At 65.9% G+C, this 52,649-nt stretch carries 65 protein-coding genes (2 of these 65 only partly in view); 27 read left to right on the forward strand and 38 right to left on the reverse strand.

All coding sequences use genetic code 11. The features are described from left to right. Together AM2010_RS06775 and AM2010_RS06780 are read right to left on the reverse strand one after the other, a co-directional pair. A protein-coding gene (locus tag AM2010_RS06775) for a pyridoxal-dependent decarboxylase, exosortase A system-associated (RefSeq protein WP_047806424.1) crosses the window boundary here: on the reverse strand, positions 1-1,107 show its 5' portion. Its footprint begins 135 nt before the window's first position; only the first 1,107 of its 1,242 coding nucleotides appear in the window; its start codon is at positions 1,105-1,107; its stop codon lies off the left edge, out of view. Continuing rightward, positions 1,104-2,630, reverse strand: a complete 1,527-nt coding sequence (locus AM2010_RS06780; protein ID WP_047806425.1) for an acyl-CoA ligase (AMP-forming), exosortase A system-associated — start codon at positions 2,628-2,630, stop codon at positions 1,104-1,106. The genes AM2010_RS06775 and AM2010_RS06780 overlap by 4 nt, the downstream gene beginning before the upstream one ends. Before the next feature lie 26 nt (positions 2,631-2,656). Between AM2010_RS06780 and AM2010_RS06785 the strand changes: the two genes are divergently transcribed. The 4 genes from AM2010_RS06785 (at position 2,657) to AM2010_RS06800 (ending at position 5,433) form a co-directional block, all read left to right on the forward strand. Then, positions 2,657-3,643, forward strand: a complete 987-nt coding sequence (locus AM2010_RS06785; protein WP_053043985.1) for a GNAT family N-acetyltransferase — start codon at positions 2,657-2,659, stop codon at positions 3,641-3,643. Between the two features lie 34 nt (positions 3,644-3,677). Beyond that, positions 3,678-3,959: an acyl carrier protein gene (locus AM2010_RS06790; protein WP_047806426.1), complete on the forward strand. Its 282-nt coding sequence runs from the start codon at positions 3,678-3,680 to the stop codon at positions 3,957-3,959. Between the two features lie 104 nt (positions 3,960-4,063). Continuing rightward, a complete protein-coding gene (locus tag AM2010_RS06795; protein ID WP_236699429.1) occupies positions 4,064-4,648 on the forward strand; it encodes an alpha/beta hydrolase family protein in 585 nt (194 codons plus the stop codon). After that, complete coding sequence (locus AM2010_RS06800; protein ID WP_047806428.1) at positions 4,645-5,433, forward strand: hydrolase 1, exosortase A system-associated; 789 nt, start codon at positions 4,645-4,647, stop codon at positions 5,431-5,433. The genes AM2010_RS06795 and AM2010_RS06800 overlap by 4 nt, the downstream gene beginning before the upstream one ends. Before the next feature lie 20 nt (positions 5,434-5,453). Here the strand turns inward: AM2010_RS06800 and AM2010_RS06805 are convergent, their stop codons facing one another. The 7 genes from AM2010_RS06805 to AM2010_RS06835 all read right to left on the reverse strand — a co-directional run bounded on the left by AM2010_RS06805 (position 5,454) and on the right by AM2010_RS06835 (position 13,618). Further along, entirely contained in the window at positions 5,454-6,659 is a 1,206-nt protein-coding gene (locus tag AM2010_RS06805) for a class I SAM-dependent RNA methyltransferase (protein ID WP_047806429.1), read from the reverse strand. Then, on the reverse strand, positions 6,656-8,044 hold the full coding sequence (locus AM2010_RS06810; RefSeq protein WP_047806430.1) for a bifunctional ADP-dependent NAD(P)H-hydrate dehydratase/NAD(P)H-hydrate epimerase: 1,389 nt from the start codon (positions 8,042-8,044) through the stop codon (positions 6,656-6,658). The genes AM2010_RS06805 and AM2010_RS06810 overlap by 4 nt, the downstream gene beginning before the upstream one ends. Continuing rightward, positions 8,031-8,405 (reverse strand): hypothetical protein, encoded by a 375-nt coding sequence (locus tag AM2010_RS06815; RefSeq protein WP_047806431.1) that lies wholly within the window; start codon positions 8,403-8,405, stop codon positions 8,031-8,033. The genes AM2010_RS06810 and AM2010_RS06815 overlap by 14 nt, the downstream gene beginning before the upstream one ends. Beyond that, positions 8,405-10,261 carry a dihydroxy-acid dehydratase gene (gene ilvD / locus AM2010_RS06820; RefSeq protein WP_047806432.1) on the reverse strand — a complete coding sequence of 619 codons (1,857 nt, stop codon included), beginning with the start codon at positions 10,259-10,261 and terminating at the stop codon, positions 8,405-8,407. Before ilvD ends, AM2010_RS06815 begins: the two co-directional genes overlap by 1 nt. 108 nt (positions 10,262-10,369) lie before the next feature. Next, positions 10,370-11,098, reverse strand: a complete 729-nt coding sequence (locus AM2010_RS06825; RefSeq protein ID WP_047806433.1) for an N-formylglutamate amidohydrolase — start codon at positions 11,096-11,098, stop codon at positions 10,370-10,372. Next, positions 11,095-11,925: a 4-(cytidine 5'-diphospho)-2-C-methyl-D-erythritol kinase gene (locus tag AM2010_RS06830; protein WP_244881994.1), complete on the reverse strand. Its 831-nt coding sequence runs from the start codon at positions 11,923-11,925 to the stop codon at positions 11,095-11,097. The genes AM2010_RS06825 and AM2010_RS06830 overlap by 4 nt, the downstream gene beginning before the upstream one ends. A 46-nt stretch (positions 11,926-11,971) precedes the next feature. After that, positions 11,972-13,618 (reverse strand): electron transfer flavoprotein-ubiquinone oxidoreductase, encoded by a 1,647-nt coding sequence (locus AM2010_RS06835; RefSeq protein WP_047806435.1) that lies wholly within the window; start codon positions 13,616-13,618, stop codon positions 11,972-11,974. An 86-nt stretch (positions 13,619-13,704) separates the two neighbouring features. Between AM2010_RS06835 and AM2010_RS06840 the strand changes: the two genes are divergently transcribed. The 3 genes from AM2010_RS06840 to moaB are packed head-to-tail and all read left to right on the forward strand — an operon-like array spanning position 13,705 to position 16,803. Continuing rightward, positions 13,705-14,478: a hypothetical protein gene (locus AM2010_RS06840; protein ID WP_047807772.1), complete on the forward strand. Its 774-nt coding sequence runs from the start codon at positions 13,705-13,707 to the stop codon at positions 14,476-14,478. Beyond that, the gene (locus AM2010_RS06845; protein ID WP_047806436.1) at positions 14,465-16,264 is read left to right on the forward strand and encodes a lytic transglycosylase domain-containing protein; all 1,800 of its coding nucleotides are present in this window, start codon (positions 14,465-14,467) and stop codon (positions 16,262-16,264) included. Before AM2010_RS06840 ends, AM2010_RS06845 begins: the two co-directional genes overlap by 14 nt. Continuing rightward, positions 16,264-16,803 carry a molybdenum cofactor biosynthesis protein B gene (gene moaB, locus AM2010_RS06850; protein WP_047806437.1) on the forward strand — a complete coding sequence of 180 codons (540 nt, stop codon included), beginning with the start codon at positions 16,264-16,266 and terminating at the stop codon, positions 16,801-16,803. Before AM2010_RS06845 ends, moaB begins: the two co-directional genes overlap by 1 nt. A 159-nt stretch (positions 16,804-16,962) precedes the next feature. Here moaB and AM2010_RS06855 read toward each other — a convergent pair whose 3' ends face one another. Then, a complete protein-coding gene (locus AM2010_RS06855) occupies positions 16,963-17,424 on the reverse strand; it encodes a glycine zipper 2TM domain-containing protein (protein ID WP_047806438.1) in 462 nt (153 codons plus the stop codon). Between the two features lie 187 nt (positions 17,425-17,611). Here AM2010_RS06855 and rarD point away from each other — a divergent pair, with 187 nt between their 5' ends. Then, complete coding sequence (rarD, locus tag AM2010_RS06860) at positions 17,612-18,520, forward strand: EamA family transporter RarD (protein WP_047807773.1); 909 nt, start codon at positions 17,612-17,614, stop codon at positions 18,518-18,520. Between the two features lie 3 nt (positions 18,521-18,523). Here rarD and pyrC read toward each other — a convergent pair whose 3' ends face one another. Continuing rightward, positions 18,524-19,570 (reverse strand): dihydroorotase, encoded by a 1,047-nt coding sequence (gene pyrC, locus AM2010_RS06865; RefSeq protein WP_047806439.1) that lies wholly within the window; start codon positions 19,568-19,570, stop codon positions 18,524-18,526. A 39-nt stretch (positions 19,571-19,609) separates the two neighbouring features. On the opposite strand from pyrC, the gene ygfZ reads away from it, so the two are divergent. Next, positions 19,610-20,368, forward strand: coding sequence for a CAF17-like 4Fe-4S cluster assembly/insertion protein YgfZ (ygfZ, locus tag AM2010_RS06870; RefSeq protein ID WP_047806440.1), 759 nt, complete (start codon positions 19,610-19,612; stop codon positions 20,366-20,368). On the opposite strand, the gene AM2010_RS06875 is transcribed toward ygfZ, so the two are convergent. Then, positions 20,334-20,933, reverse strand: coding sequence for a TetR/AcrR family transcriptional regulator (locus AM2010_RS06875; RefSeq protein ID WP_047806441.1), 600 nt, complete (start codon positions 20,931-20,933; stop codon positions 20,334-20,336). The two genes, ygfZ and AM2010_RS06875, sit on opposite strands and share 35 nt — an antisense overlap. A gap of 30 nt (positions 20,934-20,963) precedes the next feature. Between AM2010_RS06875 and AM2010_RS06880 the strand changes: the two genes are divergently transcribed. Together AM2010_RS06880 and AM2010_RS06885 are read left to right on the forward strand one after the other, a co-directional pair. Beyond that, complete coding sequence (locus tag AM2010_RS06880; RefSeq protein ID WP_082132821.1) at positions 20,964-21,872, forward strand: metal-dependent hydrolase; 909 nt, start codon at positions 20,964-20,966, stop codon at positions 21,870-21,872. A 167-nt stretch (positions 21,873-22,039) separates the two neighbouring features. Next, the gene (locus tag AM2010_RS06885; RefSeq protein ID WP_047806442.1) at positions 22,040-22,915 is read left to right on the forward strand and encodes a metal-dependent hydrolase; all 876 of its coding nucleotides are present in this window, start codon (positions 22,040-22,042) and stop codon (positions 22,913-22,915) included. Between the two features lie 105 nt (positions 22,916-23,020). Here the strand turns inward: AM2010_RS06885 and AM2010_RS06890 are convergent, their stop codons facing one another. The 3 genes from AM2010_RS06890 to rplU form a co-directional block, all read right to left on the reverse strand. Beyond that, the gene (locus AM2010_RS06890; protein ID WP_338047422.1) at positions 23,021-23,614 is read right to left on the reverse strand and encodes a GNAT family N-acetyltransferase; all 594 of its coding nucleotides are present in this window, start codon (positions 23,612-23,614) and stop codon (positions 23,021-23,023) included. 142 nt (positions 23,615-23,756) lie between these two features. Continuing rightward, positions 23,757-24,026, reverse strand: a complete 270-nt coding sequence (gene rpmA, locus AM2010_RS06895) for a 50S ribosomal protein L27 (protein ID WP_047806443.1) — start codon at positions 24,024-24,026, stop codon at positions 23,757-23,759. A 12-nt stretch (positions 24,027-24,038) separates the two neighbouring features. After that, entirely contained in the window at positions 24,039-24,536 is a 498-nt protein-coding gene (rplU, locus tag AM2010_RS06900) for a 50S ribosomal protein L21 (protein WP_047806444.1), read from the reverse strand. A gap of 199 nt (positions 24,537-24,735) precedes the next feature. On the opposite strand from rplU, the gene AM2010_RS06905 reads away from it, so the two are divergent. Then, the gene (locus AM2010_RS06905) at positions 24,736-25,242 is read left to right on the forward strand and encodes a hypothetical protein (RefSeq protein ID WP_150115246.1); all 507 of its coding nucleotides are present in this window, start codon (positions 24,736-24,738) and stop codon (positions 25,240-25,242) included. Here the strand turns inward: AM2010_RS06905 and AM2010_RS06910 are convergent. From AM2010_RS06910 to AM2010_RS06945, 8 genes are read right to left on the reverse strand one after another with little or no spacing between them, the layout of a single operon-like run. Continuing rightward, complete coding sequence (locus tag AM2010_RS06910; RefSeq protein WP_047806446.1) at positions 25,235-25,687, reverse strand: molybdenum cofactor biosynthesis protein MoaE; 453 nt, start codon at positions 25,685-25,687, stop codon at positions 25,235-25,237. The two genes, AM2010_RS06905 and AM2010_RS06910, sit on opposite strands and share 8 nt — an antisense overlap. Positions 25,688-25,689: 2 nt before the next feature. Continuing rightward, the gene (locus tag AM2010_RS06915; protein WP_047806447.1) at positions 25,690-25,944 is read right to left on the reverse strand and encodes a MoaD/ThiS family protein; all 255 of its coding nucleotides are present in this window, start codon (positions 25,942-25,944) and stop codon (positions 25,690-25,692) included. Next, positions 25,941-26,945 carry a GTP 3',8-cyclase MoaA gene (gene moaA / locus AM2010_RS06920; RefSeq protein ID WP_047806448.1) on the reverse strand — a complete coding sequence of 335 codons (1,005 nt, stop codon included), beginning with the start codon at positions 26,943-26,945 and terminating at the stop codon, positions 25,941-25,943. Before moaA ends, AM2010_RS06915 begins: the two co-directional genes overlap by 4 nt. Before the next feature lie 4 nt (positions 26,946-26,949). Further along, a complete protein-coding gene (locus tag AM2010_RS06925; RefSeq protein WP_047806449.1) occupies positions 26,950-27,303 on the reverse strand; it encodes a Rossmann fold domain-containing protein in 354 nt (117 codons plus the stop codon). Continuing rightward, on the reverse strand, positions 27,300-27,674 hold the full coding sequence (locus tag AM2010_RS06930; RefSeq protein ID WP_047806450.1) for a dihydroneopterin aldolase: 375 nt from the start codon (positions 27,672-27,674) through the stop codon (positions 27,300-27,302). The genes AM2010_RS06925 and AM2010_RS06930 overlap by 4 nt, the downstream gene beginning before the upstream one ends. Positions 27,675-27,683: 9 nt before the next feature. After that, positions 27,684-28,574 carry a class I SAM-dependent methyltransferase gene (locus AM2010_RS06935; RefSeq protein WP_047806451.1) on the reverse strand — a complete coding sequence of 297 codons (891 nt, stop codon included), beginning with the start codon at positions 28,572-28,574 and terminating at the stop codon, positions 27,684-27,686. Beyond that, complete coding sequence (gene thrC / locus AM2010_RS06940) at positions 28,574-29,974, reverse strand: threonine synthase (RefSeq protein ID WP_047806452.1); 1,401 nt, start codon at positions 29,972-29,974, stop codon at positions 28,574-28,576. The genes AM2010_RS06935 and thrC overlap by 1 nt, the downstream gene beginning before the upstream one ends. A 48-nt stretch (positions 29,975-30,022) precedes the next feature. Continuing rightward, positions 30,023-30,400, reverse strand: coding sequence for an ArsR/SmtB family transcription factor (locus AM2010_RS06945; protein ID WP_047806453.1), 378 nt, complete (start codon positions 30,398-30,400; stop codon positions 30,023-30,025). Between the two features lie 49 nt (positions 30,401-30,449). Here AM2010_RS06945 and AM2010_RS06950 point away from each other — a divergent pair, with 49 nt between their 5' ends. Both AM2010_RS06950 and AM2010_RS06955 read left to right on the forward strand, forming a co-directional pair. Next, positions 30,450-30,929 carry an SRPBCC family protein gene (locus AM2010_RS06950; RefSeq protein ID WP_047806454.1) on the forward strand — a complete coding sequence of 160 codons (480 nt, stop codon included), beginning with the start codon at positions 30,450-30,452 and terminating at the stop codon, positions 30,927-30,929. Between the two features lie 20 nt (positions 30,930-30,949). Beyond that, positions 30,950-31,345, forward strand: a complete 396-nt coding sequence (locus AM2010_RS06955; RefSeq protein WP_047806455.1) for a VOC family protein — start codon at positions 30,950-30,952, stop codon at positions 31,343-31,345. Here the strand turns inward: AM2010_RS06955 and AM2010_RS06960 are convergent. The 8 genes from AM2010_RS06960 to coxB form a co-directional block, all read right to left on the reverse strand. Next, the gene (locus AM2010_RS06960) at positions 31,332-31,919 is read right to left on the reverse strand and encodes an SURF1 family cytochrome oxidase biogenesis protein (protein ID WP_047806456.1); all 588 of its coding nucleotides are present in this window, start codon (positions 31,917-31,919) and stop codon (positions 31,332-31,334) included. The two genes, AM2010_RS06955 and AM2010_RS06960, sit on opposite strands and share 14 nt — an antisense overlap. Further along, the gene (locus AM2010_RS06965; RefSeq protein ID WP_047806457.1) at positions 31,916-32,305 is read right to left on the reverse strand and encodes a DUF983 domain-containing protein; all 390 of its coding nucleotides are present in this window, start codon (positions 32,303-32,305) and stop codon (positions 31,916-31,918) included. Before AM2010_RS06965 ends, AM2010_RS06960 begins: the two co-directional genes overlap by 4 nt. Continuing rightward, positions 32,305-33,126, reverse strand: a complete 822-nt coding sequence (locus AM2010_RS06970) for a cytochrome c oxidase subunit 3 (RefSeq protein ID WP_047806458.1) — start codon at positions 33,124-33,126, stop codon at positions 32,305-32,307. The genes AM2010_RS06965 and AM2010_RS06970 overlap by 1 nt, the downstream gene beginning before the upstream one ends. A gap of 64 nt (positions 33,127-33,190) precedes the next feature. Continuing rightward, positions 33,191-33,775, reverse strand: coding sequence for a cytochrome c oxidase assembly protein (locus tag AM2010_RS06975; RefSeq protein WP_047806459.1), 585 nt, complete (start codon positions 33,773-33,775; stop codon positions 33,191-33,193). Between the two features lie 3 nt (positions 33,776-33,778). After that, complete coding sequence (locus tag AM2010_RS14460) at positions 33,779-33,904, reverse strand: hypothetical protein (protein ID WP_047807776.1); 126 nt, start codon at positions 33,902-33,904, stop codon at positions 33,779-33,781. Further along, complete coding sequence (locus tag AM2010_RS06985) at positions 33,901-34,818, reverse strand: heme o synthase (protein WP_047806460.1); 918 nt, start codon at positions 34,816-34,818, stop codon at positions 33,901-33,903. Before AM2010_RS06985 ends, AM2010_RS14460 begins: the two co-directional genes overlap by 4 nt. Positions 34,819-34,938: 120 nt before the next feature. Then, positions 34,939-36,645 carry a cytochrome c oxidase subunit I gene (gene ctaD, locus AM2010_RS06990; protein ID WP_047806461.1) on the reverse strand — a complete coding sequence of 569 codons (1,707 nt, stop codon included), beginning with the start codon at positions 36,643-36,645 and terminating at the stop codon, positions 34,939-34,941. 24 nt (positions 36,646-36,669) lie between these two features. Further along, positions 36,670-37,725 (reverse strand): cytochrome c oxidase subunit II, encoded by a 1,056-nt coding sequence (gene coxB, locus AM2010_RS06995; RefSeq protein WP_047806462.1) that lies wholly within the window; start codon positions 37,723-37,725, stop codon positions 36,670-36,672. Between the two features lie 183 nt (positions 37,726-37,908). Between coxB and pyrE the strand changes: the two genes are divergently transcribed. The 7 genes from pyrE to ruvX are packed head-to-tail and all read left to right on the forward strand — an operon-like array spanning position 37,909 to position 43,220. Next, positions 37,909-38,487 (forward strand): orotate phosphoribosyltransferase, encoded by a 579-nt coding sequence (gene pyrE, locus AM2010_RS07000; protein ID WP_047806463.1) that lies wholly within the window; start codon positions 37,909-37,911, stop codon positions 38,485-38,487. Position 38,488: 1 nt separating this feature from the next. Further along, complete coding sequence (locus AM2010_RS07005; RefSeq protein ID WP_047806464.1) at positions 38,489-39,217, forward strand: pyridoxine 5'-phosphate synthase; 729 nt, start codon at positions 38,489-38,491, stop codon at positions 39,215-39,217. Positions 39,218-39,220: 3 nt separating this feature from the next. Then, positions 39,221-39,622 (forward strand): holo-ACP synthase, encoded by a 402-nt coding sequence (gene acpS, locus AM2010_RS07010; RefSeq protein WP_047806465.1) that lies wholly within the window; start codon positions 39,221-39,223, stop codon positions 39,620-39,622. Next, the gene (gene lepB / locus AM2010_RS07015) at positions 39,619-40,515 is read left to right on the forward strand and encodes a signal peptidase I (protein WP_047806466.1); all 897 of its coding nucleotides are present in this window, start codon (positions 39,619-39,621) and stop codon (positions 40,513-40,515) included. The genes acpS and lepB overlap by 4 nt, the downstream gene beginning before the upstream one ends. Continuing rightward, on the forward strand, positions 40,502-41,614 hold the full coding sequence (locus AM2010_RS07020) for an AI-2E family transporter (protein ID WP_047806467.1): 1,113 nt from the start codon (positions 40,502-40,504) through the stop codon (positions 41,612-41,614). The genes lepB and AM2010_RS07020 overlap by 14 nt, the downstream gene beginning before the upstream one ends. Next, positions 41,614-42,753, forward strand: a complete 1,140-nt coding sequence (locus AM2010_RS07025) for a DUF3089 domain-containing protein (RefSeq protein ID WP_047806468.1) — start codon at positions 41,614-41,616, stop codon at positions 42,751-42,753. Before AM2010_RS07020 ends, AM2010_RS07025 begins: the two co-directional genes overlap by 1 nt. Further along, positions 42,735-43,220, forward strand: a complete 486-nt coding sequence (gene ruvX, locus AM2010_RS07030; RefSeq protein ID WP_047806469.1) for a Holliday junction resolvase RuvX — start codon at positions 42,735-42,737, stop codon at positions 43,218-43,220. The genes AM2010_RS07025 and ruvX overlap by 19 nt, the downstream gene beginning before the upstream one ends. A gap of 8 nt (positions 43,221-43,228) precedes the next feature. Here the strand turns inward: ruvX and AM2010_RS07035 are convergent, their stop codons facing one another. The 3 genes from AM2010_RS07035 to AM2010_RS14275 are packed head-to-tail and all read right to left on the reverse strand — an operon-like array spanning position 43,229 to position 45,292. Continuing rightward, positions 43,229-44,152, reverse strand: coding sequence for a hypothetical protein (locus AM2010_RS07035; protein WP_047806470.1), 924 nt, complete (start codon positions 44,150-44,152; stop codon positions 43,229-43,231). Next, positions 44,140-45,114 (reverse strand): hypothetical protein, encoded by a 975-nt coding sequence (locus AM2010_RS14180; RefSeq protein ID WP_047806471.1) that lies wholly within the window; start codon positions 45,112-45,114, stop codon positions 44,140-44,142. Before AM2010_RS14180 ends, AM2010_RS07035 begins: the two co-directional genes overlap by 13 nt. Positions 45,115-45,124: 10 nt before the next feature. After that, positions 45,125-45,292: a hypothetical protein gene (locus AM2010_RS14275; RefSeq protein ID WP_169747782.1), complete on the reverse strand. Its 168-nt coding sequence runs from the start codon at positions 45,290-45,292 to the stop codon at positions 45,125-45,127. A 119-nt stretch (positions 45,293-45,411) separates the two neighbouring features. Here AM2010_RS14275 and AM2010_RS07045 point away from each other — a divergent pair, with 119 nt between their 5' ends. Both AM2010_RS07045 and AM2010_RS07050 read left to right on the forward strand, forming a co-directional pair. After that, positions 45,412-45,855 carry a PaaI family thioesterase gene (locus AM2010_RS07045; protein WP_047806472.1) on the forward strand — a complete coding sequence of 148 codons (444 nt, stop codon included), beginning with the start codon at positions 45,412-45,414 and terminating at the stop codon, positions 45,853-45,855. Next, the gene (locus AM2010_RS07050) at positions 45,852-46,292 is read left to right on the forward strand and encodes a PaaI family thioesterase (protein WP_047806473.1); all 441 of its coding nucleotides are present in this window, start codon (positions 45,852-45,854) and stop codon (positions 46,290-46,292) included. Before AM2010_RS07045 ends, AM2010_RS07050 begins: the two co-directional genes overlap by 4 nt. Here the strand turns inward: AM2010_RS07050 and AM2010_RS07055 are convergent. Genes AM2010_RS07055 through sdhC form a run of 4 tightly spaced genes read right to left on the reverse strand, consistent with a single transcriptional unit; the run spans position 46,289 to position 49,809 of the window. Beyond that, entirely contained in the window at positions 46,289-47,158 is an 870-nt protein-coding gene (locus AM2010_RS07055; RefSeq protein ID WP_236699431.1) for a glycoside hydrolase, read from the reverse strand. The two genes, AM2010_RS07050 and AM2010_RS07055, sit on opposite strands and share 4 nt — an antisense overlap. Positions 47,159-47,171: 13 nt before the next feature. Continuing rightward, positions 47,172-49,031 (reverse strand): succinate dehydrogenase flavoprotein subunit, encoded by a 1,860-nt coding sequence (gene sdhA, locus AM2010_RS07060; RefSeq protein ID WP_047806474.1) that lies wholly within the window; start codon positions 49,029-49,031, stop codon positions 47,172-47,174. Then, the gene (gene sdhD, locus AM2010_RS07065) at positions 49,031-49,417 is read right to left on the reverse strand and encodes a succinate dehydrogenase, hydrophobic membrane anchor protein (protein WP_047806475.1); all 387 of its coding nucleotides are present in this window, start codon (positions 49,415-49,417) and stop codon (positions 49,031-49,033) included. Before sdhD ends, sdhA begins: the two co-directional genes overlap by 1 nt. 11 nt (positions 49,418-49,428) lie before the next feature. Next, positions 49,429-49,809 (reverse strand): succinate dehydrogenase, cytochrome b556 subunit, encoded by a 381-nt coding sequence (gene sdhC / locus AM2010_RS07070; protein WP_047806476.1) that lies wholly within the window; start codon positions 49,807-49,809, stop codon positions 49,429-49,431. 470 nt (positions 49,810-50,279) lie between these two features. Here sdhC and AM2010_RS07075 point away from each other — a divergent pair, with 470 nt between their 5' ends. The 4 genes in view from AM2010_RS07075 to AM2010_RS07090 are tightly spaced (at most 2 nt apart) and all read left to right on the forward strand, a layout consistent with a single transcriptional unit that may run on beyond the window. Then, a complete protein-coding gene (locus tag AM2010_RS07075) occupies positions 50,280-50,990 on the forward strand; it encodes an SDR family NAD(P)-dependent oxidoreductase (protein WP_047807778.1) in 711 nt (236 codons plus the stop codon). Next, positions 50,980-51,891 carry a 50S ribosomal protein L11 methyltransferase gene (locus AM2010_RS07080; protein ID WP_047806477.1) on the forward strand — a complete coding sequence of 304 codons (912 nt, stop codon included), beginning with the start codon at positions 50,980-50,982 and terminating at the stop codon, positions 51,889-51,891. The genes AM2010_RS07075 and AM2010_RS07080 overlap by 11 nt, the downstream gene beginning before the upstream one ends. Beyond that, positions 51,864-52,607: a DUF2459 domain-containing protein gene (locus tag AM2010_RS07085; RefSeq protein WP_236699432.1), complete on the forward strand. Its 744-nt coding sequence runs from the start codon at positions 51,864-51,866 to the stop codon at positions 52,605-52,607. The genes AM2010_RS07080 and AM2010_RS07085 overlap by 28 nt, the downstream gene beginning before the upstream one ends. A gap of 2 nt (positions 52,608-52,609) precedes the next feature. Next, a protein-coding gene (locus AM2010_RS07090; RefSeq protein ID WP_047806479.1) for a GIY-YIG nuclease family protein crosses the window boundary here: on the forward strand, positions 52,610-52,649 show its start. The gene runs 245 nt beyond the window's last position; the window shows 40 of its 285 coding nt (coding positions 1-40); the start codon lies at positions 52,610-52,612; its stop codon lies off the right edge, out of view.

Genomic DNA, 52,649 nt, shown 5'->3' on the forward strand with positions numbered 1-52,649 from the left:
CGCCTGGTCCGCCAGCCGGTCGAGCGGCGTGCAAAGACACCCGACCACACTCGCCTCCTCCTCCGGCCCGGCATCGAAGCGGCTGGCGATCGCGAGCGGATAGTTGCGGCGCACGACCGTGCCGAAATTGCCCGACGCGGCGAGCTGGTGATGAAGCCCCCCGTCGGTGATCAGGAACGTGTACCCGTGGCTGACCTTCCGGTCCACGATCCGGGTCAGATAGACCCCCGCTTCGCCAACCAGATAGCGGCCCAGTTCGATGCACAGCTCGGTTTCGGAGAGGCTCGACGGAAGGCTCGCGAAGCGCTCCTCCAGCGCAGCGCCGATCGCCGCGATGTCGAGCGGCGCGTCGCCGTGGAAGTAGGGGATACCGAAACCGCCGCCCATGTTGAGCTTCGCCAGCGGTTCGCCGATCTCGCCCGCCAGGCGATCGGCAAGGGCAAGGACATTGGCCTGCGTTTCGATAATCGCTTCGGCGTCCAGAGCCTGGCTGCCGGTGAAGATATGCAGGCCGCACCATTCCGCCCCCGCGGCGATCAGATCGCGGCCCAGCGCGGGCACGCGATCCTCGTCAATGCCGAATTGCTTCGCCCCGCCGCCCATCTTCATGCCCGAACCGCGCAGTTCGAACGACGGGTTCACACGGATGGCGAGGCGCGGGCGATGGCCTGTCCGATCGGCGATATCCAGAGCCCGTCGCGCTTCTCTCTCCGATTCGAGATTGATCGTACAACCTGCTGATATTGCGCATTCCAGTTCGCGATCCCGCTTGCCCGGCCCGGCGAAGCTGACCCGGTCGGCCGCAATCCCGGCCGCTTCCAGCATCGCCAGCTCGCCGCCCGATGCGACATCGAAACCATCCACCCGACTGGCCATGAATTCCAGTAGCGGGGCGTAAGGGTTCGCCTTGATCGCATAATGCAGCCTGAGCCGGCTGGGCATCGCCGCGCGCAGATCCGCGATGCGCCGCGCCAGCAGCCCGCCGGAATAGACGAACAGCGGGGTGTCGCCCGCTTCGGCGACAAGGTCGCTGGCCTTGCGCCCATCGATCGCAAGCTCTCCGTCGGTGGCGGTAAAGCCCGACGGGATCGGTCCCAGCGGCTTCATGCGCCCAGCTCCCGCGCGATGGCCGTCCGGTCGAGCTTCCCGTTGGGATTGACGGGCATGACCTCGCGCCAGTGGATCGTTTGCGGCTGCATGAAATTCGGCAGTTCCTTCGCAAGGGCGGGTGCGAGGCGATCCGGTGCGTCGGATACGCCCGCTGCTGGCCGCACGACCAGATGAACCGCCTGCCCCAATCGCGCATCGGGCACGCCCAACGCAACCGCTTCGGCCACCAGCCCAGTGGCGATCGCCGCGTCTTCGACTTCCTGCGGGCTGATGCGGTTGCCCGCGCTCTTGATCATCGCATCGCGCCGGCCGACGAAATAGAGCAACCCGTCCGCATCGCGTTTCACCCGGTCGCCCGACCAAACCGCCGTGCCGCCATAGCGCGATTCTGCCGGGGCTGGTCGAAACCGCTCGGCACTGCGTTCGGCATCCTGCCAGTACCCCTGCGCAACCAGCGGCCCGCAATGCACCAGTTCCCCTTCCTCGCCCGGTCCGGTCACTTGCCCCGCATCGTCGATGACGAGGATTTCGGCGAAGGGGATCGCTGTCCCCATCGAGGTCGGGTGGCTATCCACCAGAGCCGGATCGAGATAGGTGGAACGAAATGCCTCGGTCAGGCCGTACATCGGAAAAAGCTGTGCCTGCGGGAAGGTATCCTGCAAACTTCGCACCAGATCGACCGTCAGCGCGCCGCCGGTATTGGTCAGCCGCCGAATGGGGGCCACGGCGTCCTGGGGCCAGTCAAGTTCCGTCAGCTGCACCCACAGCGGCGGGACGGCGGCGAGCGTGGTCACCGCATGGCGGGCACAAGCCTTCGCAACGTCGCGCGCAAACAGATAGTCGAGCGGCACGACGCTGGCCCCGGCATACCAGCTGTTGAGCAACTGGTTCTGGCCGTAATCGAACGACAGCGGCAGAACCGCCAGCGTGACGTCATGGCTCTCGATCCCGAGATAGTGCGAAACGCTGGCTGCCCCCAGCCACATGTTCGCATGGCTGAGCATAACGCCCTTGGGGCGGCCCGTGGACCCGCTGGTATAGAGGATCGCGGCAAGATCGCCGGGATCGGCCTGCGATGGGGCCAGCGCCCCGTCACAGTCGGCAATGGCCGCCAGCGCTTCCGCTTCCGTCATGGCAATGCAGCCGGGCGGCACGTCGCCATCTTCCAGCGATTTCGCCCGGGCAGCGGTTGCGATCAGCAGGGTCGCGCCGCTGTCGGCCAGAATGTGGGCGACCTGCGCCCGCTTGAGCAAGGGATTGATCGGCACGTGGACCAGCCCCGCCCGCGCACATGCAAGAGGGAGCAGACAGGTCAGTTCGCCCTTCGCCGCCCAGCTCGCCACGCGCGCGCCATTGCCGGGCGCCCGGTCGCGCAGCCATGCCGCCATGCCGGCGACACGGGTTCTTAAGTCCTTGTAGCTAAGCGTGCCTTCGCGCAGCACCAGCGCGGGCGCATCCCCCTGGCCGCGTTCGGCAAGATGATCGAGCGGCATGGGATTCGGGTCGGGTGCGTCGGGCATGGTTTCTTTCGTGGAGTGCATTCGCTGTGATCGCCGTCAGCTATCACGACAGGGTTAACGTCTTGCAAGGGACCAATCCACCTGTCGCCTGCCCATTCGACCGCGGGGAATGGTTCGCGCTGCTGGCGGAAAGCGGCATGCCCGCGACCATCGCCGTGGCGGAGGAGGATGGGAAACGGGTGGCCCTGCCGCTCACCCCTGCCAATGGCCGGCTGGAGGCGCTGCGCAACTGGTACAGCTTCACCTGGCGTCCGCTCCAGACCGCCGATGCCGGAGGCGAACGGCTTCTGACCGCGCTCGCCGGCAAGCTGCGGCAACGCACCCATCGTGCCACGTTCTGGCCGGTTCCCAATGAAGATGGCGCCGCCACGCGGCTGGAACGGGCATTTCGCGAAAGCGGTTGGATCGTGGCGCGCGAACAGTGCGATCACAATCATGTCCTGCAAGTAAGTGGCCGCAGCTTCGCGGATTACTGGTCGGCGCGGCCCGGGCGAATGCGCACCACGCTGAAACGCAAGGGCAGAAAAGTCGACGTATCCATTCGCGAGCGCTTCGACGCGGACGACTGGTCCGCTTACGAAGCGATCTATGCCGAAAGCTGGAAACCGGAGGAGGAGACGCCCGGCCTCCTGCGCCGTTTCGCGCAGCAGGAAGGCGATGCCGGGCGCATCCGTCTCGCCGTGGCCAGGCATGAAGGGATGCCGGTGGCCGCGCAGTTCTGGACCGTGGAAGGCGGCACGGCCTATATTCACAAGCTCGCCCATCTGGAAGCGCACAAGGCGCTGTCGGCAGGTACCACGCTGACGGCGGCCCTGTTCGAACACGTGATCGATCGCGACCGGGTGGAATGGATAGATTTCGGAACCGGGAACGACGGCTACAAATCCGACTGGATGGAGGTCGTGCGCCCGCGCTTCCGCATCGATTGCCTCGACCCGCGGCAGCCCCGCGCCTGGCCGGCACTGGCGAAGCGCCTCGTCCGCCGCCTTGCGCCGGGTGCGCGGCAGGGCTAAGGCGCCCGCCGAATTGCAGGGGAACCATACCGGCATGAGCAGTCTCGCGCCCAGTCGCAGTGACATCGATACCAAGCTGCGCGCAATCCTGTGCGACGTGCTCGGGCTCGACGCTGAGAAAGTCGAGAGTTTCGACAACGACACCGGCCTTTTCGGTCATTTGCCCGAACTCGATTCGATGGCAGTCGCCGGGCTTCTGACCGAAATCGAAGATCGCCTCGGCATCATCATCGAAGACGATGAAGTCGATGGGGAAATGCTGGAGACCTACGGCGGGCTGCTCGCCTTTGCCGAGGCGAAAGTCGTAGAGAGCTGACCGCCCCCCTCGTCACGACATGGCCCTGTCCCGACCAGGACGGCGGCAACCACGACGAAATCGCGCTGACTTTCCGCGGGAAGCGGGCGGCGAAGGTTCTGGTCGTGCCTGCCCTGTTCGATGAAGCCAACAAGCTGCGCCGCCTTACGGTGGAAGTCATGCGACGTCTGGCCGAAGACGGGATCGGCACCGTTCTTGCCGATTTCCCCGGCTGCAACGAAAGCCGCCGGCCGCTGACCGCGCAGACGCTGGAAGGGTGGCGACAGGCCGCGCTGGCCGCTTCCGATCACTTCGGGGCCAGCCACGTGCTGACAATGCGCGGCGGCGCCCTGCTCGCCCCGGCGGACATGCCCGGCTGGAATTACGCCCCGATCGCCGGGCGTCAGGTGCTGCGGCCAATGTTGCGCGCCCGCACGCTTTCGGCGCGCGAAGCCGGGGCGGAAGAAACGATCAGGGATCTCGAACTGCTGGGCCGTTCGGACGGGATCGAGCTGGCTGGATGGACGCTGGGGCGCGCGCTCTTCTGCGCGCTCGAAACGGCCACCCTCCCGGACGAATCCGCCCAGATGCGGATAGAGCAGGACATGATCGGCGGCAGCGGCCTGTGGATGCGCGCGGAACCGGGCGAATCGCGCGATCAGGCGGACGCGCTGGCCGCCGCCATCGCCCAGGGGATACCGGCACAATGAACCGCCTCCCCCTCACTTTCGCCTGCGAAGATCAGACGCTCGCCGGGACGATCGACACGGCGCCGGCGTCGGTCGGGCTGCTGATCGTCAGCGGCGGCAACGAGATTCGCGCCGGGGCCTTTTCCGGGCAGGCCCGGCTGGCCGAAAGGGTGGCCAGGGCCGGTTTCCCGGTGTTCCGGTTCGACCGGCGGGGCGTCGGTGACAGCGAAGGCAAGAATCGCGGTTTCCGCGCGAGCGCCAAGGATATTGCCGCAGCGATCGACGCCTTCCGGGCGATGGCCCCCCAGATGAAGCGTGTCGTCGCCTTCGGAAACTGCGATGCCGCCAGCGCGCTGATGCTGGCGAGCGGCGCGGGCTGCGAGGCGCTTGTCCTGTCCAATCCGTGGACGATCGAGGACGATCAGGACGACCTGCCCCCGTCCGCTGCGGTACGTTCGCGCTATATCGAAAAGTTGAAGAACCCCGCGGAACTGGCGCGGCTTGTGACCGGCGGGGTCGATTTGCGCAAGCTGGCGCGCGGGCTGGCCCGGGCCGCCCTGCCCCGGTCGCAGCCCAGCTCTCTGGCCCAGGACATGGCGGCCGGCCTGGAAAAATTCGAAGGGCAGGTGCGCATCCTGCTGGCCGAAACCGACCGGACTGCGCAGGCTTTCGTCGAACAGTGGGATTCCGCCGATTCGCGGATCGCCTATTGCGAGAAGGCCAGCCACGCCTTTGTCGAGCCCCATGCGCGCGACTGGCTGTTCGAACAGTTGCTGATGGCGCTGCGGGGCAGCAGTCGCCCCTAGCCCTGGCCGGGTTGCCGCCCCTAACCGGGTTGCCGAACGAACAGGCTGGCGAGTTCGACGTGAGTCGACCAGACGAACTGGCCGACCGGTCTGGCCGCCTCCAGCCGATAGCCGGCCTCCACCAGGCGCGCCGCGTCGCGGGCCCAGCTTGCCGGATTGCAACTGACATAGACGATGCGCGGCACCGTGCTTTCCGCCAGCCGCCCGATCTGCTCGCGCGCACCGGCGCGGGGCGGGTCGAGCAGGACGGCATCGAAGCGGTTCAGTTCGTCGGGCTGGAGGGGGTTGCGGAAGAGGTCGCGGTGCATGGCATGGACCGCCCCGCCAGTGCGGGCAGCGGCCGCCTTGCACGCCAGATGGGCATCGCGCGCAGCCTCCACCGCCAGCACTTTTGCATTGCCGGACAGGGCGAACGCGAACGTTCCCAGACCAGCGAACAGATCCGCAACGAACCGCGCGCCGGCCAGCCATTCGCCGGCGATCCGGGTCAGCGCGCTCTCGCCATCGACCGTCGCCTGCAGGAACCCACCGCTGGGAAATGCGACCGGGACACCGGCGGGCGACACCGTGACCGGTTCCGGCTCCCACACGGTTTCCGGCCCATATCCGTGATCGATCGTCAGGCGGGCGAGGCCGTTGTCCTGTGCGAAAGCCAGCATCGCCTCGGTCGCGGCCAGCCCCTCCACCTTCAAACCGGCGATTGCGCAGTCTGCCCCCTGATCGGCCAGCGTCAGATCGACTTTCGCGGAAATGCGCTCTTTACGGGCAGCGAACAGGGCCCGCAGCGGCGCGATCAGCGCGAACAGTTCGGGGCGCAGAATGTGGCACTCGCGCATGTGCACGATCCGGTGCGACCCTGCCTCGCGAAAGCCGAGCTGCAGCTTGCCGCCCGCGCTGGCCGCATGAAGCGTGCAACGGCGGCGACTGCGCGGGGGGGAGAGATGGGGCGGGAGGAGCGTGCCGATGGCGACACCCTGGCCCTGCGCCGCAAATGCGATCCGTTCGCCCAGATAGCGCGCAATCGCCTGCGTGTCGCAATGCTGGAGCTGGCATCCCCCGCACGCGCCGAAATGGCGGCATGGCGGCTGGGCGCGGTGGGGCCCCGGCGCAATCGTACCGTCGGCTTGCAGCACGTCGCCCGGCGCGGCGAAAGGCACATGGCGGCCATCGACGGTCACACCGTCGCCCTTGGCCGCGATACGCAGGATTTCGTTTGTCTCGGTCACAGGAAGCGCGCGTAGGCGGCTTTCACGGCTTGCGCCAGATCGTCGGCGCTGAATGCCACGCCCGCGATCCGCGCCGCTTCGTTGTGCAGCCAGACGGCCTGTTCTGCCGCAAGGGCCGCACTGCAGCCTGTCGCCATGCGGCTCGCCGCGATTCCTGCCAGGATATCGCCGGTTCCGGCAGCGGAAAGCCAGCTCGGCCCGGGCGGAAACAGGATCACCCCGCCATCGGGTGTGCAGAGCAGCGTGTCCGGCCCCTTGGCCAGGACCACCGCCCCGCTCTTTCGCGCCAGCTCTTTCGCTTTCGCACGCTTGCCCTCGCCCGCCACGTCGAAGGCGCGGCACAGCCTCTCCAGCTCCCCTTCGTGCGGCGTCAGCAGTGTCTCGCGCTCGAACCGGCGCGGCGTGAGCAGATGCAGGGCATCGGCGTCGAGGACCAGCGGGCAATCGCGTTCGAGAGCCCGTTCCAGCCGCGCCGGTGCCTCGCCATCCCGCCCCAGCCCCGGGCCCACGAGAACGGCGCCCATGCGCGGGTCGTCCAGTGCCTCGGCCAGAGGGCCCCGATCGACAACCAGCGCGGCGGGGGCGGCGGGATGCGACTGGTCGGAAAGCAGCTTCACATAGCCGGCGCCCGCATGGATCGCGGCATTGGCGGAAAGCAGCGCGGCACCGGGCATGGCCCCGCCGACCACCCCCAGCAAACCGCGGCGATACTTGTGCGCATCGGCTGAAGGAGGTTCGAGCTGCGGACGCTGCGACAGCCGGGCCGGAGCCTGCGGCACCGCCACCCCGATATCGACCAGCCGCCGCGCCCCCATTCGGCCGGAAGCGGGCATGGTCCAGTGCGCGAACTTCCACGCCCCCAACGCCAGCGTCAGGTCGCAGGCCGGCAGATCGCGATTGAGCGGCACGCCCGAATCGCTTTCAATCCCGCTCGGCAGATCGACCGCGACCAGATGATGATGGCGGGCGGCGAGGTCATGCAGCAATCCGGCCAGATCGCCCGACAGGGGCCGCGTCAGTCCGCTGCCGAACAGGCAATCGACCAGCACCGCGCCGTGGCGACCGTCTGCGGTCTGGACGACTGGCCCGCGATAGCTGTCGCAGGCATTCCGGGCCGCATCGGTTCGCGGCAGGGCTGGCGCGACGACCGCGACATCGATCCCGCGCCGATGCAGAACCTGCGCGATGACGTAACCGTCCCCGCCATTGTTCCCCGGGCCGCACAGCACGGTTACGGGCCGCCCGGCGGCGAGCCGCCAGACCCATTCCGCCGCGCCGCATCCGGCCCGCTGCATCAATGTATCGACATCGGTTCCGGCATCGACCAGCGCCTGTTCCGCCGCCTGCATCTGGGCGACTGTCAGAACGGGATCATTCGGCGACATCGGTCCCCTGCGCAGGGCGCGCGGCAAAGCGGTAGCGTTCGTCGGCAATCGCGACTTCCAGCACTCCGTCGGCCAGGGTCTGCTCGATCGGGTCGGCGCCGTCGTAAGCGGCCAGCCCGCGCCCTTCCCGCAATTGTTCGAACCGGCGGAAACCGCCATCGGCATGGCGCACGGTGAGCACGATCGCATCGTCGATCCGGGCGCGTTCCACCAGGCAATCCGGCCCGAAGCCGGCCCCGGGGCCAATCGCACATTCGATCCGCTCCGCCCCCTCGTCCGCCTGCGCCTGAACCGGCGCATCGGCCGAGGAGCAGGCGGCTGCCAGTGTCAGTACGCCGGCGATGACAGCCGGGCGCACCATCACTTGCGGACGAGCTGCGAAACGTCGCGCACCGCACCACGCGCGGCGCTGGTGGTCATCGCGGCATAAGCTTCCAGCGCAGTCGAAACGCGCCGCTTGCGCTTTTCCACGGGCTTCCATGCCCCATCTCCCTTTGCCTCCATCTCCGCCCGCCGGCTGGCCAGTTCGGATTCGGAAACGTCGAGATGGATGGAACGAGCGGGAATGTCGATCACGATCGTGTCGCCTTCGCGCACCAGGCCGATCGTCCCGCCTTCTGCCGCCTCGGGCGAGGCGTGGCCGATGGAAAGGCCCGATGTGCCGCCGGAAAAACGCCCGTCGGTCACCAGCGCGCAGGCCTTGCCCAGCCCTTTCGATTTCAGATAGCTGGTCGGATAGAGCATTTCCTGCATCCCCGGCCCGCCACGCGGCCCTTCGTACCGGATCACGACCACATCGCCTTCGCGCACCTGATCGGTCAGGATCGCGGTCACGGCAGCGTCCTGGCTTTCATAGACTTTCGCCGGGCCGGAGAACTTCAGAATGCTTTCATCCACCCCCGCGGTCTTCACGATGCACCCGTCTTCGGCGAGGTTGCCATAAAGCACCGCAAGGCCGCCGTCCTGGCTGAAGGCATGTTCGGCCGAACGGATCACGCCTTCGCGGCGATCAAGGTCGAGTTCGGCCCACCGCCGATCCTGGCTGAACGCCGTCTGCGTCGGCACGCCGCCGGGGGCGGCGCGGAAGAATTTCTGCACCGCCGGGCTGTTGGTGCGGGCAATGTCCCAGGCATCGAGCGCATCGGCCAGCGTGGGGCTGTGGACCGTCGGCACGGCAGTGTTGAGCAGCCCGGCACGGTCCAGTTCGCCCAGGATGGCCATGATCCCGCCGGCCCGGTGGACATCCTCCATATGAACATCGTCCTTCGCCGGCGCGACTTTCGCAAGGCACGGGATATGGCGGCTGAGCCGGTCGATATCGGCCATCGTGAAATCCAGTTCCGCCTCGTGCGCGGCGGCGAGCAGGTGCAGCACGGTATTGGTCGATCCGCCCATCGCGATATCCAGGCTCATCGCGTTTTCGAAGGCCGAACGGTCGGCAATCGTGCGCGGGAGGACGCTGGCGTCGTCTTCCTCGTACCACCGACGGCAAAGTTCGACGACGAGCCGTCCGGCACGCAGGAACAGCGCCTTGCGGTCGGCATGCGTGGCGAGAGTCGATCCGTTTCCGGGCAGGGACAGGCCGAGCGCCTCGGTCAGACAGTTCATCGAATTGGCCGTGAACATCCCGCTGCACGATCCGCAGGTCGGGCAGGCGGATCGTTCGATATCGAGGACTTCCTCGTCAGTCATGCGCTCGTCCGCGGCGGCAACCATCGCGTCGACGAGATCGAGGGCGACTTCCTTGCCCTTCACCACGACCTTGCCCGCTTCCATCGGCCCGCCGGAGACGAACACGACCGGAATATTGATCCGCATCGCCGCCATCAACATGCCGGGCGTGATCTTGTCGCAATTGGAAATGCACACCATCGCATCAGCGCAGTGGGCGTTGACCATATATTCGACGCTGTCGGCGATGAGATCGCGGCTGGGCAGCGAATAGAGCATTCCATCGTGCCCCATCGCGATCCCGTCATCCACGGCGATGGTGTTGAATTCCTTCGCCACCCCGCCGGCGGCCTCGATCTCTCGGGCGACCATCTGGCCCAGGTCCTTCAGGTGGACGTGACCGGGCACGAACTGGGTGAAGGAATTGACCACGGCGATGATCGGCTTGCCGAAATCGTCGTCCTTCATGCCCGTGGCGCGCCATAGCCCTCGCGCGCCGGCCATGTTGCGGCCGTGGGTCGAAGTGCGGGAACGATAGGCAGGCATTGGCAAATTCCGATTGTTGCGCGTTGAGTGCAGCGTCCAACCTAAAGCATCCGGCCCACCGGTCGAAGGGGAAATTCTTTTGCCCGCAACAGTGCGACCGGACCCGGTTCAGGCCCCCCTGAGGGCTAGGGCCGTGCGGCTGGCGACATCGGCGACAAGGGTGGCCCAGCGGGCCTGATCCGCCTTCCGCGCGATCATGTCCTGGCGGACCTCGATCGTCAGATAGGGGCGTCCGTGCGCCTCGGCGTGGCGATCCATCGTGGCGTTGAGCTGCTTGCCGGAATAGGGCTGGTTGTCGCCCACGGTCAGCCCTTCTTCCGCAAACAGGCGGATCGCGTGGCGCGCGGCGCGATCGTCCTGATTGTAAAGCAGCGCAACTTCCCACGGCCGATCGTCCCCCCCGCTTTCGAGCGTCGGGGTGAAACTGTGCAGCGCGATCACCAGTTCGGGCCGCGCGGCATCCAGCCAGTCGGCCAGCGCGGCGTGATAGGGGCGATGAAACAGCGACAGCCGCCGTTCCACATCGGCACCGATATTCCCGGGAATCAGATGCCCGTCGCTGGTTTCCGGGACGACGGCGGGCGAATCCTCTTCGCGATGCAGGTCGCAGACCAGCCGACTGACAGTGGCGATATGCGCGGGAATGGCGTGGCGGCGCGCCATGCGTTCGGCAACGCCTTCCACGCCGATATCAACCGCAATGTGCTTGTCCAGCAGCTCGGGCGCTATGCCCAGCTCGATACCCGGCGGGACATGGTTCGATGCGTGATCGACCACGCAGACAATCCCGCCCGGGGACAGTTCGCCAACCTGGCGAAACGGAATGCCGTCGATCATCGCAGCGCACCTTTCATTTGCCACCAGCCGGGGTGAGCCGAGGCGATCCGCGCGGCGGCTTCATCACGCGCATCGGCCGTATCGTAGAGAGCGAAGGAGGTCGCGCCGGAGCCTGACATGCGGGTGAGGAAGCCGCCGCTATCGGCCAGGGCGTTCCAGGCCAGCAGTGCCTCCTCCACGCACAGCCGTTCGAATACTATCCGTTCCAGATCGTTGCCGTTGCTTTCCGCGATCTCGCGCGCCGTCCTGCCCGAAAGGGGGCCGGAATCCGCGCCGTCCCAGGCGGCAAAGACCGGGCCCGTGGGCACCGGAACGCGCGGGTTGAGCAGGAGGATGGGGGTCCCGGCCAGATCGTTTTCGACCGGCTCCAGCTCCGTTCCCGTCCCACGCCCGATGCAGGCCACACTGTCCACGCAGGCCGGAACATCGGCGCCCAGGCTCGCGGCCCGCTCCGCCCAGTTTTCCGGCAGGCCGTATCGTTCGCGGACAATGCGGAACACCGCCCCGGCGTCGGCAGAACCGCCGCCCAGCCCGGCCGCGACCGGCAGGCGCTTTTCCAGTGCAAGGGCCAGACCGTCGGCGCGCGGCAATTTGCCCAGCGCCTTCGCTGCGATATTGCCGAACGGATCATCCAGCGCGGGCGCGAACTCGCCGGTTACCGAAAGGCTGTCGCTTTCCGCCGTGCGCGCGACCAGTTCGTCGCCAGCGTCGACGAAGGCGAACAGCGTTTCCAGCTCGTGATAGCCATCATCGCGCCGCCGCCTCACGTGCAGCGCAAGGTTGATCTTGGCGTAGGCGGTTTCGCGCATCACGGTCCCCGCAGACATCGCCCCGCCCCGAGGCATGGGGCCACGGCGAGCAGCGGGTTGCCCATCACATGTTCGGATAATTCGGGCCGCCGCCACCTTCGGGCGTGACCCATTCGATGTTCTGGTTCGGGTCCTTGATGTCGCAGGTCTTGCAGTGGACGCAGTTCTGCGAATTGATCACGAACTTGGGATCGCCTTCCTCGACATCGACCCATTCATAGACCCCGGCCGGGCAATAGCGTGCGGAGGGGCCGGCAAAGACGCCCAGCTCGCTCGCTTCCTGCAAAGCCATGTCCTTCACCTTGAGGTGACAGGGCTGATCCTCTGCATGGTTGGTGTAGGAATAGGACACCGAAGTCAGGCGATCGAAAGTGATTTCGCCATCGGGCTTGGGGTAGTCGATCGGCCGGTGCAGGTCCGCCCGATGGGTATGGGTGTAATCGGGCGTGTGCTTCATCGTCACCGGCAGCCCGATGCCCAGCGTGCGCATCCACATGTCGATCCCGGCCACCACGGTGCCGATATCACCGCCGAACTTGGCCACGGCGGGCTGCGCGTTCTTCACCTTCTTCAGTTCGTCGGCGATCCAGCTCGACCGCACGGCGGCGTCGTAATCGGCCAGCTCGGTCTTCTCCGCCCCGCCTTCGATTGCCGCGGCGATCGATTCCGCCGCCAGCATACCGCTCTTCATCGCGGTATGGCTGCCCTTGATCCGGGGCACGTTGACGAAGCCCGCGGCACAGCCGATCAGCGCGCCGCCGGGGAAGGCCAACCGGGGCACCGATTGCCAGCCGCCTTCGTTGATTGCGCGCGCGCCGTAGGCGACCCGCTTGCCGCCTTCCAGATACTCGCGGATCGCGGGGTGCTGTTTCCAGCGCTGGAATTCCTGGAACGGCGAGACATAGGGATTCTCGTAATCGAGCGCGGTGACGAAGCCGATCGCGATCTGTCCGTTCGCCTGGTGGTAGAGGAAGCCCCCGCCCCAGGTGTCGCTTTCCGAAAGGGGCCAGCCCTGGGTGTGGATCACGCGGCCCGGCACGTGCTTGTCGGGATCGATGTCCCACAGTTCCTTGATGCCCAGGCCATAGACCTGCGGCTGGCAATCGGCCTCAAGGTCGAAACGCGCCTTCATCCGCTTGGTCAGGTTGCCGCGCGCGCCCTCGGCGAACAGGGTGTATTTCGCGTGGATTTCCATGCCCGGCTGGTAATCGGGCTTGTGACTGCCATCGGCGGCGACGCCCATGTCCTGCGTCACCACGCCCGCAACGGCGCCGCTGTCGTCGAACAGCACGTCGGCGGCGGGGAAGCCGGGGAAGACCATCACGCCCAGCGCTTCCGCCTGTTCGCCCAGCCAGCGGGTCATGTTGCCCAGCGAGCCGGTGTAGCAGCCATCATTGGAAAGGAATGGCGGCATGAACAGGTGGGGAATGCCGGTCTTGCCGCCTTTCGACAGGACCCAGTGCCAGTTGTCGGTCACCGGCACTTCCGCCATGGGGCAGCCCTGCTCGCGCCATTCGGGCAGCAGTTCGTCCAGCGCCTTCGGATCGACAACCGCGCCGGACAGGATGTGCGCGCCGATTTCGGACCCTTTTTCGAGAACGACAACCTCAAGCGCATCGTTGATCTGCTTGAGGCGGATCGCAGCGGATAGGCCGGCGGGGCCGCCCCCCACGATCACCACGTCGCACGGCATCGATTCGCGTTCGCTCATCCCAAATGGTCCTTCGTTGCTTTGCTGCCTCAGGCTTGCATCATGCCTTGATTGCTGTGGCAGGGCAGGTCAAGACCGCAACCGTGATGGCAGAACGCCCGCCCCTCCCCCTTTCCGGCCAGGTCGCCGGCGCGATCGACTGGTGGCGCGAGGCCGGTCTCGACTGCGACTTCGTCGACGACGCTACGGATTGGCTGGCTCCGCCGGAGGAAGCCGAAGCGCCCGCTGCCCCGGCCATCGATACCCGCGCGGCAGAGCCCCCGCGCGAACTCGTTCCCTCGGTAGAACCTGCCCGCCGGGTCGATGTGGACAAAAGCAGCTGGCCGACCGATCTGGCGGCGTTTCGCGACTGGTGGCTCGCCACCGATGCTCTCGATACCGGCGGCGCCTTTCCCCGCGTGCCGCCAGCCGGGCCGGCGAAAGCCGGGCTGATGATCGTGGTCAACCAGCCGGAAGAGGGGGATCGCGATACGCTGCTGTCCGGCCCCGACGGTGCGCTGCTGCAGGGCTTTATGCGGGCGGCGCAAATCGCGCCCGAAACGGTCTATCTCGCCTCGCTCCTCCCCCGCCACGATACCGCGCCGGACTGGGATGCCATTCGCGCAGCCGGACTGGGCGAACTTCTGGCCCATCATATCGGTTTGGTGGCGCCCGGCAGGATCCTTTTCCTCGGACGCAACATTCCGCCGCTGTTGGGGCACGATATGGCGCAAGGTCCTGCAATTTTACGCAATATCAACCATAAAGACGCTAGCATTCCCGCGATGGGTGCCGGAGGGCTCGCGGATATGCGTCGATCAGCACGGCGGCGCGAGCGGTTCTGGCGATGCTGGCTCGATTGGACTTATGGCGAAACATGATCTGACACGACGGCCGACGCTGGGGCTGAAACTGGGGCTGGCACTGGCACCGGTTGCCCTCGGCCTCGCTTGCGCAATCGTTCCCGCCCCGGCCGCGGCCAATAGCAGCGCCGCCGACTATTTCCGCTCGCGCGCGCTCAACAGCAACGTGCCGGAATTGCTCAACCGTTCGGACAAGGCATATTACTCCGACCTGTTTCAGGCGATCGACCGGCAGGACTGGTCGCGGGTTTCCGCCATGCTGGCGGAGCGTGACGATGGCCCGCTGCACCACGTGGCGAAGGCGGAATATTACCTGGCCGCCACCAGCCCCAGGGTGGAATTGCCCGCCATTCAGGCCTGGCTCGCCAATGGCAGCCGGTTGCCCCATGCCGAACAGATGGGCAATCTGGGGCTGACCCGGGGCCTGATGTCCGCGCCGTACCTGCCGCGCGAACAGAGCTTCGTGAGGCAGCCCTATGCCTCCAAGCGGGTGCGACCCTCCACCATCGACGACGGGACGATGCCGGGAGATGTGCGCCGGGCAATCCTGGACAGGATCAGCAACGACGATCCCGACGGTGCCCGCCAGCTTCTCGACGGGGTCGATGCCATCCTCAGCCCCCCTGCCCGTGCAGAATGGCGGCAGCGGGTGGCCTTCAGCTATTACATCGAAAACAACGATCCGGCGGCGCTCGCCATGGCGCAAACGGTGCGCGACGGGTCAGGCGCCTGGGTCGCGGAAGGTGACTGGGTCGCAGGCCTCGCTGCATGGCGGCTTGGCGACTGCGCAACTGCCGCCGACAGTTTCGAGCGGGCCACACACGGTTCGACCAATCAGGAACTGACCGCGGCTGCATTCTACTGGTCGAGCCGGGCGTTCATTCGATGCCGCCAGCCAGAGAAGGCGGCCGAACGTCTGCGCGGCGCGGCACGACTGGACGAAACGCTTTACGGGATGCTGGCGCGCGAACAGCTCGGCCAGCTTCTGCCCCAGAACCATGCCGGCGCGGACTTCGCGATGGAGGACTGGCGCAAGCTGCGCGATGTCGAAAATGTGCGCATCGCCGTGGCCTTGGCCGAAATCGGGCGCGATCGCCTCGCGGATGAAGTCCTGCGACACGAGGCGCGGATCGGCGACCCGGAAAATTATGACGAGCTTTCCCGGCTCGCCCGCGAAATGGGCCTGCCGTCGACCCAGTTGTGGATGGCCCACAATGCCCCGCGCGGCGCGCAGGCGGAACCCGCGCTGCGTTATCCCGCGCCGAAATGGCAGCCGGTGAACGGGTGGAAAGTCGATCCGGCGCTTGCCTATGCACACACGCTGCAGGAATCGGTGTTTCGTGCCGATGCCGTCAGCCCGGCCGGGGCCCGCGGCCTGATGCAGATCATGCCCGCCGCCGCGATCGATCACCGCGCGAAGCTGGGCGTATCGGGCAATGCGGGCGACCTTGCCCGGCCCGAAATCAATCTCGCCTTCGGGCAGGAACACTTGCAGATGCTGCGCGATTCCGGCGCTACGGGCGGGCTGCTGCCGAAAGTCATGGCCGCTTACAACGCGGGCCTTTCGCCGGTCACCCGGTGGAACAGCGAGATCCGCGATCAGGGCGACCCGCTGCTGTACATGGAGAGCATCCCCTATTGGGAAACGCGCGGCTATGTCGCGATCGTGATGCGCAATTACTGGATGTACGAACGGCAGGCCGGCGGTGCGTCGGAAAGCCGGATTGCCCTGGCGCAGGGCATGTGGCCGACGTTCCCCGAACTTTCCGGCGGCGGCGGCGTGCGTCTGACAGCGCGCGACTGATGGCGATAGATCCGGATCGCGCATTCACACCGGTCAGTATCGCGGTGCTCACGGTTTCGGACAGCCGCACCGCGGCCGAAGACACATCGGGCGACATCCTGGCCGATCGGATCGAACGGGCCGGGCACCGGTTGTCCCACCGTACGATCGTCCGCGACGATGCCGCCGATATCGCGCGCCAGCTCGATGCCTGGATCGCCGACCCGCAAGTCGATGCCGTCATCAGCACGGGCGGCACCGGCCTGACGGGGCGGGACGTCACCCCCGAAGCGCTGGAACGGGTTTGCAAGGACCACGATGGGCGAGACATTCCCGGCTTTGGCGAGCTGTTCCGCTGGCTCAGCTACAAATCCATCGGAACCAGCACGATTCAAAGCCGCGCCTGCGCCATTGTCGCAGGGGGGACGTACATCTTCGCCCTGCCCGGTTCCAACGGAGCGGTAAAAGATGGCTGGGACGGAATCCTGGCGGAGCAACTCGACAGCCGGAACCGCCCGTGCAACTTCGTCGAACTGTTCCCCCGTCTACGCGAGAAATAGCTTGCGCGAGAAATAGCGGCGCGGGCAGCCGGGCTTTGGGGCCGGGGCCGGAATCGAAGACGCCCCGCCTCCCTTGGGAAGCAGAGCGCCTTCCGCGGCCATTTGGCGGCCGCGCCGCGACTGCAGGTGGGTGCAGCCGAAGTCTATTGGGCCGACAGCTCAGCGGCAGCGCGTGGTCCCGCGATCGATCTCACGCCCCAGCAGCGCGCCGCCAGCCGCCCCAAGGATCGCGCCCAGCGTACGATCGCCCCGGCCCGCAATTTCGTGACCGAGCAGGCCGCCCACGGCGCCGCCGATCAGCAGGCCGGTCGTCCCGTCATCGCGCCGGCAATAGGTGCGCCCGTCGCGGCCACGCCAGACGCGCGTATCGCGGCTGACCCGGTCGTACCGATCCCGATCGTAGCGATCCCGATCATAGCGGCCCCGTTCGTGCCGGCGATAATCGCGGCGATCGCGGTCGCGATAGCGCTCGCGCCACTGACTGGCGCTCTCCGTCTCGTATGTGGCAACATGCATTGCCTGATAGGCATGTGCCGGTTCGGCAGCTTGCGCGGGTGCTGCCAGGGCAAGGCCGGGGGCCGCAAGCGCCAGGGCAGCGAACTTCAGATTTATGCCGGTCATCGCTCGTTCCTCTCATCGTGTCGTCGGAGGCGGGAAGCTATCCGTTCGATTTGTTCATAAATACCGGCCAGTTTATGAACGGATCGCAACATCCGGTGCAGAAAGTTTACATTGCGACGAACCGAGTTTCGCCGGGGACGGAATGATCGTTGCGCACCCAACGCACGATACCTAGATGACCTGCGAGATGAGCGGCGAGATCCCCCAACCCCGGCAATCGGGCCTCGTCGCCGGGCTTTCGGCCTATTTCATCTGGGGTTTTCTGCCGCTCTATCTGCTGCTCGTTCGCGAAGTTCCCGCGTTCGAATTCGTCGGCTGGCGAATCATCTGGACGCTGCCGATCTGCCTTCTGATCGTGGCGATCCGGCATCAGGGGCGCGAGGTGCTGCGGGCATTCGGCAACAAGCGCAGCCTTTCCATGCTTGCAGCCAGTTCGGTTCTCATCGGGTTGAACTGGCTGGTCTATGTCTGGGCGATCCAGCACGATCACGTCTATGCGGCCAGCCTGGGTTACTACATCAATCCGCTGATCAACGTCCTGCTGGGGACATTCGTGCTGGGCGAAAAGTTGAGCCGGCGCCAGTGGCTGGCCGTGGCAATTGCCGCAGCGGGCGTCGCCCTCCTCCTCGGCGGCGCGCTGACCACGCTCTGGATTAGCCTGACGCTCGGCCTCAGTTTTGGAACGTACGGGCTGCTGCGCAAGCGCGTCGATGTCGGCGCATTGCCGGGGCTGACCATTGAATCGACGCTGCTGCTGGTCCCGGCGGCGGGCATTGCATGGTGGTATGCCGCATCGCCCGCGGGGTCGGCATTCGCGCAATCGCCGGAACTGAGTTTCACCATCGTTCTGGGCGGGGCGCTGACAGCGATCCCGCTGCTGCTGTTCGCGATTGCCGCGCGGCGGATGGATTATTCCACCCTGGGCTTCCTGCAGTTCCTCGCCCCGACGATTGTCTTCATCCTGGGCCTTACGGTCTTCGACCAGCCGCTGCAGACGGTGCAGATCGCGTGCTTCGTGCTGATCTGGACCGCCATCGCCGTGTTCGTGTGGGACATCCTTGCCCGCCGCAAGGCAGACAAGGTCTTGCAGGCCTGACGATCAGGCGCGGATCGCCCAGCGCAGTGTCTCGCCCGCGTGGAACGGAACGATGGGCGTGCCGCCAGCGTCGATCTCATCGGGCACCTGTGTGCCCGTGCGTTCCAGGGTGATCCGTTCCTCGTTCGGCGCCAGCCCGTAGAAGCGCGGGCCATGTTCGCTGGCGAAGCCTTCGAAATTCGCCAGGGCCCCTTCGTCCTCGAACACCTCCAGATAGCTTTCGAGCGCGAAGGGGGCGTTGAAGATGCCCGCGCAGCCGCAGGCGCTTTCTTTCGCGTCGCGCGCATGGGGTGCGCTGTCGGTGCCGAGGAAGAACTTCGCCGACCCCGAAGTCGCCGCTTCGCGCAGCGCGATCCGGTGCCGTTCGCGCTTCGCCACCGGCAGGCAATAGGCGTGCGGCCGTATTCCGCCGACGAGCATGGCGTTGCGATTGATATGGAGGTGCTGCGGCGTGATTGTCGCGGCCACGTTCGAATCCGCCGACGTGACGAACTGCACCGCGTCGGCGGTGGTGATATGTTCGAAAATCACCTTCAGGTCGGGCAGCGACAGCAGAAGCGGTTCCAGCACGCGGCTGATGAAGGCCTTCTCCCGGTCGAAGATGTCGATATCGGCGTCGGTCACTTCGCCGTGAATGCACAGGGGCATTCCGATCGCAGCCATACGTTCCAGCACGCTGCGGATATTCGCCACATCGCTCACACCGTGCGCGGAATTGGTCGTGGCGTTCGCCGGGTAGAGCTTGGCCGCGGTGAAAACGCCTTCCTCGTACCCGCGCGCGATTTCGTCAGGGTCGGTCGCATCCGTGAGATAGGCCGTCATCAGCGGGGTGAAGGCGGCGCCTTCGGGCACGGCGGCAAGAATCCGGTCGCGATAGGCAATCGCCGCCTCGACCCCGGTTACGGGCGGCGCGAGGTTGGGCATCACGATGGCGCGCGCGAACTGGCGCGCCGTATAAGTCGTGACCGCTGCCAGAACTTCGCCATCGCGCAGATGTACGTGCCAGTCGTCAGGCCGGCGGATCGTCAGGGATTCGGGGGTCTCGTTCATAGGGGTTCCCTTAAGCCGGTAGCGCCCTATCTGTCACCCATGACCGCAACCCGCCTGTTCGATCGCGCCATAGTGCGCCTGTCTCCCCAGGACGACGCAGAAGACGTTGTCGCATTCCTGCAGGGCCTGCTGACCAACGATGTTGCAGGACCTCTGCCAGCATATGCAGCGCTTCTGACTGCGCAGGGCAAAGCCCTGTTCGATCTGATCGTCTGGCCCGGCGGGGAGCGGGACGTATTGCTCGATTGCGAAGCCGACCGGGCCGAAGATCTGGCCAAGCGGCTTTCGCTCTACCGGCTGCGCCGCAAGATCGCGATCACTGTCGACGATGGTCTGGCAGTGCATTGGCGCCCACAGACCGGCGACGGCGCCGCATCCGATCCGCGCCTGGCCGATCTGGGGCAGCGGTGGATCGCACCGGTTTCAGCCGATGATGCCCCGGCTGACGACGAATGGCGGGCGCACCGGCTGTCGCTGGGCGTTCCCGAAGGCCAGGGCGAGCTGGGCGACCTGCTGTGGCTCGAAACCAATGCGATCGAACTGAACGGTGTCGCCTTCGACAAGGGGTGCTACGTCGGGCAGGAAAATACCGCGCGGATGAACTGGCGCCAGAAGGTCAATCGCCGCCTGGTGGTTGTCCCGCTCGAACGTTCGGAGGAAAAGCGCCGTCGCGCGGCCTATCCGGCGCTGGGCCTGGCCGTCGACCACTTGCGGGTCGATGCCATCGATGCCGCGCTCGCGCCCGACTGGATGAAGGGCGCGCTCAGTGCGGCTGACCCAGCGTCGCCAGAGAATTGAGCAACATTCGCTCGGCCCGGTCGCGCGCGGCGGTTTCGGGCAGCATCAGCGACCGCGAAAGCGCCGAGCCGATCAGCGCATCGCCCATCGCCATCAGGACCAGCGCCAGCGTATCTTCGTGAACCCGCGCGACATCGTCGTGCGAAGTTGCTTCTTCAGGCGCGATTTCGTCCACCAGCTGATGGATCGTTTCCACTATCGGCGACAGCGCATCTTCGTTGCCGGTCAGGATCATCCAGCTTGCCAGGGCCCCCGCCCCTTCCTTGTCGAACGCATCGAACGCGAGATCGACGACTTCGCGGGGGGCACCCAGACCGGCACGACTGGCACGAACCGCTTCCTTGATGCTTTCGCACACGGTTTCCGCCAGATGCCGCGCGAGTTCCTTCTGCAGGCCCGCGGCGGAGCCGAAATGGTGCAGCAGATTGGCGTGGGTCCGCTCGATCCGCCCGGCGACGGCCTTGAGCGTGACCGACTGCGGGCCGGTTTCGATTAACAGCCTTCGTGCAGCTTCGAGCGCAGTCCTGCGGCTTTCTTCGGGAGATAGACGCTTGCGACTTGCCATGCGGTTCCTTGAACAATAAAATGCCGGCCCATGCAGGGGGACCAAGCAAGCGGCCTAGAACGCCCCGACGCCGGCGACAAGGTGACGCGAACGTCGGGGAGCGCCACGCCCGGCGACCATGCCCTCAACATTCGCGACCGAAAGTTTTGCCGGGATGGCCGGCCAGTTCGATGGTGGCACTCCGGCGACCCCGTGGCAACTGCCTGGTATAACTCGGTTTCTGCCAGCCTCCCCCGGGGCGAGAAGTTCTTCATCCAGGTGATGAAGTACTACGACGACAAGGTTCCGCCTCGCATGGCGGCGGAACTTCGCGCGTTCACCCGGCAGGAATCGAATCACGCGCGCGAGCATGTCGCGTTCAACAATCTGGCCCAGAGCCACGGTTACGACATCGAGAGTATCGACAAGGGCATCGAGGAAATGCTCGCCCTAACCAAGGGGCGCCCGGTCGAATTCAACCTGGCGATCACGATCGCGCTGGAACATTTTGCCGCCGCCATCAGCCACTGCCTGCTGACCGATCCCCGCTATCTGGACGGGGTGAACGAAGAAATCGCGGATATGTGGCGCTGGCACTCGGTGGAAGAGATCGAGCACAAGGGCATCACTTACGACGTCTGGCTTCACGCCACCCGCGACTGGTCGGCGTGGAAACGGTATCGGGTGCGCGCCCTGCTCGCGCTGCTGATTACCCGGCGATACTTCAAGAACCGCGTGCGTGATGCTCTGGGATTGATGCGGCAAGACGGGATCACCGGGCTACGTGCGCGCTGGCTGCTGTTCCGTCATCTGTGGATTTCGCCCGGAATGATGCGGCGCATGTTCTTCGATTGGGCCAAGATCCTCCTGCCCGGCTTCCACCCGTGGAAGCAGGACGACCGCGCCCTGATTCGCAAGTTCGACAGCCCCTATGCCGATGCGGTGATGCCGGCTGAATAGCCCGCTGACCGATCGGGCGCCAGCGGGCCTTCTTCCTTTATTGTCTGCACACGTTTCGCGACGGACGGCCCCTGTTTCCGGGCGATCCGTCCTTGAGGCACGCCCACTATTGACACTTGTGTAAGCAGCCCTTATTGACATAACTGTCAGTAACTAGCGAGCTTCCCATGAACGCCCCTGCCCGTATCTCTGCCGAACGCACTTCCGCCCCCACTCCCGCCGATCTTGCGATCACTATTCGCGACGAGCGGTTCAATCGCGACACCACGCCGCGCCGCTGGTGGGCCGGCGAACCGTTTGGCACCGCCTGGCACAACGCCCTTTCCGCCACTTTCCCGCGCGGGGAAGCGTTCTTCATCGAAGCGGTCAAGGCGCACCGCGCGGGCGCCGATCCAAGGCTCGACGCCGAAATCCGCGCGTTCGTGAAGCAGGAAATCAATCACACACGCGAACACATCGCGTTCAACAAGCTGGCCGAGAATGCCGGGTACGACATCAAGGCAATCGACAAGCGGGTCGAGGAAATGCTCGCGATGACCAAGGGGCGGCCGGAAATCCTCAATCTGGCGGCGACCATGGCGCTGGAGCACTATACCGCGATGATGGCGCACGAATTCCTCGCCAATCCCCGCCACTTCGCAACCGCCGACGCCGAAGTCCGCGATATGTGGCGCTGGCACTCGGTCGAGGAAATCGAACACAAGGGCGTTGCCTTCGACACATGGAACCACGCCACGCGCGACTGGTCCAAATGGCGGCGCTGGAAGCTCCGTAGTCTGATGATGCTGATCGTCACGGGCCGGTTCTTCAAGAATCGCTGGGAAGATTCGATGAATCTGCTGGCGCAGGACGGTATTACCGGCTGGAAAGCCCGCTGGGGCCTGTTCCGCTATCTCGCCGTCAGCCCTGGCATCGTGCGCCGCATTTTTCCGGCCTGGCTTGCCTACTTCAAGCCCGGCTTCCACCCGTGGGATCACGACGACCGGGACCTGATCGGCCTGTACGAAGGCGAGTTCGAGGACGCATTGCTGCCAGCCGAGTAATCGGGCACCGGCGGCGTATTGGCGTGAAGCCTCAGACCGCCGATGGCGCGCCGGCAGGGCCGAGGCGTTCGCCTTCGCGGTAGCCGCTGCTGCCGCGGCAAGGAATCACGCCGCGCGCATGTCCGGTTCGCACTCGCATTCGAGATCCAGCGCATATTCCGCGGCAAGCGCTTCGCCGCCACGGCCACAACTGAACCGCGGGCGGATCGCACCGGTCGCGGCGAAGCCCAGCTTTTGCAGCACCCGGCCCGACGCCGGATTGTCGAGGAAATGGCTGGCGACGATCCGCGAATGGCCCAGCATTCTTGCGATTTCCAACGCCGCCCGGCCCGCTTCGGTCGCGTAGCCGCGGCCCCAGTAAGGGCGTGCGATCCAGTAACCCAGTTCGGCCGTATTCCCGACCTGATCGATCCCGACGCATCCCACCATTGCGGCATTGTCTGCCCGCGCCACCACAAACCGGGGGAAGCGCGGCGCTGCGGGGGACGCGACGAATTCGCGCGCGTGGTGCGGGCGATAGGGCCAGGGCGCGCGGGCAAGGTTGCGCACGACTCCTTCATCGGCAATGCCGCCGAGGATCTCGCACCAATCCTCGGGCCACGGCGGTCTCAGGAGCAGTCTTTGGCTGCGATGGAACATTTTCGTGCTCTCCACTTCGCCCCCGCCACGCCCGGTAGAGCCGGTGCGTGACAATGGCATTGCGGCGAAAGGCGGTTTCGCCGGTCCGTGAGGGAGATACGACAAGAGGGAGACGGGTGGCCCCATCTCCCTCTTCGTTTGCCGGCGGTTTGCCCCGGCTGGGACCGTCCCGTCTGGACGACCCCGTTATCGGATCGTCCGGTTATTCTGCGGCTTGCGCCAGCATGTCGACCGATACGTATTTGCGACCGAGCTTGCCGCCGTGGAATCGCACGACGCCTTCGGTGAGCGCAAACAGCGTGTGATCCTTGCCCATCCCGACGTTCGCGCCCGGATAGAACTTGGTCCCGCGCTGGCGCACGATAATGTTGCCCGGAATCACACCCTGGCTGCCGAATTTCTTCACACCAAGGCGACGGCCAGCCGAATCGCGACCGTTACGCGACGAACCGCCTGCTTTCTTATGTGCCATCGTTCGTGATCCTTACTTCTTCGCTTCGGACTTGGCCGGAGCTTTCTTGGCCGGCGCCTTCTTCGCGGCGCCTTCCTTCTTCGGGGCAGCCTTCTTGGCTGCCGGCTTCTTTTCGGCCGTATCGGCAGCCGCTTCGGCAGGTGCAGCCTTCTTGGCCGGAGCCGCCTTCTTCGGCGCTTCCTTGGCTGCATCCTTCTTCGGCGCGGCCTTCGCGTCGCCCACCGCAGTGATGCGCAGCAGGGTCAGCTGCTGGCGATGCCCGGCCTTGCGGCGATAGTTGTGACGGCGGCGCTTCTTGAACACGACCACCTTCTCGCCCTTCGCCTGGGCAATAATCTCGGCCGAGACAGACACTTTCGACGCATCGGCGATATCTTCGCCTTCGCCGGCGAGCAGAACGTCGCCCAGAGTGACCGTATCGCCGGCTTCCCCGGCGAGTTTTTCGACCGCGATCTTGTCTCCGGCGGCAACCCGGTATTGCTTGCCGCCCGTGCGCACTACTGCGAACATGGTGCTAACTTCCAATCTCGTTGCTTGTGTCCCCACCTTCGTGGAAGGGACGTGTCCGATGCGCCGCGCAAGGCGGCTCCCGGAAAGATGGGTGCCGTTAAGGGAACCGCTGGCGCAAGTCAACGATGGAATCTGGCGAACACCCGCCTGCACCATCCTGTCTGGCGCACTGCGGCCACCATGCTACAGGAAAGGCATGATGTCAGCCCATCTTCGCATTGCGCCATTGCTGTTTGCCGTACCGCTGGCGGCCTGTGCCGCAGGGTCCGGCAGCTACCCCTCACTCGCGATCCGGGATGCGGAACGGGTCGGGGGCAGCCTTGAGACCCCGACACCGGAAGCGCCCCCTGCCCAGCCCGCCCCGCCCAGCGCAGATCTGCTCGCGCGCCTGGGGCAGTTGCAGTCCCAAGCGGCCAGTGCGCATCAGGCGTTTCTGGCAGCCGTACCCGCAACGCGGCGCGCGGTGCGGGCCGCCAGCGGCGCAGGGATTGCTAGCGACCGATACGCCAGTGCCCAGGTCGCGCTGGCCGATCTCGATTCGCACCGCAGCCGCGCGGCGATCGCACTGGGCGATCTCGATCTCCTGTTCGCCGATGCCGCCCTGTCGTTCGAATTGCGTGCGCCGATCGTCGAAACGCGGGCAGACGTTACCGCGATGATCGCGCAGGAAGATGCCGTTCTGGCCGAACTTCGCGGCGCTATTTGAGCTGCTGCCAGCGGGCAAGGTCGCGGCGATCCTCAGCCCGGGGATCGATCCAGTGCCAGCCGTCGGCGCGCTTCTCGCGCTTCCAGAACCACGCGGCCGATTTCAGGTGGTCCATGCAATAATCGACCGCCTCGATCGCCGGGCGCCGGTGGCGTGCGGCAGCGGCGACGCAGACGACCGGTTCGCCGGGGGCAAGCCGTCCGACCCGGTGCAGGATCGCCAGCCCCATCAGATCGAAACGGTCGAACGCCCGGTCCGAAAGGGTGTGAATACCGGGCAGGGTCAGTGGCTCGTATTGCTGCAGTTCCAACGCCTCGACGCCGTCCTCCGCCCTCACCCGGCCGACAAACGCGCATATCCCCCCCGCCTCGGGACATTCTGCCGCCAGGCGCTGGCTCGGCTCCGCAGGATCGAATGGCGCTGTCAGCAGGCGCAAATCGCGCATGGTCAGCCTCCGCTGACCGGTGGCAGGAATGCGATCTCGTCACCGTCTTCGGCCTCGATCGCGCTCTTGTCGTCCAGCAACGTGCCGTTGCGCGCGACGCGGACGTTATCGGCAGCGACCGCTTCCGCCAGCAAATCGCCGCCACACACGGCGACATGCGCCTTAAGCCCCTGCCAATCGCACCGACCGGCTGCGGCAAGATCGTACTCGTCCCGTCCCGCCAGATCGGCAAGTTTGCCGAGGAAGACGAGCTTCATCCGCCCGTCACCGACATATGGCGCGGTTGCGCCGGGGCAGCCCCTGGTGCGTCGATGCGGAAATCATGACGCGCCGGCTTGATCCGCATCGCGGTATCGAGCGCCTGCGCAATCGCCGCTTCGCTATCGTCCGATCGCATGGCCGCGCGCAAGTCGACCCGCTCCGCCCCGCCCAGACAGGGATAGAGCTGCCCGGTGGCGGTGACCCGAATGCGGTTGCATCCGTCGCAGAAATTGGCGCTGAGCGGGGTGATGAAGCCGATCCGCCCCCCGGTTTCGGCAATGTCCGCGTAGCGCGCCGGCCCACCGGTGCGGTGTGACGATGGCGTCAGCGTCCAGCGCCGCTCCAGCGCAGATCGAACCTGCGAAAGCGACAGGTATCGGTCGAAGCGGTCTTCTTTCACTTCGCCCAGCGGCATCAGCTCGATCAGGGTGATCGCGTGCCCTTGCCCGTGGGCCCATTCGACAAGCGCGGGAATTTCATCGTCGTTGACCCCGCGCAGCGCCACAGTGTTGATCTTGACCGCCAGCCCGGCTGCACGCGCGGCCTCGATCCCGGCGAGCACGTCGTGCAGCCGATCCCGCCGGGCAAGCTGGGCGAACGTTTGCGGATCGATCGTGTCGAGCGAGATATTGACCCGCCGGACCCCTGCGGCGGCAAGCGCATCGGCATGGCCTGCGAGCTGCAGGCCATTGGTGGTCAAGGTCAATTCTTCCAGCCCGTCCCCGATCCGTCGCCCCAGCGCGCGGACCAGATCCATGATATCGCGCCTGACCAGCGGCTCCCCGCCCGTCAAACGGATGCGCCTGACTCCGCGCGCGATGAAGCCGAGTGCAAGCCGGTGAAGTTCCTCTAGGCTGAGGATGTCCCGCCGGGGGAGAAACTGCATCCGTTCCGGCATGCAGTACGTGCAGCGCAGATCGCAGCGATCGGTTACCGACAGGCGCAGATAATCGATCGTGCGGCAGTGGCCATCGACCAGGGGGGCAGTGCCGTCCATCGCGCTAGCCTGCCGCATTCGGCGGCGTGTGGCCAGCTTTGCCGGTATCGCCTCCGCACAGCGGCAGATATTGCCCGGTGACCCCCGGCGCGCCAGTCAGATAGTCCTGCGCGCCCTGCATTGCCTCCCGCTGACCGGTCGTTACGGCGTTGGCCCGCCGCGGGGCATGTTTGCGAGCAAGCGATGCGACGGCGGCCCGGCGCCATGCGTTGTGCGTATGATCGGCAGGTGCAAAGGCGATCAGCAGGTCCTGGCCCGATGCCAGAACCTCCTCCGCGAAAGGCAGCCAGTGCTGGTGGAACACGGCCGCTGCCGCGAGGGGATCGCCGGGCAGATCGTCGACCGCGATCACTTTCATTCGCGGCGCTCGCGGGTCAGCGTGATGCCGATCTTCTCGCCCGCTTCGGCGATGGCGAGCTTGACGATCTTCACCGTCACCGCCTCGATCCGATCATCCTGCAGGAACAGCGTTTCGCAGATGTGATCCGCGACCGCTTCGATCAGCTTGAAATGGACGCCCGGCGGCAGCGCTTCGGTGGCGGCGAACTTCAGGTCCATGTAGTTCTTGCTGGCATCGAGCGGGGTATCGGGCGCGTAATGCGCCGCGCACTTCAGCTTCGCCTGGATCGTGATCCGCAGCGGTTGCGGCTTGCCGGTCTCTTCCGAATAGATCCCGGTCAGGACATCGTGTTCGAGATCGGCGATTTCGAGGATGAGCGAATCGGCCATTTCCAGCGCTTAGCCCCTATTCGACCAGCGTGCGAAGATTGCGGTGGGCAGGAGGCGGGGATGTTTGCCATCTTCGCGCACAGAAAGGTCGCCGTGTTGGATCTGCCCCGGCAGATCCTGCATCGCCGAGGCAAGCAGTCCGCCCAGTGCCAGGCTGCTCATCCGCACGGCATAGACGGTCAGGAACAGGAACCGGCTGCCATCGTCGAGCAGGCGGCGGCAATCGGCGACGAGGCCCGGCAGGCTTTCCTCCAGCCGCCAGACTTCCCCGCCCGGCCCGCGCCCGAACTTGGGCGGATCGAGGATGATCCCGTCGTAGCGCCGCCCGCGCCGCACCTCGCGCGCGGCGAATTTCGCCGCGTCGTCCACCAGCCAGCGGACCGGCCGGTCCTCCAGCCCCGAAAGCGCCGCGTTGGCGCGCGCCTGCGCGACCGATTTCTTCGACGCATCGACATGGGCAACCCGCCCGAACCGGCTGAGCGCGAGCGTGCCGACGCCGGTGTAGCCGAACAGGTTCAGCAGCTCCGCATCGTCCCGCCCATCGAGCTGGTCGCCCATCCAGCGCCAGACCGGCGCCATGTCGGGGAAAAAGCCGAGATGGCGGAACGGCGTGCACTGGGCGGTGAAGCGCACCCCTTCCCACGCCAGCGGCCAGCCATCGGGCGGCACATCCTGCGCGAACTGCCAGCGCCCGCCGCCATCCTCGTCCGAGCCGGGCACGAATTCGCCGTGGGCCTGCCAGTCGGCATCGCGCGGGGCCCACATCGCCTGGGGTTCGGGGCGGATGAAGCGCCAGGCGCCGTAACGTTCGAGCTTGCGCCCGTGGCCGCTGTCGACCAGCCCGTAATCGGACCACCCCTCCCCCGCCATGACCAGCGGCTGTTCGACCAGCTGAGCCATCAGCGCGGGGTCGCGTTCCCGGCGACATGGGCGACGACCGCGTCGTAATCGCCGGGCAGCTCGACCATCCTTTCCTCGCGCTCGAACAGCTCGCCCACGCGCGAGGGCAGCACGGGCCGGAAGCCGGTCGCACGTTCCACCGCATCGCGGAACTTGGCCGGATGTGCGGTCGCGAGCGTGACCACCGGCATATCGCCGGGCAGGTCGCGCTGCTGCCGCGCAGCGTGGAGGCCGATCGCGGTGTGCGGGTCGATCGTTTCGCCGCTGCATTCCCAGGCCCAGCGGATTGCCTGCGCCATGTCGTCGGCATCGGCCCGCGCGCTGGTGAACAGCGCCGCCGCACCCTGCCGCTGGGCGTTGGTGAGCCGCATCGCCCGGCTCGCTTCGAACCCCTTCATCTGTTCGGCCAGCGCCGCCCCGTCGCGCCCGCCGGCATCGAACAGCAGGCGTTCGAAATTGGAACTGACCTGAATATCCATCGAAGGCGCGGCAGTGGGCGTCACTTCGCCCGCCGAATAATCGCCATCGGCCAGCGCGCGGTGGAGGATGTCGTTCACGTTGGTCGCCACCACCAGCCGTTCGATCGGCAGGCCCATGCGCGCGGCGACATAGCCGGCGAAGACATCCCCGAAATTGCCGGTCGGCACGGCGAAGGCAACCTTGCGCGCCGGCGCGCCGAGCTGGAGCGCGGCGGCGAAGTAATAGACCACTTGCGCCATCAGCCGCGCCCAGTTGATCGAATTGACCGCGCCCAGCGCGAAACGCCCGGTCAGCGCCGGATCGGCGAACATGCGCTTCACCATTGCCTGGGCATCGTCGAAACTGCCGTCGATCGCGATATTGTGGACATTGGGGGCCAGCACCGTCGTCATCTGCCGGCGCTGGACGTCGCTGACGCGCCCTTTCGGATGGAGCATGAAGATTTCCACCCCCTCGCGCCCCGCGACCGCGTCGATCGCGGCCGATCCCGTATCGCCGCTGGTCGCGCCGACGATGGTCAGGCGCCCGCCCTTGCGGCCCAGGAATTCCTCGAACAGCAGACCCAGCAATTGCAGCGCGACATCCTTGAACGCCAGCGTCGGACCGTGGAACAGTTCGAGCAGCCAGTTGCGCTCGTCCAGCTGGACCAGCGGCGTCACCGCATTGTGCGCGAAGCGGCCATAGGCTTCCTCGCACAGCGCCAGCAGCCGATCGGGCGACAGGCTGCCGCCGACGAAAGGCTGCATGATCCGCGCGGCCAGCACCGGATAGGGCAGCCCGGCGAGCGCCGCGATCTCCTCATGCGAAAGGCGCGGCCATTCGCGCGGCAGGTAAAGACCGCCGTCATTGGCCAGCCCGGCGAGCGTGACGCCTTCGAAATCGAGCGCCGGTGCGCTGCCGCGGGTAGAGACGTATTCCATCGGATCGATCGACTAGCCGCGCCCCGCGCGCCCCGCAAGCAACACCGGCTAGGCTTGGCCGTGGCTTTCCTTCTTTCCGGCCTTCGCTCCGGCGCCTTCCCCGTCTGCCTCCAGCCCGAACTTGAAACGATGGAGGCCCGCCGCCGCCGCGGCTGCGTGGGGGCCGATCCAGCGTTCGTGGATCGCCTGTATCGGCATGGCGTCGAGGTGATTGAACCGCTCGCGCCCCTTGCGCACTGCGACCACCAGCCCGGCGCGTTCCAACACGCGCAAGTGCATCATCACGGTGGTGCGATCGAGCGCCGGGAAACAGGTGCAGAGCTGTTTCGTGGTCAGCGGCCGCAGTTTCAGCGCGTCGCAGATCTCGCGCCGCACGCGGTTGGCCAGCGCCTTGAAAACACGATCGAGTTCGTCTTCGTTTGACATGTTATGTTTTTATAACATAATTGGCTGTGACTCAAGAGGAGCGCGAATCATGCAGGTGAATTTCAGGGTCTCGGGCCGGATCGCAAAGCCGGTGGCCGAAGTGTTCGAAGCGGTTGCCGACCCCAAAAAACTGTCCCGCTTCTTCACCACCGGCGGGGCGAAGGGCCGGATGGAAACCGGGGCCACCGTGATGTGGGAATTCGCCGACGTTCCCGGCGCCTTTCCGGTCGAGGTGATCGAAGTCGTCCCGAACGAGAAGATCGTCATGGAATGGGCCGCGCAGGAAGCCGAGAGCGGCGATATCGGCGCAACGATGCACGATGCCGATTACCGCACCACCGTCACCATGCTGTTCAAACCCACGGGCGACGGGCGCACACTGGTCGAAATCGCCGAGGAAGGCTGGCGCGACACGCCCGGCGGATGGCGCAGTTCCTACAACAATTGCGAAGGCTGGACCGGAATGCTGACGGCAATGAAGGCCTGGCTGGAACACGGCATCAACCTGCGCGAAGGTTTCTATAAGTAAACGGACGAAGGAGATTGCCGATGCCCCAATCCATCTTGCCCTTCCTGATGTTCCAGGGCGATGCCGAGGCGGCGCTGGAATTCTACCGCACCACGATTCCCGGCACCCAAGTGGATCGGATGGAACGCTATGGCGAAGGCGAGCCGGTTGCCGCCGGCCGGTTCAAGAGCGCCCGCCTGACGCTGGCCGGGCAGGAGGTCATGGTGCTCGACAGCCCGCCGGTCCACGACTTCACGTTCACCCCGGCGTTCTCGTTCTACGTCGAATGTTCGGACGAAGATGAAGTGCGCGCCCTGGCGGCGGCATTGTCGCACGATGGTGCGACGATGATGCCGGTGGAAAACTACGGCTTCAGCCGGCTGTTTGCCTGGGTCAGCGACCGCTTCGGCGTTTCGTGGCAGCTCAACTGCGCGTGACGCCGCCTGCCCCGTGCCATCTGCGGCGCAGCGCGAGCCAGTAGATCGCCAGCGCGGTGAGCGCGAAGAAGAACCACTGCCCGGCATAGGCGAGGTGATTGTTGGGTACGTTTGCCGGATCGGGCGGGGCCAGCGGGGCCAGCCCGGCGATCGGGCGCCCGGCAACGAGCCGCGGCCCCGATGCGATCACCCCTTCGATCGTGCCGCCCTGCCATTGCGGGGCCTGCGGCCGTTCGGACCATCCGATCGCGATATCGGCCTCTTCCCCCTCGCCGATTGCGCAGTGGGCGATGTGCGCCCAGCCCTTGCGCCCGTCGGCCGCCGTGCCCGCGCGGCTGGAAAGCGACAGCACGCGTTCGCAATCGAGCTGGGCGTGGCGGAACAGGTTGCGTTCCGCCTCCCCCTCGGTGCGCGGCCAGGGCACGGCGGCGGACATCGTCCGTGCGGCCTGATAGCGCGCGAGCAGCGCCTCTTTCTGCTGCATGCGATCGAGTTGCCAGAAACCGAGCGCGACCATTGTCGCGACCGCAGCCAGCACGATGATCGTCGGCAGGATCGGGATCTTGCGCGTCATGGCTCGCGCCCGCCGGCTTCTTTCGCCGCGTTGCGATATTCCGCGCCGATCAGCCACCCTTTCGCGACGCGCAGGCCGAAGACCACCGCCAGCGCGGTAATCGGCACCCACAGCAGGACATGGACCCAGAACGGCGGCTGCACCGCCAGTTCCAGCCAGATGGCGAGGCCTGTGATCAGCGCCCCGATCGCCAGCGTCAGGAAAGCCGCCGGCCCGTCGCCCACGTTGAACTTCGCAAAGTCCAGCCCGCAGGCGGCGCAGCGTTCGTCGAACCGGATACCGCGCGCGAACAGGGTCTTGCCCCGGCAACGCGGGCACAAACCGAAAAGGGCAGCCGCGGCGGTGCCGGGCTGCCCCTTTTCAACGGTTGGCTCGCGCCCGTCCATCAATGGACCGGTGCGCCCCAGCTGCCCCAGACGTAAACCGTGACGAACAGGAACAGCCACACGACGTCGACGAAGTGCCAATACCACGCAGCCGCTTCGAAACCGAAGTGCTGGCGCGGGGTGAAGTGGCCCTTGTACGTCCGCACGAGGCAGACGATCAGGAAGATCGTGCCGACCAGGACGTGGAACCCGTGGAAGCCGGTCGCCATGTAGAAGGCCGAGCTGTAGGTGTTCTCGCCAAACGCGAACGGGGCGTGCATGTATTCGTAAGCCTGGATGCAGCTGAACAGCACGCCCAGCAGGATCGTCAGCCACAGGCCCTTCTTCAGCCCGTCGCGGTCGCCGTGGATCAGCGAATGGTGCGCCCAGGTGACGGTGGTGCCCGAACACAGCAGGATCAGCGTGTTGAGCAGCGGCAGGTCGAACGGGTTCATCACCGCTTCGATCGCGACCGGCGGGAACTGGCCGCCGACCACTTCGGAAATTTCGCTCGGGAACAGGGCGAAATCGAACCAGCTCCAGAACCAGCCGACGAAGAACATCACTTCCGATGCGATGAACAGGATCATCCCGTAACGCATGTGGAGCTGCACCACCGGGGTGTGATAGCCGCCTTCGGCTTCCTTCACGATATTGCTGAACCAGCTGAAGAACGTCGCGATCAGACCCGCAATGCCGAGGCCGAGGACGATCTGCCAGTTCGCCATCTCGTGCATGTAAAGCACCATGCCGCTGGTGAAGACCAGCGCCGACAGCGAGCCCATCAGCGGCCAGATGTCGGGGGGAAGGATGTGATAATCGTGGTTCTTGGTTCCGGCCATTGATCGCAGGTCCTGTCTAAACGGTTGCGCGGCCCTTAATCGGCGGCGCGGCGTTGGTCCAGTGTTAGGGTGTGCCCGTCGAAACGGAATCGGGTTTGCGGTGGAAGGTATAGCTGAGCGTGATCTGTTCCACGCTCTGCGCATTGGGATCGTCGAGGATCGCGGGGTCGATGAAGAACAGCACCGGCATCCGCACTTCCTCCCCCGGTTGCAGCGTCTGCTCGGTGAAGCAGAAGCACTGGATCTTGTTGAAATACTTGCCGGTCTGTTCGGGCTCCACATTGAATGTCGCGGTCCCGGTGATCGGTTCGCTGCTGTCGTTGCGGGCGGTGAAGAAGGCCATGTCCCGCTCGCCGATCTGGACCGTTTCGGTCACCTGTTCGGGCGCGAAAGTCCATGGCATGGCGTGCGAGGTCGATGCATCGAAACGGACGGAAATCGTCTTCGCGCCGGCGCTTTGCGCCATGCGGCTGGCGAGATCCGCCTCACCTTCCGTCGCGCGCTGGGTCGTCCCGCCGAAGCCGGTGACCTGGCAGAACATCTCGTAAAGCGGAACCGCGGCGTACCCCAGCCCCAGCATGGCGCCGGCGGCCAGGAAGCCGAGCATCCCCACGCGCAGGTTCTTGCGTTCGAGCGCGGCGGTCGTCATCGATCAGTCCCCCATCTTCACGAATGTGAGAACGTAGAACAGCACGACGAAGAAGCCGAGGACCAGCGCAAGGGCCACGTTGCGCCCCTTCTGCCGCCGCTTGAACGCTTCCTGATCTTCGGGTGTCATGCGATCCATCCTTGGGTTTGGGCCATGCGATCCGCGACCAGCGCCGCGAACAGCGCGAACAGGTATAGCACGCTGTAACCGAACAGCCGCTTTTCCGGCCGCATCCGGTCGTCCGCCTGCGATTCGCGGAAAGCCACCGGCAGCGAAAGCAGCACGAACAGCACGGTCAGCACAGCCGCCGCAGCGCCATAGATCAGCCCGGTGCCGCCGATCAACCACGGCGCCAGCGCGAGCGGGAGCAGGAGCAGCGAATAGATCAGGATCTGGCGCCGGGTGGACCGTTCGCCCTTCACCACCGGCATCATCGGAATGCCGACTTTGGCGTAATCCGATTGAACGAACAGCGCGAGCGCCCAGAAATGCGGCGGGGTCCACATGAAGATGATCGCGAACAGCAGGATCGGCATCGCGGTGATGTCGTTCGTCACCGCGACCCAGCCGATCATCGGCGGGAAGGCCCCAGCCCCGCCGCCGATCACGATGTTCTGCGGCGTGCGCGGTTTCAGCCATACGGTATAGACGAGCGCGTAGTAGACGATCGAAATCGCCAGGATCACGGCGGCAAGCCAGTTCACTGCCAGGCCCATGAGCAGAACCGAGCCGACCGACAGCGCAACGCCGAAATCGCGCGCGTCGGTGCGCGCCAGGCGCCCTGCGGGAATGGGCCGGCCGGCAGTCCGCTTCATCCCGGCGTCGAGATCCGCCTCCCACCACTGGTTCAGCGTCGCCGCCCCGCCCGCGCCCAGCGCGATACACAGGACCGCGACGAAGCCGATGACCGGATGAACCGCGCCCGGCGCCGCCAGCAGGCCGCAAAGCCCGGTGAAGATCACCAGGCTCATCACGCGCGGCTTGGTCAGCGCGAAGAAATCGCGCCAGTCGGCCGCCGGCATTCGGGTCGTGGTCGCGGTCATGTCTTTCTCCCGCCCCTCCCGGAGCGGAGGGCGAATGCGGTGCAACAGGTCAACGCCGGTCCCGCATCCACCCCACTGATCGCTACCGCCCTCCCCCACTGTGGGGGAGGAGCAGCGGCGTCAGGCGGATGCCGGGCGGTGATCGTGATAGTCGTGATGCTCCTCGATCACCGGAAGCGTTTCGAACTGGTGATAGGGCGGCGGGCTGGACAGCGTCCATTCCAGCGTCGTCGCGCCTTCGCCCCACGGGTTCGCCCCGGCACGGCGCCCGGCGATGAAGGCGTAAGCGATGTTCACGAAGAACACGAGCATCGAAGCCGCCATGATCGCGTAGCCGATCGAGGAGATGTGGTTCCAGTAGGCGTAGGCTTCCGTGAAATCGGGATAGCGACGCGGCATTCCGTTCAGCCCCAGGAAGTGCTGCGGGAAGAAGATCACGTTCACGCCGATGAAGAAGACCCAGAAGTGGATATGCGCCAGCAGCTCGCTGTGCATCCGCCCGCTCATCTTCGGGAACCAGTAGTAGAACCCGGCGAAGAGCGAGAACACCGCACCCATCGACAGCACGTAGTGGAAGTGCGCAACCACGAAGTAGGTGTCGTGCACGACATCGTCGATCCCGCCGTTGGCGAGGTACACGCCGGTCACACCGCCCACGGTGAACAGGAAGATGAAGCCGAGCGACCAGACCAGCGGGCTCTTGAATTCGAGGCTGCCGCCCCACATCGTCGCGATCCAGCTGAAGATCTTCACCCCGGTGGGCACCGCAATCACCATCGTCGCGGCGGTGAAATACATCTTCGTATTCACGTCGAGGCCCACGGTATACATGTGGTGCGCCCAGACGACGAAGCCGACCACACCGATCGCGACCATCGCATAGGCCATGCCGAGATAGCCGAACACCGGCTTGCGGCTGAAGGTCGCGATGATCTGGCTGACCATGCCGAAGCCGGGCAGGATCATGATGTAGACTTCGGGGTGACCGAAGAACCAGAACAGATGCTGGTAGAGGATCGGATCGCCCCCGCCGGCCGGATCGAAGAAGGTCGTGCCGAAGTTGCGATCGGTCAGCAGCATGGTGATCGCCGCGGCCAGCACCGGCAGCGCCAGCAGCAGCAGGAAGGCAGTGACCAGCACCGACCACACGAACAGCGGCATCTTGTGCAGGGTCATGCCCGGCGCACGCATGTTGAAGATGGTCGTGATGAAGTTGGTCGCACCCAGGATCGAACCCGCACCGGCAAGGTGGAGCGCGAAGATCGCGAAGTCGACCGCCGGGCCATCATGCCCGTAAGTCGCAAGCGGGGCATAGACCGTCCAGCCGGTGCCCGCGCCATAGCCTGCGGCAGTCCCCGGCACGAAGGCGGAGAAGAGCAGCGAACAGAAACCGGCGACCGTCAGCCAGAACGAAATGTTGTTCATCCGCGGGAAGGCCATATCCGGCGCGCCGATCATCAGCGGCACGAACCAGTTGCCGAACCCGCCGATCATTGCCGGCATGACCATGAAGAAGACCATGATCAGGCCGTGCGCGGTGATCAGCACGTTCCACATGTGCAGGTTGGCGTCGAAATTCGCCTCCCCACCCATCAGGTTGACCCAGAAGCCCAGCACCTGAATGCCCGGTTCGGCCAGTTCGGCGCGCATGATGCCCGAAATCGCCCCGCCAACGATGCCCGCGACGATCGCGAAGATCAGGTAGAGGGTGCCGATATCCTTGTGGTTGGTCGACATGAACCAACGCGCGAAGAAGCCGGGCTTGTGATCGGCATCGTGATGGGCGTCATCGGTATGAGCCTGGAAGCCTTCAGCGGTAGTAGCCATGATCGCTTTTCTCTTCGACGTAAATCAGTTGGTCGCGGCGGCCGGTTGGGCAGCCTCGGCATCGGCGGTTTCACCCGCCTCGGAAGTGGCTGCCGCGTCGGCCGCCGGATTGGCAGCTTCGGGCTCGGCATCGCCCACGGAACCACCCGGCTGCGTGCGCACCCAGGCTTCCCACTGGTCGCGCGGAAGCGCTTCGACCGCGATCGGCATATATCCGTGCCGCGCACCGCACAGTTCCGAACACTGGCCGTAATAGATGCCGGGTTCATCGATCGTCAGCAGGCGTTCGTTCAGGCGGCCCGGAACGGCGTCGATCTTGAACCACAGCGAAGGCACCGCGAACGAGTGGATCACGTCGGCCGCGGTCGTCTGGATGCGCAGCGGCGTACCAACGGGCACGACCATGCGGTTGTCGACTTCCAGCTGGGCCGGGAAGCCTTTCGCCTTCGCCTCATCCTCCGGCATCATGTTCGAAATCACTTCGAACCCGCCATTGTCGGGATAGGCGTAGCCCCAGTACCACTGATAGCCGGTCACCTTGATCGTGATCGCATCTTCAGGCGGCGATTCGTACTGCTTGCTGAGCAGCGAGATCGAGGGAATCGCGATCGCCACCAGGATCAGCACGGGGACGAGAGTCCAGACCACTTCGATCAGGGTGTTGTGCGTCGTCTTCGACGGCGTCGGGTTGGCGCCCCGGCGATACCGCACGATGACCCAGAGCAGCAGGCCGAGGACGAAAAGGCTGATCAGCCCCATGATCCACAGCAGGCCGACGTGAAGGCCGGTTGCCGTCTTGCCGATCGGCGAAAACTGTTCCTGAACGTCCAGGGCACCGGCAGTCGGCTGCCCCTTGATCCATTCGGGACCAAGCGGCTCGTAACCGCCCGCAGCCGCATCGCCAGCGGTTTCGTCTGCCGCCGCAGCGGCGACAGGCGCATCGCCTTCGCTCACCTCCGCCACAGGCGCCTCAGGCTCCGCCTGAGCGAACGCCGACTGGGGCGCGAGGGCGAGCAGAAGAGCTGCCCAGAGAATAGTTGCAAGCCGCGCAGCCCGGCCGGGCCAATCACCGAATTTCATCTGTCCGACGCTTTCCGTTCTTGTCGTTGGAGGCCACATGCGCAGCCGCGAAAACCCCGTCGGGGGACAGGTCTGCGCGGGCCTATACGCGCGCTTGCCCCCCGTCTCAAGCGCTTCTAGGAGAAAAATCCCCAACCGGCCAGCAGCGCCGGAGACTCCCCCGGGAACGGACGGTAAATATCGATGACTGAAGACGAAGTCCTGCACGAATTTCGCGCCAGCGAGGCCTTGCTCGAAGGGCATTTCAAGCTCTCCTCCGGCCGGCACAGCGCCTTTTACCTGCAATGCGCGCGCGTATTGATGGAACCCATGCGTGCCAGCCGGCTGGCCGCGGCGCTGGCCGCGAAAATGCCGCGCGACTTGCGCGGTGCGGTCGGCAAAGTCGTTTCCCCGGCGATGGGCGGGATCATCATCGGGCACGAAATGGGCCGCGCCCTGGGCAAGGAAGCGATCTTCCTCGAACGGCCCGAGGGGACATTCGAATTCCGCCGCGGTTTCCGCCTGGAACCGGGCGAAAATGTGCTGGTGGTGGAAGACGTCGTGACCACGGGCCTTTCCTCGCGCGAGGCAATGAGGGCAGTGGAAGCCGCCGGGGGCAATGTGGTCGCGCTCGTTTCGCTGGTGGATCGCCGGGCCGAAGGGGTGGAATTCGACGTTCCCTATCACGCGCTGCTCGACATCGCTTTTCCGACATATGCGGAAGACGAGGTGCCAGCCGAGCTCGCGGCCGTGCCCGTGACCAAGCCGGGCAGCCGGAAGTAAGATGGCCGAACGTCTCCGCCTCGGCGTCAACATCGACCACGTTGCCACGATCCGCAATGCGCGCGGGGGCGACCATCCCGATCCGGTGCGCGCGGCGGAAATCGTCGCGGCGGTCGGCGGCAACGGGATCACCGCGCATCTGCGTGAAGACCGGCGCCATATCCGTGACGAGGATCTGGTCCGCATCCAGGCGGCGACCGAATTGCCGCTGAACCTGGAAATGGCAGCGACCGAGGAAATGCTTGAAATCGCCCTGCGGCATCGCCCCCATGCCGCCTGCATCGTGCCCGAGAAGCGCGAAGAGCGCACGACCGAAGGCGGGCTGGATGCAGCCGGGCTGCACAATCAGCTCGCCCCGGTGGTGGCCCGCCTGCTGGATGCCGGCATCCGGGTCAGCCTGTTTATCGAGGCGAGCGAACGCCAGCTCGACGCCGCGCTGCGGCTGGGCGCGCCCGTGGTGGAATTCCACACCGGCGAATATGCCCATGCCACAGGGGAAGACCGCGCGCGCGAGCTGAGGCGCATCGCCGATATGGCCGCGCTGGCGGCGAAGAACGGGATCGAACCGCACGCCGGCCATGGCCTCACTTACGATAATGTCCAGCCGATCGCCGCCATCCCGCAGCTCGCGGAACTGAACATCGGCCACTATCTGGTGGGTGAAGCGGTCTTCGTCGGGCTGGAAGGCGCGGTGCGCACGATGCGCGATCTGATGGACGAGGCGCGCTGAACCATGATTATCGGCATGGGATCGGATCTTACGAACATGGACCGCATCGCCGCTTCGCTGGAACGGTGGGGCGAGAAGTTCGAACGGCGTTGCTTCACCGATGTCGAACGGGCCAAGGCGGCCCGGCGCCCCTATACCCGCACCGGCACCTTTGCGAAGCGCTGGGCGGCCAAGGAAGCCTTTGCCAAGGCCGTGGGTACGGGTTTCAGCCGCGGCGTGTTCCACAAGGATATCGGCGTCGTGAACGCCCCATCGGGCGCACCGACGCTGGAACTGGCCGGCGGCGCCGCGGCGCGGCTTGCGGAAATGACGCCGGAAGGCCATGAAGCCGTCATTCATCTCACCCTAACCGACGACCATCCATGGGCCCAGGCCTTCGTGATTATCGAGGCCCGCCCTTCATGAGCAGCGCATCTTCCACCGTGACCGACACCGCCGAAAAGAAGAAAAAAGAGAAGATCGACTGGCTGTCCGAAATTCGCGGACTGGCCCTGATGCTGCTCGCGGTGCTGGGCTTCCACAGCTTCATCGCCAAACCGTTCTACATCCCCAGCGAATCGATGCTGCCCAACCTGCTGGTGGGCGACAGGCTGGTGGTCAGCAAATATCCCTATGGCTGGAGCTGGGCCTCGATCTCGTTCCACCTGATGCCGCGCGGCGAATGGCGCGTCTGGCCCGGGACGCCCGAATACGGCGATATCGTGATCCCCGTGCATCCGGTGCGGGATGAAGATTATATCAAGCGCGTGGTCGGCCTGCCGGGCGACACTTTCGAAGTGCGCGGCGGCCAGATCGTGATCGACGGCACGCCGGTCCCGCAGGAAGTCGAACCGCCGCTGCGCATTCCGATCGACGCCAACATGCAGTGCGATTTCGGCGGCGATCCGCACACCGGGATGCCGCTCGATTACACCGCCACCCTGCCCGACGGCACGCCGGTGTGCGAGCCGCCGACACTGCGCGAAACGCTGCCCAACGGGGCGACTTATCTGGTCATCGACCACAAGCAGCAGACGCTCGACGATTTCGGTCCGATCGTAATTCCCGAAGGGCACGTGATGGTCATGGGCGACAACCGCGACCATTCGGCCGACAGCCGCGCCTACGACCCGAGCGGGCTGATGGGGCCGGTGCCGCTGGAAAACGTCGGTGGACGGGCGGAATTCATCACTTTCTCGCTGGACGGAACGACCGGCTTCAATCCGATCAGCTGGTTCACCTCCTTGCGCGGCGGCCGCGCCTGGAGCACACTGCGTCCCGCAATCGCCGACAGGGGCACCGAGAGTGAGCGAGACTAAGGAAGCGCAAGGCGCGCCGAAGGCATCGATGGGCAAGAGCCCGGCTCACATCAGAAACCCCGAATTGCGGTTCGAGGCGATGCGCGCGCTTGTCTGGGCGGCGGTGGTCGGCCTGTTCGTCCTCGCCGTCTATATCTCGCAATCGCTGCTGGTGATCTTCGGCGCGATGGTGTTCGCGACCATGATCGACGGCGGTTCGCGCCTGCTCGACCGTTATTTCAGGATCGCGCGCGGATGGCGCGTTGCGATGGTGATCGTCGCAATGGTCGGCTTCCTCGCCTGGCTCGGCTATTTCGCAGGGTCGCAGATATCGCAGCAGGCGGCCGAATTTCCCGCGATCATCGGCGAACAGGTCGGGCGGCTGCTGGGCCTGCTGCGCGAACAGGGCTTCGCCATCGATCAGGACGACGTGCAGAACGTCGCCGGGAACCTGGTCAGCGGCGTGGGCACGGTCACCCGCGCGATCGGCGGCATCTTCGGCGGCTTCGCGACGATCCTGCTGATCCTGATCATCGGCATATATATCGCGATCGATCCCAATCTGTACGAACGCGGCGTGGCCTGGATGGTCCCGCCAAAGCAGCGTTCCATCTTCCACGATACGCTGGAACACATGTCGTTCACCATGCGCCGCCTGCTCGCCGGCCGTCTGGTGGGCATGTTTGCGGAAGGGATATTCACCTGGGCCCTGCTGGCATACGGGGGGCAACTGATCGGGATCGGGCCGGTGCCGATGGCCGTCCTGCTGGGTCTGCTGACCGGGCTGCTGGCCTTCATCCCCAATATCGGCGCGCTGATTTCAGGGGTTCTGATGGTGCTGGTCGGTTTTTCCGGCGGCACCGACATGGGGCTTTACACCATCTTCGTCTATCTGCTGGTGCAGAACTTCGACGGGTACGTCCTGATCCCGATGATCGCCAAGAAAACGGTCGATCTGGCCCCCGCGCTGGTGCTGGGCGCACAGCTGATTTTCGGCGTCATGTTCGGCATCCTGGGCTTGGCGCTGGCCGATCCGCTGCTGGCGATGATCAAGGTCGGCCTGGAACGGCGCGCAGCACGTCTGGACAGTGAAACCACCCCAACCGGGCCGGAGGACTGATGGCACGCAAGTTTCTCTATTTCGTCGCGATCCTGATCATTTTGGCCATCGCGGCCATGTTCGCGCTGCGGTTCTTCTGGGACGATCTGGCAGAGCTTGCCTATGTCCCCAGCACCGAGTTCGTCGCACAGGCTCCGCTGGAGACGAACGCCTATCAGGACCCGGTCATGTGGCTGTCGCGCCCCGGCATCGGGCTGGACGATGCCGCGCGGTGGCAGCCGGCCATGCAGGGCGAAGGGCGGCAACTGCCCGCCGATAGCGAGGATGGGCCGGGCGATTTCGCGGTCTTCTTCATCCATCCGACCAGCTACCTCGACCGCTCGCAGTGGAATGCCCCGCTCGACGACGGCGAATCGCAGCGCATCGCAAGGATTTACGTCCGCGGCATGGCCAGCCCGTTCAATCGGGCGAGCGAGATCTGGGCGCCGCGCTATCGCCAGGCGACCTTCGGCGCGTTCCTGACCGATTCGGACGAGGCGCGCCAGGCACTGAATGCCGCCTATATCGACGTGAAGCAGGCTTTCGAATTCTTCGTCGCCAGCGTGGACGAGGACACGCCGATCGTTCTCGCCGGCCACAGCCAGGGCGCGCTGCACCTGCTGCGCCTCTTGCGCGAAGAGCTGGCGGAAAGCCCGCTCAAGGGGCGTGTCGCGGCAATCTATGCCATTGGCTGGCCGATTTCGGTCGAGCACGATCTGCCCGCGCTGGGGTTTCCCGCATGTGCCACGGCATCGCAGGCGGGCTGCATACTGAGCTGGTCGACATTCGCCGAACCCGCCGATCCCAGCGCCGTGATCGAAGCCTACAGCGGCTCGGCCGGATTCGACGGGACGATGCGCGGCGACAGCGCCATCCTTTGCACCAATCCGCTGACGGGCGGGATCGGCGGCGCGGCGCCTGCGGAAGCCAACCTGGGTACGCTGATTCCCGAAGCCGATTATTCGAGCGGCCAGCTGGTGCCCGGATCGGTCCCCGCGCGATGCAGCGAACAGGGTCTTCTGCTGATCGGGGACCCGCCGGAAATCGGCAGCGCGGTCCTGCCGGGCAACAACTATCACGTCTATGACATTCCCCTGTTCTGGGAGAACGTGAAGCAGGACGTATCGCGGCGGGTTTCGGCGTGGTCGAACCGCCCCTGATCGCCGAAAGCAACGCAGAATTCGCCGCCGCCCTGCCCGACGGCGGCACTCTGCTTGCGCTCGACCTGGGGACGAAAACCATCGGCACCGCTACCTGCGATGCCGGATGGCATTTTGCCACTGCCGGAAAAACAATCGCGCGCGGCAAGTTCGGGCGCGATCTGGAAACGCTGACGGCACTGATGCGCGAACGCACGGTCAAAGGCATCGTGATCGGCCTGCCCCGCAACATGGACGGCAGCGAAGGGCCGCGGGCGCAGTCGAGCCGCGCCTATGCGCGCAACCTGTCGGCCGGCCTGGGCCTGCCGATCCTGCTGTGGGACGAACGGTGGTCAACCGCGAGTGCGGAGCGGGACATGATCGGGCAGGATCTGAGCCGGCGCAAACGGGCCGAACGGATCGACAGCCATGCCGCCGCCGTAATCCTGCAAGGCGCAATCGACGCGCTGACCGGCGCGGCGTTCTAGATCGGCGTTCATCGGGACGGCGCAGGCTTCGGCGCTTCCGCCAGCCGCGCGCGCCGCGACGCCGCCTCCCCCGCGACCAGCCGACTGCCCGACCGCTCCGCCTCCCGCCAGATGGCATCCGTCCCGCGCCGCGTCACGGCAGCGCCCGCGCGCGCTTCGAAGCAGGCGAGGCGCAGGCGGTCGCTGGGATGGGTACGACCGAACCGTTGGGCGAGGTCGATCGCTTCCGCCCCGCCCAGCCCCACGGCCACGCGCAGAAACGCCTCGCTCGAACCGGGGTTGAGAACCCGGCTCACGCGATCGGCCTCCAGATCGAAAGCATATTGATCGAGCCATCCGCAGGCAGGGTCGGCGGCAACGATGTTGAGTGACACCGAAAGGCTCTCCGGCGGCAACTGGCAGTGCACATCGCGGTGCGCCCGGTAATGCAGCAACTTGCCCGGCGACAGGGTGCTGCGTTCGACGAAGCGCAGCCCGGCCCTTTCCCCCCGGCAACCCGCCACCGCCCGATAATCGTACTCGTAATAATCGCTGACGTATCCGGGGCCGAAGTAACCGACAGTGAGGAAATCGAAATTGTGATCGTGCGGAAGGTTGTAGACGAAAGCCTGCGTTCCGCTGGTGCGGCAGGCATGATCCTCGCGCGCGGGCCAAAGATTGGCGCGCAGGAAATGCCCACCACGCGGATGCGACAGCATGATCGCCTGCGGTCCATAGCCGCCGTCGGTCCCTTCGTTGCGGTACTGTTGCATCAGCCGCTCGATCATCAGGTCGCCCAGGAATGCGCGGTTCCGACCCAGCCGGGCCAGCCACTGCGCGGCGTGATCGCGGCTTCCCGTGTCGCGGGGGTCAAAGCCGCTGTCCTCCAGCGCCTCGACCGTCTGATCGAGCGTGGCCGGCGGCGGATCGCCGCTTTCGATTACGCAGGGCATGGCATCGCCGCCTGAACACGCCGAAGCTGCGGATAACGATGCAGCAGATCGCGGCGCAACGCAGCCGCCATGCCCGCCAGAGGGTCCGCCGCATCATCCGCGATTTGCGCAAGGGCATCGAACCCCGCACCGCTGTCCAGCGCCAGATACTCGCGCAGCGCCTGCCAGCGCAGGCTGTCGCTGCCGCAGCGCAGGACCGCCTCTATCGCCGGGGCAGCATCGCGACGCCCCATCCGGCACAGCACCGCCAGCATCAGTTCGGCCCGGCTTTCGCCCGCATCGCCCGCCGCGCGATGGACCAGCGCCCCGTCGGCGATCCGGTATTCCAGGCTCTGCAACGGGCTCTGCGCCTGTCGCGCCAGACGCAGGAGCACGAGCCCCCCGTGCGTACGATCGACCAGCTTGCTCGATCGTCTCGCGGCAAAGCGGAGCCTGCGGCCGGGAAACAGCGTGAGCGGGGTGAAGGCCAGATCCGCCCTGGCGCCATGCGGCCCCTTCACCGATACCCGCCGGGCGCGCGCGGCCCCGGTCAGGCACAGCTCGTGCCGTTCCCCGTCCGCGAAACTGACCGTCGTGACCGGCTGCGGGCGTGTCTGGGGTTCGTACCGGACCAGTGACAGCCGTGCCCGGCCGGTGTGCGCGAGCTGAAGCGTTGTCATCCCTTCGACCACCTGATGGCGGAACGGTACGTGAGCCAGCGGCTGTCGCCCCATCGCCTGGATCATCGGGGCGATCAGCGCGTCGACGAACGCCCTGGCGGCGGCCGGATCGCGCACCAGCGCCCGCAGCCGGGGGCATTCGGCCAGCGGTGCACCCTCGCCATACGGTGCCAGTTCCTCCAGCACAGCCGCCACCGGGGGTGACTGGCGCCAGCCCCCGGCAGCGGCCTCGACAGCGGACTGCGCCGCATGGTGCGCAGCGCGGTCGCCGCGCAGGGCGCAGATCGCAGGATCGATTCGCATTCCTGCTGCCTCAGAACAGCAGATCGGGCAGTTTGGAGCCGGTTTCGTAGAGATAGACCATGACGATCACGGCGCGGTCGTCGGATGCGGCGGTCGCCGCATCGGACAGGCTGCCAAACATGCCGGCCGCGCTTTCCAGAACCGGCAAGGATGCAAGATCGATTTTCGGAAGGGTCATATTTCGGTTTCCCTGTTGCACGGGCGCAATCCTGCCCGCGCCGCCAGGGTGCCGCACAAGCTGCGCGCACCGTGAATTAGAACATTGCAATGCCAGCGTGCCGCCCTAGAGCCGGGAGCATGGCCGACGACCTGCCACCGTTCGATCCCGCCACCGCCGCGCCGTTCATGCTCGGCCGTGGCCATCCCGGATGGCTGGGCCTGCGCTATCTGGCGCACGGCGCAGACTGGGTGGAGCTGGCCCTGCCCTGGCGAGAGGATCTGGTGGGCGAAACCGACAGCGGCGTGCTCGCCACCGGGCCGATCGTCAGCCTGATGGACATGGCTTCCGGCATGTCGATCTGGACGGCGACCGGGGAGTTTCGCGCAATCGCCACGCTCGATCTCAGGGTCGATTACATGCGCCCTGCCCGCTCGGGCGCGGCGGTGACCGGGCGTGCGGAATGCTATCGCATCACCCGTTCCGCCGCTTTCGTGCGCGGGATCGCCCATGACGGCGAGCCCGACCATCCGATCGCTCATGTGGCGGGCGTGTTCATGTCCATTCCCTGGAGAGGCCGATGACCGGCGACCCCGCGATCAGCGCGCTGGAGCGCGACCTGCCCGCCTATGCCCGCTCGCTCGGTATCGGGATCGATTCGATGGAAGATGGCAGCCCGGTGCTGCGCATCCCGTTCGGCGAAATCGTCGAAGGGCGACCGACGGTGTTTCACGGCGGGGCAACCAGCGGTCTGCTGGAAAACGCCGGCTATGCCGCCCTGCGCGCACAGCTTGCCCGCGCGGGCCGCGAACACCGGCTGAAACCGATCAACGTCACCGTGCAGTTCCTCAGCGCGGCGAAGGCCAAGCCGACATATGCGCGCGGCCGCGTGCTGCGCATGGGCCGCCGCAATGCTAATATTGAGGTGGAGGCGTGGCAGGATGACCGATCGCGCCCGGTCGCAACGGCAGTAATGAACGTCCTAATGGCCGAAACCGGGGGCGACGGGGCCGAAGCCTAGCAGACTTCCGCCGTGTTCTGCGGGATCGGCCCGGGCGGAACGCGGGCCGGATGGCCGTGGAACGGGTCGGCAGCGAGGAGATGCCGGTCGCCATAAGCCTGCGCGAGCACGGCGGCGAGGCGCGGGTCGTATGCGGCCAGATCGGTGTGGTTCAAAATCCTCCGCCCATCGAACACGGCAAGCCGGTTGGAATTGAACCAGAACTGCGTGCCCTCTGCCCAGTATTCCTGCACCGTGGTGCTGGCGTACTCATCCTTCCACAGCCCTTCGTCGAGCGCCGCGGCGTAAGCCTGCTCGACTTGCGCATAGAGCGCGGGATCGACCGTCTCGATTGCATCGAGCACGTTGTGCGCGAATTCGTGGACCAGAATGGTTTCGCCGTAATAGCGGCTCGCCGGGCGGCCCAGCACGTCCTCTTCCGCCGCGACGGTGAACGCTCCGCCGATCCCGCGCACCCGCGCGTTCCAGTATTCGCGATCGGACAGCCGCCCGATCCGCTGTTCGTAGTGCTTGCGCTCGCAGCGGGTGAGGCGCGGATCGTCCGGGGTCGGTCTGGTCCAGTGCGCGTTCTGGGGCAGATCGGTGATCGCTTCGCTTTCCGCCATGATCGCGACGCGATATCCCCGCTGCACCAGCGCGGTGCGCAGATCGGGGCGATGGGCGAGCATGTCGTCTATCATCCGCGACGCCCTCACCAGCGTATCGCCCTCCACACGCGCGGAGGAAACGACCGCAATGCCGCCGGCATCCCGGTATCGGCTGTAAAACGGATCAAGCCCCAGATGCGCCGGCGGCGCCGACCCGCCAGCCGTGCAACCGACAAGCGAGCAGGCAATCGCCGCTAGGGCGAAGGTCCTGCACGCCATGACCGCCCCCGGTTTAGTAAACGCGCTTCTTCGGTGTGATGTACTCGGCATCGTCGGTGAGCGTGTATTCGTGCACCGGGCGGTAATCGATCTTCATCTCGCCGCCGTTGCCGCCCCAGCCTTCGAACCAGACGGCGGTGTGCTTCATCCAGTTCGCATCGTCGCGATCGGGGAAATCCTCGTGCGCGTGGGCGCCGCGGCTTTCCTTGCGGTTTTCGGCCGAAGCGATGGTGACGTTGGCCTGGGCCATCAGATTGTCGAGCTCGAGCGTTTCGACAAGGTCGCTGTTCCAGATCAGCGAGCGGTCGGAGACATGGATATCCTCCATCCGCTTGTTCACCTGCTTCAGCAGTTCGACCCCTTCGGTCAGCAGTTTGCTGTCGCGGAAGACGGCGGCGTGCTTCTGCATGTTCTTCTGCATTTCCGCGCGGATTTCCGCCGTCGGCGATCCGCCGCTGGCGTGGCGGAAATGGTCGAGCCGGGTCAGCGCGAGATCGGCGCTGTCCTTGGGCAGCTCGTCATGGCTGGTGCCCGGCTTGATCAGTTCCTTCAGCCGGTGGCCAGTCGCGCGGCCGAACACCACGAGGTCGATCAGCGAGTTCGAGCCGAGGCGGTTCGCCCCGTGGACCGAAACGCAGGCCGCCTCGCCCACCGCGAACAGGCCCGGGACCACGGTTTCCGGGTTGCCGTCCGGCCCGATGGTTACGACTTCGCCGTGATAGTTACAGGGAATGCCGCCCATGTTGTAATGCACGGTCGGCGTCACCGGCAGCGGCTGGCGCGTCAGGTCCACGCCGGCGAAGATCTTGCCGCTTTCGGTAATGCCGGGCAGACGCTCTGCCAGAACCTTGGGATCGATGTGATCGAGGTGGAGGAAGATATGATCCTTCTCTGGCCCGACACCGCGCCCTTCGCGCATTTCCAGCGCCATCGAGCGCGACACGACGTCGCGGCTGGCGAGATCCTTGGCACTCGGGGCGTAGCGTTCCATGAAACGCTCCCCTTCCGAGTTCGTCAGGTAGCCGCCCTCGCCCCGTGCGCCCTCGGTAATGAGCACGCCCGCGCCGTAGATGCCGGTGGGGTGGAACTGGACGAATTCCATGTCCTGCAGCGGCAGGCCCGCGCGCAGGACCATGCCGCCGCCATCGCCGGTGCAGGTATGCGCGCTGGTGGCGGTGTAGTAGCAGCGGCCATAGCCGCCGGTCGCCAGCACGACCGCCTTGGCGCGGAAGCGGTGGATCGTCCCGTCGTCGAGGCACATCGCGATCACGCCGCGGCACTGCGGCACGCCGCTGGCGTCGTTTTCCATGATCAGGTCGAGCGCGAAATACTCGATGAAGAAGTCCGCGTCGTACTTCAGGCTCTGCTGGTAGAGCGCGTGAAGCATGGCGTGGCCGGTGCGGTCGGCGGCGGCGCAGGTGCGCTGCACCGGCGGGCCTTCGCCCATGTTCTGCATGTGGCCGCCGAACGGGCGCTGATAGATCGTCCCGTTATCGTTGCGGCTGAACGGCACGCCGGCATGTTCCAGCTCGTAAACCGCCTGCGGCGCCTCGCGCACCATGTATTCGATCGCGTCCTGATCGCCGAGCCAGTCGGAACCCTTGACGGTATCGTACATGTGCCACGACCAGTGATCGGGCGTGTTGTTGCCCAGGCTGGCCGCGATCCCGCCCTGCGCGGCAACGGTATGGCTGCGGGTGGGGAAGACCTTGGTGATGCAGGCCGTCTTCAGGCCCGCTTCGGCCGCGCCCATGGTGGCGCGCAGGCCCGATCCGCCCGCGCCCACGACGACCACGTCATAAGTGTGATCGACGATCGCATAGGCCGGGCCGGTGGTGTTATTGCTGGCGGTCTGGGGTGCCGGATTGGACATTAGACAGCTCCTCCCAGCGCGAGGCGGGCAACACAGAAGATCCCGAAGCCGGCCCCGCCGACCACGGCCAGGTTGAGCAGCAGAATGGCAGCGAACTTGTTGCCCGGGGTATGGACGTAATCCTCGATCATCACCTGCAGGCCCAGCCGGGCGTGCCAGAACGTGCTGACGATCAGCAGCGCCATCGCCGTGGCCGGAACCGGCGCGGCGAGATAGCTGCTGACCGTGGCGTAGGAGAGATCGGGCAGCAGCACGAACGAACTGGCCAGCCACAGGACCAGCACGAGATTGCCGACCGCGGTAAAGCGCTGCAGCAGCCAGTGATGCACGCCCTCGTGCGCCGATCCGAGGCCGCGCACCCGGCCGATCGAGGTTCCATTACCCATGGTTCAAGTCCTCAGAGATAGAGTATCGCGGCCCAGAACGCCGCCGTCAGCACGATGCCGATGATCGGCGAGGCGGTGGACCATGCCTTGTTGGTGTCGAGCTCGTAGCCGGCGCCGATGTCGAGCACGAAATGGCGCAGGCCCGATGTCATGTGGTTGAAGAACGCCCAGGACAGGCCGACCAGGACGACATATCCGAACCACGACGTGGCAATACCGATGAAGGTATCGTAGGCCGCCGGTCCGCTCGCCAGCGCGCCCAGCCACCACAGCAACACGCCCAGGCCGACCAGGGCCATGCCGTCGCCGGTAATGCGGTGGAGGATGGAAACCAGCATGTGCGGGCCCCATTTCCAGATGCTCAGGTGCGGAGAAAGCGGTCTTTCAGCCATGGCGTGTCTGTCTCGTCCTTCGATTTGCGCCCTCCCTTAGGGCCAAAACTCGATCAGGTCGAGGATCGAGATTGCCGATGGAGAGCCGCCGACAAGGAGCGCAGCGCAGTCGCGTAGCTGAAGCTACGCGCAAGCAAGCGACGCCGCTCGGCGGCTCTCCATCGGCAACCGCGCAAGCGGCGGGCGGATTTTGTCGCCAGGCGGCGTCGCGCGTCGGTCACGATGGAAAACCATCGCTCCCTCCTTGCTCCTGTCCTGGCAACAAAATCCTCTCCGTCTCGACCCCGACCTGATCGAGTTTTGGCCCTTAGCGCAATGACGATGCGAGACAAGGCAGGCGGCTATCTCTTTTGTTCGTCCCGCCCAATATTCGGGCATGGCGCATAGCGCCGGCGTGCGGCGTGCGGCGTGCGGCGTGCGGCGTGCGGCGTGGGGATGACGGATCGATGGCGATAATCTACGGGACACGGATGCCCAATATCCTCGTCACCGGCTCCAGCCGCGGCATCGGTGCCGCAATCCGCGAACTCCTCGAAACGCGCAACGTCCGTGTGATCGGCCACGGCAGCGCCAATCATGACGAACAGACCATCGGTGCCGACCTCTCTCAGCCCTCCGCGCCGCAAATGCTGTGGGACGAGGCGCTGTCGCGCGCGGGCGGCGAAATCGACGTGCTGATCAACAACGCCGGGCTGTTCGCAGCCAATCCGATCGACGGATCGGATATCGAATGGCTCGACGCCTGGGAGGATACCCTGCGCATCAATCTGACATCCGCCGCGCAGCTTTCGCGCTTTGCCGTGCAGCACTGGCTGGAACGCGGCGTGTCGGGGCGCATCGTTCACATCGCCAGCCGCGCCGGACACCGCGGAGATTCTCCTGCTCACTGGCACTATGCCGCGGCCAAGGGCGGGATGCTGGCGCTGCACAAGACGATTGCCCGCGCCTATGCCGGCGAGGGCATCCTCAGCTTCGGCATCACCCCCGGATTCACCGACACTTCGATGGCAGGCGACTATCTCGAAAGCCGCGGCGGGCCGGGTCTGCTTGCGGATATCCCGCTCGGTCGCGTGGCGGAGCCGGAGGAAATCGCCGGGATCGCGGTGTTCTGCGCGCTCGATGCGCCGGAAAGCATGACCGGGGCAACGCTCGACGCCAATGGGGCGAGCTATGTCCGATAGCTGGAAGCTGACGGCCTTTGCCGACAAGGCAACGGTCCAGGGCGCACTGGTCGCGCAGGAAAGCGCGACCAACTGGGATGACGAGATCGTGCTCGCGGGCTTCGAACTGGCCGACGGCCGACCCGATGACTGGCGGCTCGACGCCTATTTCCCGCGCAAGCCGCGCCGCGCCGACCGCGCGATGATCGCCGCGCTGTTCACCGGGGACGCGCCCGAACTGATCGCGGAAGAACTGCCCGAAACGGACTGGGTGACTGAAAGCCAGCAGGGCGTCGAACCGATCACGGCCGGCCGTTTCTTCGTCCATACGCCCGATTTTGCGCCCAGCGATGCGCCTGGCATGCGATCGTTCGCGATCCCCGCCAGCCAGGCGTTCGGTACAGGCCAGCACGAAACGACTGCCGGCTGTCTGGCGATGCTCGACGCGATGAAGCAGCGCGGAACGGTCGTGCGCAATTGCGCCGATATCGGCACCGGCACCGGCCTGCTCGCCTTCGCCGCCATGGCCCTGTGGCCCCGCGCACTCGCAACCGCGAGCGACATCGATCCCGCCTGCGCCGGAGTGGTCGAATACAACGCCGCCATCAACGGTGTGCCGCTGGGCGGCCGGGCGGGAGAGCTGGCGATGACGATTGCCGATGGGATGGACGATGCCCTGCTGGCAGCGCGTGGCCCCTACGATCTGCTGATCGCCAACATTCTGGCCGGGCCACTGATCGCCCTGGCACCCGATTTCGCGCGCGCGATGGTGCCGGGCGGCAACTTGCTGCTGGCCGGACTGCTGGAAACGCAGGAAGCGGCTGTGCGGGCCGCCTGCCGTCGCGCCGGCTTCCGGCTGGCGGCGCGGACGGTCAACGGCGACTGGTCGATCCTGTGGCTGCGCAAACGTCCGCGGTCCTGAGAGGCGCGGCGCGACTGGCCGGGCGGATCCTTGCCTGGGTCGCGCTGGCCACGGGCCTGTTTATGGCCGCCGCATGGATCGGTTCTGCGATCCCGCGCAATGCCGACTGGCGCGAGCCGGATCGTGGTGTTCCAATCATGCTCGAAACCAACGGCGTGCATACCGCGATCGTCATGCCGCTGGTGACCGCGCAGAAAGACTGGCGGGCCGATTTCCCCGCGACCGACCTGCCCCCCGGCGCGGCGGGTCAGCCCTATACCCACGTTTCTGTCAGTTGGGGGGAGCGGCAGGTGTTCCTCCATACCCCGACCTGGGCCGATCTGTCGCCGGGAACTGCGCTGAGCGCAGCGGTGGGCGGTGACGGCCTGCTCCATGTCGCGCACTACGTCCGTCCAGCGCCGGACGACCACGCCCGTGTGCTGCGGTTGCGGCCCGGGGAATATGCCCGCCTCGTGCGCCGGATCGAAAGCCAGGTCCTGCCACCGGCGCGCCGGACGGTCCATCGCGGCTATACCGACCGGGACGTGTTCTACGACGCACCGGGCACCTATCACCTGGGCAATACCTGCAACCAGTGGACCAGCGACACCCTCGCCGCCGCCGGGGCGCGAACCGGGCTATGGACGCCCTTCGCCGGCGGAGTGATGAAATGGGTTCCGCAAGTTGCAGTCATCCCAGCGAAAGCTGGGATCGCTCGCCGCCAGGCCGAACGCTAGGGATGGCCGGCCACATCTATATTCTCACAAACAAACCGCACG

The organism is Pelagerythrobacter marensis, from assembly GCF_001028625.1.
Classification (GTDB): domain Bacteria; phylum Pseudomonadota; class Alphaproteobacteria; order Sphingomonadales; family Sphingomonadaceae; genus Pelagerythrobacter; species Pelagerythrobacter marensis.

Coding starts and splice junctions, on each gene's coding strand:
- AM2010_RS06965 (WP_047806457.1), bottom strand. CDS start 32,305: ATGGACGGGCGCGAGCCAACCGTTGAAAAGGGGCAGCCCGGCACCGCC.
- sdhD (WP_047806475.1), bottom strand. CDS start 49,417: ATGGGTAATGGAACCTCGATCGGCCGGGTGCGCGGCCTCGGATCGGCG.
- AM2010_RS06840 (WP_047807772.1), top strand. CDS start 13,705: ATGGCAGAACGCCCGCCCCTCCCCCTTTCCGGCCAGGTCGCCGGCGCG.
- ilvD (WP_047806432.1), bottom strand. CDS start 10,261: ATGCCTGCCTATCGTTCCCGCACTTCGACCCACGGCCGCAACATGGCC.
- AM2010_RS07035 (WP_047806470.1), bottom strand. CDS start 44,152: ATGCCCTGCGTAATCGAAAGCGGCGATCCGCCGCCGGCCACGCTCGAT.
- AM2010_RS14275 (WP_169747782.1), bottom strand. CDS start 45,292: ATGACCCTTCCGAAAATCGATCTTGCATCCTTGCCGGTTCTGGAAAGC.
- ctaD (WP_047806461.1), bottom strand. CDS start 36,645: ATGGCTACTACCGCTGAAGGCTTCCAGGCTCATACCGATGACGCCCAT.
- AM2010_RS06905 (WP_150115246.1), top strand. CDS start 24,736: ATGTCAGCCCATCTTCGCATTGCGCCATTGCTGTTTGCCGTACCGCTG.
- AM2010_RS07055 (WP_236699431.1), bottom strand. CDS start 47,158: ATGGCGTGCAGGACCTTCGCCCTAGCGGCGATTGCCTGCTCGCTTGTC.
- AM2010_RS06845 (WP_047806436.1), top strand. CDS start 14,465: ATGGCGAAACATGATCTGACACGACGGCCGACGCTGGGGCTGAAACTG.
- moaA (WP_047806448.1), bottom strand. CDS start 26,945: ATGGACGGCACTGCCCCCCTGGTCGATGGCCACTGCCGCACGATCGAT.
- rpmA (WP_047806443.1), bottom strand. CDS start 24,026: ATGGCACATAAGAAAGCAGGCGGTTCGTCGCGTAACGGTCGCGATTCG.
- AM2010_RS06855 (WP_047806438.1), bottom strand. CDS start 17,424: ATGACCGGCATAAATCTGAAGTTCGCTGCCCTGGCGCTTGCGGCCCCC.
- AM2010_RS06825 (WP_047806433.1), bottom strand. CDS start 11,098: ATGATCGACGGCATTCCGTTTCGCCAGGTTGGCGAACTGTCCCCGGGC.
- AM2010_RS06790 (WP_047806426.1), top strand. CDS start 3,678: ATGAGCAGTCTCGCGCCCAGTCGCAGTGACATCGATACCAAGCTGCGC.
- AM2010_RS06910 (WP_047806446.1), bottom strand. CDS start 25,687: ATGCGCGATTTGCGCCTGCTGACAGCGCCATTCGATCCTGCGGAGCCG.
- AM2010_RS06800 (WP_047806428.1), top strand. CDS start 4,645: ATGAACCGCCTCCCCCTCACTTTCGCCTGCGAAGATCAGACGCTCGCC.
- AM2010_RS06985 (WP_047806460.1), bottom strand. CDS start 34,818: ATGACCGCGACCACGACCCGAATGCCGGCGGCCGACTGGCGCGATTTC.
- AM2010_RS07075 (WP_047807778.1), top strand. CDS start 50,280: ATGCCCAATATCCTCGTCACCGGCTCCAGCCGCGGCATCGGTGCCGCA.
- AM2010_RS06975 (WP_047806459.1), bottom strand. CDS start 33,775: ATGACGACCGCCGCGCTCGAACGCAAGAACCTGCGCGTGGGGATGCTC.
- AM2010_RS06970 (WP_047806458.1), bottom strand. CDS start 33,126: ATGGCCGGAACCAAGAACCACGATTATCACATCCTTCCCCCCGACATC.
- lepB (WP_047806466.1), top strand. CDS start 39,619: ATGAGCAGCGCATCTTCCACCGTGACCGACACCGCCGAAAAGAAGAAA.
- AM2010_RS06960 (WP_047806456.1), bottom strand. CDS start 31,919: ATGACGCGCAAGATCCCGATCCTGCCGACGATCATCGTGCTGGCTGCG.
- AM2010_RS06950 (WP_047806454.1), top strand. CDS start 30,450: ATGCAGGTGAATTTCAGGGTCTCGGGCCGGATCGCAAAGCCGGTGGCC.
- AM2010_RS07005 (WP_047806464.1), top strand. CDS start 38,489: ATGGCCGAACGTCTCCGCCTCGGCGTCAACATCGACCACGTTGCCACG.
- rarD (WP_047807773.1), top strand. CDS start 17,612: ATGAGCGGCGAGATCCCCCAACCCCGGCAATCGGGCCTCGTCGCCGGG.
- AM2010_RS06875 (WP_047806441.1), bottom strand. CDS start 20,933: ATGGCAAGTCGCAAGCGTCTATCTCCCGAAGAAAGCCGCAGGACTGCG.
- coxB (WP_047806462.1), bottom strand. CDS start 37,725: ATGAAATTCGGTGATTGGCCCGGCCGGGCTGCGCGGCTTGCAACTATT.
- moaB (WP_047806437.1), top strand. CDS start 16,264: ATGGCGATAGATCCGGATCGCGCATTCACACCGGTCAGTATCGCGGTG.
- AM2010_RS06780 (WP_047806425.1), bottom strand. CDS start 2,630: ATGCCCGACGCACCCGACCCGAATCCCATGCCGCTCGATCATCTTGCC.
- AM2010_RS06915 (WP_047806447.1), bottom strand. CDS start 25,944: ATGAAGCTCGTCTTCCTCGGCAAACTTGCCGATCTGGCGGGACGGGAC.
- AM2010_RS06830 (WP_244881994.1), bottom strand. CDS start 11,925: ATGTCTGCGGGGACCGTGATGCGCGAAACCGCCTACGCCAAGATCAAC.
- ygfZ (WP_047806440.1), top strand. CDS start 19,610: ATGACCGCAACCCGCCTGTTCGATCGCGCCATAGTGCGCCTGTCTCCC.
- AM2010_RS06880 (WP_082132821.1), top strand. CDS start 20,964: ATGCAGGGGGACCAAGCAAGCGGCCTAGAACGCCCCGACGCCGGCGAC.
- AM2010_RS06815 (WP_047806431.1), bottom strand. CDS start 8,405: ATGGTGCGCCCGGCTGTCATCGCCGGCGTACTGACACTGGCAGCCGCC.
- AM2010_RS06890 (WP_338047422.1), bottom strand. CDS start 23,614: ATGCCATTGTCACGCACCGGCTCTACCGGGCGTGGCGGGGGCGAAGTG.
- pyrC (WP_047806439.1), bottom strand. CDS start 19,570: ATGAACGAGACCCCCGAATCCCTGACGATCCGCCGGCCTGACGACTGG.
- AM2010_RS06835 (WP_047806435.1), bottom strand. CDS start 13,618: ATGAGCGAACGCGAATCGATGCCGTGCGACGTGGTGATCGTGGGGGGC.
- AM2010_RS06935 (WP_047806451.1), bottom strand. CDS start 28,574: ATGGCTCAGCTGGTCGAACAGCCGCTGGTCATGGCGGGGGAGGGGTGG.
- AM2010_RS06885 (WP_047806442.1), top strand. CDS start 22,040: ATGAACGCCCCTGCCCGTATCTCTGCCGAACGCACTTCCGCCCCCACT.
- AM2010_RS06810 (WP_047806430.1), bottom strand. CDS start 8,044: ATGTCGCCGAATGATCCCGTTCTGACAGTCGCCCAGATGCAGGCGGCG.
- sdhA (WP_047806474.1), bottom strand. CDS start 49,031: ATGTCCAATCCGGCACCCCAGACCGCCAGCAATAACACCACCGGCCCG.
- AM2010_RS06930 (WP_047806450.1), bottom strand. CDS start 27,674: ATGGCCGATTCGCTCATCCTCGAAATCGCCGATCTCGAACACGATGTC.
- AM2010_RS07025 (WP_047806468.1), top strand. CDS start 41,614: ATGGCACGCAAGTTTCTCTATTTCGTCGCGATCCTGATCATTTTGGCC.
- acpS (WP_047806465.1), top strand. CDS start 39,221: ATGATTATCGGCATGGGATCGGATCTTACGAACATGGACCGCATCGCC.
- AM2010_RS06945 (WP_047806453.1), bottom strand. CDS start 30,400: ATGTCAAACGAAGACGAACTCGATCGTGTTTTCAAGGCGCTGGCCAAC.
- AM2010_RS07045 (WP_047806472.1), top strand. CDS start 45,412: ATGGCCGACGACCTGCCACCGTTCGATCCCGCCACCGCCGCGCCGTTC.
- AM2010_RS14180 (WP_047806471.1), bottom strand. CDS start 45,114: ATGCGAATCGATCCTGCGATCTGCGCCCTGCGCGGCGACCGCGCTGCG.
- pyrE (WP_047806463.1), top strand. CDS start 37,909: ATGACTGAAGACGAAGTCCTGCACGAATTTCGCGCCAGCGAGGCCTTG.
- thrC (WP_047806452.1), bottom strand. CDS start 29,974: ATGGAATACGTCTCTACCCGCGGCAGCGCACCGGCGCTCGATTTCGAA.
- AM2010_RS14460 (WP_047807776.1), bottom strand. CDS start 33,904: ATGACACCCGAAGATCAGGAAGCGTTCAAGCGGCGGCAGAAGGGGCGC.
- AM2010_RS06955 (WP_047806455.1), top strand. CDS start 30,950: ATGCCCCAATCCATCTTGCCCTTCCTGATGTTCCAGGGCGATGCCGAG.
- sdhC (WP_047806476.1), bottom strand. CDS start 49,809: ATGGCTGAAAGACCGCTTTCTCCGCACCTGAGCATCTGGAAATGGGGC.
- AM2010_RS07080 (WP_047806477.1), top strand. CDS start 50,980: ATGTCCGATAGCTGGAAGCTGACGGCCTTTGCCGACAAGGCAACGGTC.
- rplU (WP_047806444.1), bottom strand. CDS start 24,536: ATGTTCGCAGTAGTGCGCACGGGCGGCAAGCAATACCGGGTTGCCGCC.
- AM2010_RS07050 (WP_047806473.1), top strand. CDS start 45,852: ATGACCGGCGACCCCGCGATCAGCGCGCTGGAGCGCGACCTGCCCGCC.
- AM2010_RS06925 (WP_047806449.1), bottom strand. CDS start 27,303: ATGAAAGTGATCGCGGTCGACGATCTGCCCGGCGATCCCCTCGCGGCA.